Origin of the sequence: Caballeronia choica (assembly GCF_001544535.1) — a bacterium.
Lineage (GTDB): Bacteria > Pseudomonadota > Gammaproteobacteria > Burkholderiales > Burkholderiaceae > Caballeronia > Caballeronia choica.
In genome coordinates this window covers 1-57671 of sequence record NZ_FCON02000035.1, presented here as the reverse complement: position 1 = coordinate 57671, position 57671 = coordinate 1, and the positions used below count along the sequence as shown (strand labels likewise).

Below are 57671 nucleotides of genomic sequence, written 5' to 3'. Positions count from 1 at the left end.
ATGGCCGCACCGCCCGTGATCATCGGCGCATCGATGGGCGGCATGACCGCGATGCACGCGATCGGCCGCAACGAAGCTGCGTTCGCGCGCGCGATGGTCCTCGTGGACATCGCGCCGCGAGTCGATCCGAAAGGGCTCAAGCGTGTGGGCGACTTCCTGAACGGCCACCGCGACGGCTTTGCGAACATCGAGGAAGCCGCCGATGCCGTCGCGGCCTACAATCCGCACCGTCCGCGCCCACGCGATCCACGCGGGCTGATGAAGAACCTGCGACTGCGCGACGATGGCCGGCTGCACTGGCACTGGGATCCGCGCTTCTTCCGCGAGCGCAGCGACGAGCAGCGCGAGAAGAACGCACAGCGTCTGCTCGACATGTGCCGGCACATCACGATTCCGGCTTTGCTCGTGCATGGCGCTCAAAGCGATGTCGTGACGACGCACGGTATTGATGAGTTGCGGGCGCGTCTGCCTCACCTGGAAGTGGGTAGGGTGTCAGGTGCAGGCCACATGATTGCGGGGGACCGCAACGAAGCCTTCAACGGCGCGATCATGCCGTTTCTCGAACGCCACGCACCGGCCTGACAACAAGCCAGGCGCCATCGTGTGACGCCCTGCTACGTGCTCTCCCCGACCCTCATACGTCACTCGATGGGACGCTTCCCGCATAAGCCAGCGCGCACAGCATCATCGCACTGGTGATGTGGCTCGCCGTCGACGACGTGCGCGCCAGCATTTGCATCCAGCAGTTCCTTGCGATCGTGTTCATCTGAAGTTCCTTTCGCAGTTGCCCGTCGCCGACAAGGGCGCGGCGTGCAGCCCGCGCCCTGACTCTCCTCAAGCTTCGCTCTGTTCCATCGATTTCGTTTCCAGACGACTGCGCTCTGCACCGCGGACGGTGTCGATCAACGACAGCGGATTGTCCGGCAGCGCATCGCCACGCCAGGCAACTTGTCCGTCGGGGCGAACGAGAACGAAGCGGCGCTCGTAAAGCTTGCGCGCCTCGTCGTTGTCGATCTCGATCGACTTGAACGGCACCTTGCGCTCCGACGCCGCATGTTCCAGAGCGCTCACGCCAGAGGCGTCCTTGCCAAAGCACATCAGCACGAATTCCTTGCCGAACAGATCGAGCGTCGACTTCCCTTCGGCCAGCCATACATGCGGCGCGCGGGAACCGGGCCGCGCCGTCTGCACGTAGCTCGACACTTCATCGGGCGGTTGCGGCGTGCCATCGGGGACGATGATCGGCGAGCCTTCGTACATGTAGCCGAGATGAATGCCAATGGAGAACCACTCGCGCTTCATCAATTCCGTGTACTGGTTGCCAAACTCGATACATGCCGCTTCCGAGCCGGGACCGTCCTCGAAGATTTCCTTGGACGGCGACAGCACACGCGGTGACAACATACGCTTCAGATTGCCGGTCGCTTCCGACACATTGCGGATGGCAACGGGCCGCATCTCCGTCTCGTACGTTTCGAGCAGATGCTCGCCGCCCCAGCCTTGCAGGCGTGCCGCGAGTTTCCACGAAAGGTTGACCGCATCCTGGATGCCGGTGTTCATGCCAAAGCCGCCGGTGGGCGACGTGAGATGCGCGGCGTCTCCAGCGACGAATACCCGTTTCGTGCCGTAGCGGTCGGCGACGAGCTGACGCCGCACCCACGGCAGCATCGAAAGAATCTCGAAGTCGAAGTCGCGGCCGACCGCGCGCACGATCGCGCTGCGCATGGTTTCCTCGCCGAGCGTCTGGCGGTTGTCGTCGCCGACGAGCGAGAAGCGCCACTGGTCGCGTCCGTTGATTGCGACGAGGGTAGCCCAGGTGCCTTCCGGCCCGATGAAGATGTAGCGATACGCGCGCTTCTTGTCGTGCAGCGCTTCGAGGTCCTTGCAGCGGAACACCACATTCGTCGTGTACGTCAGCGTCGGTTCGCCCGTCATGCCGATGCCGAGCGCCTGGCGCACGACGCTCGCACCGCCGTCCGATCCGACGAGATAACCCGCCTCGATCACCTTCTCCTCGCCGCTCAGCGTGTCGCGCACTTTCGCGGTGACACCGTCCGGCGTCTCGCTGAACCCGACGAGTTCAGTGTTGTAGCTGATCGTCACGTTGGGCGTCTGTTGCGCAAAGCGGCGCAATACCGGATCGAAGAAGTTCTGCGGACACCGCTCGCGCTTCTGCGGGCTTTGCGGCGGACACTTCTCGTCCTTCGGGCTCGGGAAGACTTCGCGTCCGAACTCGTAGCCGTTCAGGCCCGTGACCCATGCACAATCCTGCGGATAGTCGCGGTTGTAGCCGGCCTCGTGGACCCACGGCACGATGCCCCAGCGGCGGCAATATTCCATGGTTCGCACGCCGACCATGTCCATCTTCGGCTGAATCACCTGCCCATCGCTGCGTTCGATGAGCATGCACGACACGCCGCGAAAGCCCAGGTCGCCGGCGAGTGCCAGTCCGATCGGGCCCGCGCCCACGATCAATACGGGTGTTTGCATCTGCAATCTCCAAAAGTTGTATTCGTCCTGCGCGGCATCGCCTCGACTATCCGGCTACGCCGCTTGTTCTCGATACAGCCCGAGTTTCTTCAGGGCCGGAATGTCGTTGACCTGGAACAGCATCGCGGGCGTGTCGTCCGATCGGTTGATGTGCTCGTGCACGGCCCACGGCGGAATCGCCATGAAGTCGCCCGGGCCCCACTCGAAGGTCGTGCCGTCGACGATCGTCGCGCCGTTGCCGCGCATCACGTAATAGACGACGCTGCCCGTGTGCCGGTGCGGCTTCGTATGCATGCCGGGTCGCAGCGACTGCAGCACCGTCCCGATCGTTGGCAAGGCCGAGCCGCCCGTCACCGGATTCAGGTATTCGAGCGCGGTGTCGTCGTAGGGATCGGGCGGCAACTCGGCGGCGAGCCGCAGCGCTTCCTGTGCTCGCTCGGCGCCATAGACAAGCAACGGGTTGAGTTCGGGCACGCTCGCATCGTTGAGCGGCCGCATGATCCCGCTGCCGAACTGGCGGTAAGAACGGTCCGGTATGTCCGACACCGCCTGCCTGGGCTTGTCCGATCCCTCGAAAAAAGTTGCGTGCATCGAGCGCACGAGCGAAATATCGAGCACGTCGAGCCAGATCATGGGTTCATCGCCCTTATGCTCGTGGTCGTGCCATGTCCACGCCGGCGTCAGCACGAGATCGCCTTCGTTCATCTCGTAGCGCTCGCCATCGACGATCGTGTCGGCCCCGCGACCCTTCATGATGAAACGCAGCGCGCTCGCCGTGTGACGATGTGCGGTCGCGATCTCGCCGGGCAGGATGTACTGGATCGAGGCCCAGAACGTGGGCGTCGTGCCGAACGGCAGGCCACGATTGGCGAGACGCAGTGTCCGGCGTTGGCCGCCCGCTTCGAGCTTGAGCTTTGCGCCGATCTTTTCCAGCAGCCGTTCGAGATCGCTCGCTTTCCAGTGCGCGGGCTTCATCGCGGATTGCGGCTCGCGCGTGAAGAGCGGGCCATCGGTCGGCTGCGCGACACGGCAGTTGAAACTGTCGAGCTCTTCGGCCAACGCCTGGCGTTGCGCCGTGTCGGTCATCACTGCGTCACTCATGTCGACTCCCGGTTGGTTTGCAAGGGAAACGCGCGCATCACACGCCCGCCACGATTTCGGGCACGAGGTCGAACAGGCGCGGCTTGACGTCGTAGTCGAGTGCCCGTTTGACGGCGACCATCACTTTCATCGTGTCTTCTCCCGTTCGTTTGCGCGTTCCCAGTACTTCGATTCGAGTGCCATCGTCAGTCCGCAAGCAATCTGCGCGCGACGATCAGCCGATGAATCTCGTTAGTCCCTTCGATGATCTGGTTCAGCTTCGCGTCGCGCATCATCCGCTCGACTGGAAACTCCTTCGAGTAACCGTAGCTGCCGAGCACCTGCACTGCTTCGGTGGTGACTTCCATCGCGATGTCGGTGACGAAGCACTTGGTGATCGACGAGAGCATGTTCAGGCGCGAGTGGTCGCCCGAGTCGATCTCGTCGGCACAGTTGTAGAGCAAGTTGCGGGCGGCCTCGATCTTGATCGCCATGTCGGCGAGCTTGAACTGCATGCCCTGGAACTCCGCGATGGCACGACCGAACTGCTTGCGCTCCTTCGCATAGGCCACGGACACGTCGAGCGCACCCTGTGCCAATCCGAGCGAAGTCGCCGCGATGGTCGGGCGGTTCAGGTCGAGCACTTTCATGCAGGCCTTGAAACCCTGGCCTTCTTCACCCAACAGACAGTCGGCGTCAATGCGCATGTCGTCGAAGAAGAGCTCATGGTTCGGCGCGCCATGGCGTCCCATCTTGTGCTCCTGCCGCCCGAGGCGAAAGCCGGGGGTTTTCGTATCGACAAGGAACGCGCTGATGCCGTCCGAGCCGCTTGCCTCCGAGGTGCGCGCGAACAGCAGGATGTAATGCGCGTAACCGCCCCACGTGATCCAGTTCTTCTGACCGTTGATGACGTACGAGTTGCCGTCCTTCACGGCACGCGTGCGGATCGACGAGACATCGGACCCGGCCTGCGGTTCGGTCACCGCGATTGCGGTAACGAGACGCCCTTCGGCAGCGAGCGGCAGCCAGCGCTGCTTCTGCTCCTCGGTGCCGAAGTTCAGGATCGGCAAGATGAACGAGATGGAATTGTTCCCGCACAGCGTCGCCGCCGCGAGCGAGACTTTGGCGATCTCCTCCTTCACGATGCACACGGTCTTCAGGTTGCCGCCCGGGCCGCCATATTCTTCGGGAAGCCACAGTTGCAGCAGGCCCATGTCACCAAAGATCGGCACCAGTTCGGACGGAAAGCGGTCGTTCGCTTCCATGCCAGCCACGAGCGGCACGATATCCTTTTGGACCATCCGGCGAACCGAGTCCTGGATGGAAACGAGCTCTTCATTCAGTCGCATAATCACTCCGTCATTCGGTGCTGTTTGCCCGCTGCTCAATAGCTCGGGAACGAAAGACCGCCGTTGATGCTAAGGGTCGATCCCGACACCTGATCCGACTCCCTGCTCGACAAATAGAGGATGTATTCCGCGAGATCCTCGGCGGTGTTGAGTTTGAATTTCACGCGCTGCTCGGCCTTGGTGAATGCCTTGACGATCACCTCCTGCGAGCCCGCATCCTTCGCCGCCAGAAAGCGGTCGTGCGCGGGTGTGCCGGTGGTGAGCGTGGTCGCCACAGAGTTGATGCGGATGCCGAGATGCGCCAGTTCCGCACCGAGCGCACGCGTGAGAAACATGATCGAAGCGCCGGCCGCGCCGATCATCGATTCGCTCGGCGTCGGAATGCGCGCGGCGTCGGTGGTGACGAGGACGATCTTTCCGTACTTCTGCTCGCGCATGAATTTGGTCGCTGCATGCACGGCATTCAGACGCGGCATCAGACGGCTCGTCAGGCACGCGATGCCCTCATCCGGCGCCATGTCGACGAAGAGCTTCGGCTTCGGATCGCGCGGGCCGCCGCTTGCGACCACGATATCCACCTTGCCGAATTGCGTGACGGCTTGTTCGACCGCGCGTTCGATGCCTTCGTAAGTGAGCAGGTCGCTGTTCACGAACACCCGCTTGCCGGGGAACGCGCTGCATTCTTCGATCAGCGCGTAGGCCGCCGCTTCGTCGCGACCCTGGATCACGACGCTCGCGCCGCTTTGCGCGAGCTTTTTGACCGACGCCCTGCCGATTCCCTTCGTGCCGCCGAGCACAACGGCCGCCGAGCCGGTAAGTTCAGTAAGCATGTTGTCCCCTTTCGATGTCGCTCGTTGCGTGTCGCGCGTTCATTGGCCGTCCTTCGTCCCGCCTTCGTAGCGGGTCTCACGCGAGTGAGCGGCACCCGTCACGCCCTTGCTGCGGCGCTCCTTCATGAAGTTGTTCTCGTCGGGTTCGTAGCGGATGTTGGTGCCGAGCGCATGCATCACGTAGCCATGCACGAACTGCGAAGTCATGCCAAGCGAATCCAGAGAAAGATGCGTGGCGGCCTTGCCGATCGCGATCGCATCACGCGGGAGACGCACGATGCGCTCCGCCCAGTCCTCCCCGGCGGCTTCGAGTTCGCTGGCAGGCACGGCCTTGTTCACGAGCCCGAGCCGCGCTGCCTCGATTCCGTTCATCGTTTCGCCAAGCAACAGCAGTTCGCGCGCTTTCTTCGGGCCCATCGCGAGGATGTTGACGCTCGTCATGTACGAAGCGCCCGCGAGTCCCATCTTCTGCTCAGGATGGCCGATCTTCGCGTCCTCGGCTGCGATGGCCAGGTCGCTCGCCTCGACGATATAGAGCCCCGCGCCGACGCAATAGCCCTGCACCAGTGAGAGGGTCGGCTTGGTGCAATACAGGATCTGCCGAAACTGTTCGACGTGGTGCTTATCGAAGCTCAGACGGATGCGCTGGCTCGGCCGGCGCGCGCCCGGCTCCTTCGAAAAGCCGTATTCCGCGCCGCCGACCTGGCCGAGATCGTGCCCCGTCGAAAAGTCCCGGCCCTCGCCGCGGAAGATGACGACGCGCACGTCGTCGTCGCGTTCGGCGCATTCCATGTGTTCCATCAGGCGATCGAACATTTCGTAGGTCAGCGCATTGCGCTTTTCGTCGCGGCAAAACGTGATGTATGCCCGGCCGTCCCGCGCCTCGTACTTCACCAGGTCTCTCAAATCTTCACTCATCGCTCGTCCTTTGAAGGTTGTGCAACCCGCCCCCGGTTGGATGGGGCGGGCCGATCGGTGCGTTCATCCATGTCGCTTTTTATTTGGTCCATTGGATGAACCTTTGGATAATACTCTCGAAGATCGTGGAGCGTGTCAAGTGGCGAAAGTGCTAGGAATGGTGTCTTTCAGTGGGCTTCGGTTCGTCGGCTCGATTGCCGACTTGATGAATCACGCGCCGAGAGTTAGCATCAGCGAAATAACGTGAATGGATTAGCCATTGAAAACCGCCAACACCAGCAGCCGCGCACCGAAGCGCCCGACTGAAGCTGCCACTGAAAACGCAGCGCCATTGCCCGCGCGTCCAGCCCAGGCCTACGCGCCGGTGCAGACGCGGCGCGCGTTCGAGGCAGTCGCCGACCAGATTCGCGGGCAGTTGACAAGCGGCGCGCTGCAACCCGGCGATCGCCTGCCGCCCGAGCGGGAGCTGGCCGAGCAATTCAGCCTGAGCCGCAACACGGTCAGAGAGGCGCTACGCTCGCTCGAAATGGCCGGCGTGCTCGAGTTTCGGAAGGGGGCCACCGGCGGCGCATTCGTGCGCGAAGGCCAGGGCGACGCCGTGATTGCTGGCTTTTACGATCTGTTCCGGCTCGGGGCGATCCGGCCGGCGGACCTGACTGAAGCGCGCCTCATCGTGAGCGTGGCGGCGACGCGGTTTGCCTGCCAGCGCGGAACGGAGGAGGACTTCGAAGCCTTGCGCGAAAACGTCCGGCAAAGCGAAGTGGCGGTCGCTGCGGGCGACGTTCAGGAACGCGTCCGCATCAACCTCAATTTCCACCGGCTGCTTGCGCGCACCGCGCGCAACCCGGTGCTGGTCATTCTGACGGACGCGCTCGTCGAGATTCAAGAGCAGCTGCTCAAAGTGGTCCTGCCGTTGTCCGACAGTTCGGTCATGCCCTCACGTCGCCGCCTGCTGAAATACCTCGCGGCACGCGACGAGGACAAGGCTGCCGCCGAAATGGAAACGCATCTCAAGGCGCTGCAACGGCACTATCTCGCGCAACAGCAACCGGATTCGAAGCGCGCGGGCTGAATCGAGTGGCGGCGGCCCGGCACGCTGATGGTCCCGCCGCCGCGTCGAAGAGGATTACCCGCTCACCTGCAACTCGCGCGCCATCGCTTCGGCGGAGCGCAGACCGAACACGGCCGCCTTCGCCAGGCCGCCGACATATCCCGCGTTCGCCCCCCCTTCGATTCCGCCTGTCGTCGCGCCCGCCGCATAGAGGCCGGGTATCGGACGATGCTGTTCGTCGAGCGCTTGCCCGTCTGCGTCGATGACGATGCCGCCCATCGTGTAGGTGATACCCGCGCAAAGAGGGATCGCGAGATAGCCGGGGCCGTGTATCGGCAATGGCGCTGTCGAGAGCGTCGCGGGCCTGACCGTGCGTCGTGGGCGAAGCGTTTCCGGATGGCCGCTTGACAGGGCTGCGTTATATTCCTGCACGGTTTGTTTCAGCGTGTCCGGCTGCATGCCGAGTTTCAAGGCGAGCGCATCGATACCGTCCGCCCGATGGATGGTCGCGCCGAGGCGCTGCAGTGCAGGGTTCGGCGGCAACAGAAACGCGCCGCCCGGTCCCGCCCAGATGGCATCATCGAGAATCACAAACGACGACAAAGGTTCGTCGAGCGCCGCGATCGCATTGGCGACCGCTACACCACCCAGGCCTTCGTCGGTGAAGCGCCTCCCCGTTCCATCCACGACGATCGCCGCCGACGCCACGATATCCAGCACCGGATACGGCCACAGCGATTCGTCGTGCAGCGCGCCCGCGCATTGCACGTGACCGTAGAACTTGTCCATGCCCGTGAGCGCGGCGCCGGCCGAATGCGCCATGCGGATGCCGTCGCCCATGCCAGTGCCCGCGCCTCGCTTGCAGAGGTGCTCGGGCCGAGGCGAAATGAATTCGCGGACCATGTCCGCATTGCCCTGAAATCCGCCATCGGCAAGCAGCACAGCGCGCGCTTCGATTAGCAGTTCGTCGCCGTTTGCGGTCCGTGCCGTCACCCCTGAACATCGTCCGTCCGTCATTCGAAGATCGCGCGCCCGTGCGCCTCGAATGAATCGCCCGCCAGAAGCAATAAACGATGCTTCCAGGCGTTGCAGCAGCAGATCGCCGCCCTTGCCTCGCCAGTGATTCTGAAAGCCGGTCTCGCGCAAGCTAAACGGCTTGAGCATGTGGCCCATGAACGGATATTCGCCGCCCCGCCCGAACTGAGCGCCGTGCTCCATCAGCCATTTGACGACGCGCGCGCCGTCGGTTGCCAGCGCCGTCGCGAGAGCCACGTCCTGCAAGCCCTCGCACGCTTGGACGATCGCTTCCTGCAAGACGTCGCGCTCGGTCTCGATGTCGCGAAACGCGAGATGAAACACGCCGCCTGCATAGCGGGAGTTGGCGGGATAGCGCTCCTCGCGGCCGGCTTCCAGCAGCACCGCGGAACACCCGAGTTCCACCGCCGTGTTGGCGGCGACGAGCCCCGCAAGTCCGCCTCCGACAATCGCAAAATCCACACTGAGCGTCATGTGTTCTTCTCCTCCTCGGTCTAACCCAGATACGCTTGCTGGATCGCTTCGTGATTGCGCAGCGATTCACCGGTGCCTTCGGCCGCGATGTTCCCGACCGACAGAACATAGCCATAGTCCGAGAGCGCCAGCGCTTCGTCTGCATGTTGCTCGACGAGAAGAATGGTCAGGCCGGTTCTGCGCAGGACCTGCAACACCTCGAACATGCGTTCGACCACGAGCGGAGCAAGCCCGAGCGACGGCTCGTCGAGCAGGAGCAGCTTCGGGTCGGCCATCAGCGCGCGTCCGAGCGCCACCATCGACTGCTCTCCGCCGCTCAGCGTGATGGCGCGTTGATCCGCACGTTCCTTGAGCTTTGGAAAGAGTTCATACACGTAATCGAGGCGATCGCGAAAGAGCGACTTGTCGCCGCGATGCCGCAAGCGGTGAAAGCCGAGCCGCAGGTTCTCCGTCACCGTCAACGCAGCGAAGACCTGCCGCCCCTCCGGGACCTGCACGATCCCAAGTTCGACCACTTCAGGCGCCGAGAGCTTGACGATGTTCTTCCCGTCGAACGTGATGGACCCGGCATTGATATCGACCAATCGGGAAATGGCGTTGATGAGCGTCGACTTGCCCGCGCCATTGGCACCGACCGCGGAGACGATGGTGCCCTCGCGTATTTCCAACGAGATGCCATGCAGCGCTTCGGTGCCCTTGTACCCGGCACGCAGTCCTTCAATTTTTAGCATGTGCGCCTCCGGTTCCCAGATAGGCTTCGATGACCTTCGGATTGCTCTGCACCGAAGCCGCGTCCCCTTCGGCGATCTTGGCGCCATGATCGAGCACGACGATGCGATGGCACAGGCTCATGATGAATCCAATATCGTGCTCGACGATCAGGATGGTGAGGCCGTCGTCGTTGAGCTGGCGCAGCATCCTGCCGAGTCCCTCCGTCTCTTCATCGTTCAGGCCGGCGGCGGGTTCATCGAGGAGCAGGATGCCCGGGTCGCTCGCAAGCGCCCGGGCGATCTCGACAAGCCTCTGCTGCCCGTGCGGCAGATGCGAAATCATGTCGTCCGCGCGCTGCGCGAGGCCGACGAACTGCAGCAGCTCCATCGCCCGGCGAGCGCACCGGCGCTCATCAGCAGCCACCTTGCGAAAACGCAGGAGCGACGGGATGAAGCCGTCCACGAGTTGCGGATGAAATCCGAGCATCACGTTCTCGAGCACGGTCAGGCCGCTGAACAGGCGCACGATCTGGAATGTGCGCGCCATCCCCATCGCGCTGCGGCGATGAAGCGGCTGGTTCGTGATGTTGTCTTGCTTGAAGAAGATCTCGCCGGAGGAGAGCGCGTCCACCCCCGTGATGAGGTTGAACGTCGTCGACTTGCCCGCGCCGTTCGGTCCGATCAGCCCGACGGCCTCGCCCTGTCGGACTTCGAACGAGACGTTGTCGACGGCAACCAGTCCGCCGAAGCGCTTCACGCCGCCCTGGATCGACATGAGTTGCGGTGCGTCGATGGGCGTTCGCGGTGCGGTCTGTGTTCTCATCGTCCGACTCCTTTCTTGACGTGCTGACGCTTGGGCAGTCGCGGCGGTGAACTTCGCGCGAACCCGGTCCTTTGCCTCGATGCGAGCGACCTGACCATTCCCGACAGCCCATGCGGCATGAAGATCAGGAACAGCAGCAGGCACAGGCCATAGACCAGCGTCTCGAGTTCGCCGAAGCGCGCGAGGAATTGCGGCGCAACCACGACGACGATCGAGCCGAGAATCGGCCCATAGCGCGTGCCGAGACCGCCGACCACGGCGATCGTCAGCATCGATACGAGAATCGGAAATTCGCCCATGCTCGGACTGACCTGCCGGCTGACCACCGCGAAACCGATGCCCGCGAGGCCCGCGATCACCGCGCTCAGCACGAACACACGCAGCTTCTGCACGGCCACGTTGACGCCGAGCGCGGCGGCGGCTTTGTCGTCATCGCGGATTGCCTGCAGCGACCGGCCAAGATGGCTCGACACGATGAAGTTCTGCAGCGCAAGCACGACCGCCGTCGCGGCTACGATCACGTAGTAGAGCGTCGTGCGATCCATGGTGCGCTCGCCGATCGTGATCGCCGGAATCAGCAGGCCGCCCGTGCCGCCCGTCACGTCGATCCAGCGATTCGCCACGCCGGAAATGACGAGGCCGAAGCAGAGCGTCGCCATCGCGAGGTAGTGCGTGCGCAGCCTGAGCAGCGGAATACCGATCATGAGCGCGACGAACGCGCAAATCAGAAGACTCACCGGCAGCGCGGCCAGCGGCGAAAATCCCGCCTTCAGTTGCAGCAGCGCGTATCCATAGGCGGCAATCGCGAAGAAGCCCTGATGGCCCATCGCGATCTGCCCCGCGTAGCCATAGAGCAGGTTGAAACCCATGCTGAGGATCGCGTAGATGCAGATGAGCGACACGATGCGCAACTGGAACCCGGTGGTGAGAAGCATCGGCGCCGCCAGCGCGACGACCAGGAACAGGACGAATGGCGCGCGCACTTGCCAGGAAGCGGATTGAGTGGATGCTTGTCTCATCGCCGGACTGCCTCGAAGTCGCCCAGCAGGCCGAACGGGCGAACCAGCAGGACAAGAAGGATTAGGAGAAAGATGATCGGCTCGGCATAGAGACTGCTGCCGTACCCCGCCACGAACGTCTCCAGCACGCCGATGACAAGGCCGCCAGCCGCCGCTGCAAACGGACTGCCGAGCCCCCCGAGGATCGCCGCCATGAAGCCCTTGACGGTCAGCGCGACGCCCATCGACACCTGGCCGCCCAGGAGCGGCCCGATCAGCACACCCGAGATGCCGCTGACGAACGCGCTGAACATGAAACCAAACCGCACGATGCGCGACGAGCGGATCCCCATTAACTGCGCAATGCGTGGCTGCGCGCCGGTCGCGCGGATGCACAGGCCGAAGCTCGTGCGATACAGCAGGAACCAGGTGATGAGCAAAAAGACGACGAACGCGACCACGATCGCAAGCTGCTGGAGGTTGGTCGTCAACGGTCCGACCGTGATCGGATCGAGCGACAGGATGTTGGGCACGTAGAGCTGGTTGGCGCCCCAGATGAGCAAGGCAATGCCGCTTGCGATGATCGCGGCTGCAAGCGTCCCGATCATGATCGTGAGCGGCGGTGCACCGCGCTTGACCAGCGGGCGATAGACCGCGAACTCGAGCGCAAGCGAGCAGAGGAGCACGACGGCCAGCACGGCCACGAGCGCGACGGGCGTCGGCAGGCTGTACGTGACCATGAAAAGGATTGCCGACATCGCGCCGATCATCACGAAGTCGCCCTGCGCGAAATTGATGACCCGATTCGTGCCGTAGATCAGCGATAGCGACAGGCCGATCAGGCCGTAGACGCTTCCGTTGGTCAGGCCCGCGAGCAGTAAGACACTGATTTTATCCATGTGCGTATGCCAGGTTCGAGAGTAAGGCGAAGCGCGACGGCGATGACGCTTGGCGTCGTCACCAAGGCGATCAAAGCGGCTTGAACTTGCTCAGGTCGGGCTTGACGAGACGCGTTCCGTTGTCCGCGACGAGAATGAATACGTACCAGTTCGCATCCGGCGAGCCGTGGTGCTGTTGCGGACCGAAGTGGTAGCTCGCGTTCAACTCGCCCTGCAGTCCCTTGAACTGCGTGAGTCTTTCGGTGCCGTCGCGAAATGCCTTGCGCGCTTCCTCGATGTTGCCGGCATCGATTGCCTTGAGCACGGCGGGCGTCGCGATCACCTGCAACGCCGCCCTGGCCGCGTCGTAGCCGATGATCGGGTAGAGCGTTGGCTGATGCGGACCGAAGCGGGCATTGAACGCAGTGAAGAATTTCTGCACATCGGCGCGCGACGGATCCACCGTGTTCGGGATCAGCACGCCGTCGCTCGCAGGACCGGCAAGCTTGCGGAGCGTGTCGAGCAGTGCGCTGCGCGACACGACAATCGGCGCGGTCATGTTGAGCTGACGCGCCGTGCGCAGCACGCGGGCGCCGTCGGCGGGATATGGGAAAACGAGCAGCACGTCGGGCTTGGCGTCGCGCAGGTTCGTGAGCTGCGGCGACAGGTCCGTCGCATTGATGTCGTAGGTCTGCTGCGCCACCACGGTGATGTTTTTCTTCTTGAGCGCGGCGGTCGTCGCGCGTGCGCCGTCGGTTCCGAACGGCAGCGAGTTGTTGATGATCGCCGGCCGCTTGAAACCCTGCTGCGCGAGCAGATCGGCGATCGCCGCTGCGTCCTGGCGATTCGCAGGACCGAAGCGGAAGTGATACGGCGCGGGCGGATCGGTCAGCGTGTCGGTGCCGGCCGACAGCATGAAGTACGGAATCTTGTTTTCCGTCGCGATCGGGATCATCGCCGCCGCCGGAGCCGACGGATTGCCACCGATGATCACGAGCCCCTTGTCGTCCTCGGCGCAGCGAGACGCGAAAGTCGCTGTGAGTTGCGGGTCGGTCTTGCCGTCGTACGGAATCACTTTCAGTTTGTGGCCGCCGATCCCGCCAGCGGCGTTGGCTTCGTCGATCGCCATCTGCACGCCCTGGTAGCCTTGGGTACCGGTGTCCGCCGCCGCGCCGCTACGGTCATCGATCGAGCAGATCACAATCGGATCGGCGGCGCGCGCCGTCAGCGCGAAGACGGTGGCAAGCGTAGCCGCCGCGGTCAGTCCCGCGATCTTCGTCCAGTTCGATTTCAAGTTCAACGGGGTCACGCAGCGTGACGTGTACATGGTTGTCTCCTCCGGGTGTTGGTTCAGGAAATCGTCTGATTTCGAATCTATTGTCATTGGATGAACCTTTGGCTTTATCATAGAGTCGCTTGATTTCCGATGTCAAGAAAGCTCGGCTCGGGGTTTAACCTTGGTGCCCGCACACCGGCGGCCTGTATAAAGCCGGCGCAATGGCGGGCGCCCTTCATGCAAGGAGATTCTGGAAATGCGTCAATGTGGTCACACCATGCGCGGCGTGCAATTGCGCGAACCGGGCAACGTCGCGCTGACGACCCTTCCGGTCCCGGCAGCAGGCGCCGGCGAGGTCGTGCTGCGCGTTCTGGCGGCCGGCCTCTGCCAGACCGACCTGCATATTCGCAGCGCCGCCGACTCGCGCACACCCGACGGCACAACGCTCGGCCACGAGATCGCGGGCGTCGTCGAAGAGATTGGTGCGGGCGTGACGCAGTGGGGTCCGGGCGACCGGGTCGTCGTTCACCCGTGCTGGTCATGCGGTGCGTGCAGCGCGTGTCTCGCCGGCCGGCAGAACGCGTGCCGCCGCACCGGCGGCCGGCTGAACCCGCCGCCCACTCCCGGCGTCACGAAAAACGGCGGCATGTCCGACTACGTGAGCGCACCGGCGAGCGCGCTGGTGTCGATCGGCGATCTCGATCCCGCGATCGCGGCTACGCTGACCGACGCCGCGCTCACGCCCTATCATGCGATCCGGACTTGCAGCGAGCTTCTGCATCCGGGGTCGACCGCGGTGATCATCGGGCTCGGCGGGCTCGGCAATCTCGCCGCGCAAATCCTGCGCGCGACGACCGCGACGCGCGTCGTCGCGACCGACATCTCCAGCGAAGCGATCGACGCCGCGCGGCCGTGGGCGGATGTCACGCTGCGCTCCGACGACCCGATGTTCGCCGAGACGGTCATCGCGATGACCGAGGGATTCGGCGCGGACGTCGTGCTGGATTTCGTCGGCAACGACGCGACGCTACGGCTCGCGGCTGCGATCGTCGGCCGCTCGGGTGCGATCCGCGTCGTCGGTCTCTCGGGCGGTGCGTATCCGTTCGTCGCGCGTTCGGCGGGCAATCCGCTGCCGCGCGGCGTGTCGATCATGTGCCCGTATGGCGGAACCTACGGCGACCTCGCGGCGGTGATCGCGCTCGCGCAGCGCGGCGACATCAAGCCGCTCGTGACGCGCTTTGCCCTCGACGATGCAATGACCGCGTTCGATGCCCTTGAATCCGGTTCGATTCGCGGCCGCGCCGTCCTGATTCCCGGCGACGCCGGCAATCCAACGTCTCGCTAGGCCGTTTGAGCGGCGGCCGCGGCCGCCGTCTGGCCGACCATCATGTCGGCCACTTTCTCGGCGGCCATCATCGTCGGGAAGTTCAGGTTGCCGCTCGGGATGTGCGGGAAGATCGATGCATCGACGACGCGCAGTCCCTGCACGCCGCGCACGCGCGCCTGATGGTCCGTGACCGCGAGTGGATCGCCGTCGGGGCCCATGCGGCACGTGCACGACGGATGCCACACGCCCACGCATGCGCCGCGCACGAAATCGCGCAACGCGGCATCGTCGGCGAGAAGATCGGCGAGGGTCGCGCCGCCCGCGATCACGCGTGTCATCAGGAGGCGCCGAAGCGGCGCGGGACCGTCGAGGAGCGTCGCCAGCACGTCGGTGATCACCTTGTTGCGGCGGCTCAGGAGCGCCACCTGCCGGACCTTCTCGCTGTAGCTCGCCGGGAACGGATCGGCCGTGACTTCCTCGACGGCCGCGAGCGCCTGCACCGCCGCCATGCGGCGAAAGCCATCGGCGAGCCGGTCGAGATCGCGCTCGTCGGAGAGGAAGTTGAAATCGACCGATGGCGCCGCGCGCCAGTCCGCCGACGCGAGCTTCACTTCGCCGGCGTTGGAAAACGGCTTGTTCACGTACATCAGCATCGTGCCGATGCGCTCGCCAACCGCATGCCACGACGTCTTCGTGACGACCGAGACGAACATGTCGCCGCGCGGCGCCCCGCCGATGCCCGACGAATAGCGCCAGCCGAGCAGGATGTGCCGGCGTGTCGCGTCGTTCACGCGGGCGGGCTTGCGAAGGAACGACGCGAGCGCAACCGACGGATGCTCCATCAGATGCTGCCCCACGCCGCTCGACTCCGCGACCATCGCGATGCCATGCTCGCGCAAATGCTCAGCCGGGCCGATGCCGGAACGCAGCAGGATCGCGGGCGACTGCAACGCGCCCGCCGAGAGGATGACTTCCCTTGCGCGCACTTCCGCCGGACGGCCTGGTGCTTCGAGCCGGATGCCGCAACACTTCGTCCCTTCGAACAGCAGGCCAGAGACTTCCGTGTCGGTCCAGATCGTCAGGTTCGCTCGCTTGCGGGTCTCGGCATCGAGATAGCCCATCGACGCGGACACGCGCCGTTCGTCGAGATTTGAAATCGCGATCGGGAAGTAGCCGTCACGGAACTCGCCGTTCTGGTCGGGCAGATAGTCGTAGCCCGATTCCTTCAGTGCGGCGGCGACTGCGGTGGCGTGCTTCGGCCATGCATCGGGGAAGATCCGGCGTACTGGAATCGGTCCTGACTTGCCGTGCAACGGGCCGTCGAAATCGATGTCGCGTTCGATCTTCTTGAAGTACGGCAGGACGCTTTCCCAATCCCAACCTTCGACCCCGCGCGCCGCCCAATCGTCGTAATCGCTCGGTGCGCCGCGATTGAAGAACTGTCCGTTGATCGACGAGCCGCCCCCCAGGATGCGCGCCTGTTCGTACTTGCGCAGCTTGCGTTCCGCCGCCGGATGCCTGGGCGCGACCGTCGTCACGCGCAGGTCGGGCCACAGGTAGTTCGGGTTCAGGTAGGCGGTGCCGGGGTAACTGTCGAGAATCGCGGCAGGCAGATTGTCGTTCGGCAAATCAGCGCCTGCCTCGCATAGCAGCACTTTCGTCGCGGGGTTCGCCGACAGGCGGTTGGCCAGCACCGAGCCGGCCGAGCCGCCGCCGACAATGATGTAGTCGAAGGATGTCATCGTATTGATCGAGTTGATCGAGTTGATCGAGTTGATCTGGCGGGTCTGCGGGCGCGCACGCGGCGTTCCGTCAATCGAGATTGATCGCGATACTCTTCACCGACGTGTACAAGTCCAGGACTTCGCGCCCGCGCTCGCGCCCCCACCCCGACTGCTTGTATCCGCCGAATGGCAACGCCGGATCATTGACCATATGCGCATTGACCGAAACCGATCCGGCCTTGATGCGCCGCGCGAGCTTGTGCGCCACGCGCAGGTTCTGCGTCCAGATCCCGGCGAACAATCCGAACTCGCTGTTGTTCGCTTCAGCCGCGATGCCTTCGAGATCCTCGTCGTCGAACGGCATCGCGCAGACTACCGGCCCGAAAATCTCCTCACGATAGATCGACATGCTCGTCGACGTATCGACGAACACCGTCGGGCGCACGAAATAGCCGCCATTGTCCGGCGCGCTCTTGTGGTTCATGCGCCGCGCGCCCTCTTCCTCGCCCTGGCGAATATAAGCACTGACACGCTGCATCTGCTGGCTCGAAATCAGCGGGCCGATCTGGCTGTCCGGCGCGAGCCCGTGGCCGACCTTCAGCTTGTCGCCATGCTCGACCACGCCTTCGATCACCCGGTCGAACACCTTGCGGTGCACGAAGAGGCGCGAGCCCGCCGAGCACACCTGGCCGCTGTTGAAGAAGATGGCGTTGGCCGCGCCCGTCGTCGCGAGGTCGAGGTCCGCGTCGGGAAAGACGAACACGGGGGACTTGCCACCCAGTTCCAGCGATACTTTCTTGAGGTTGCCGAGCGCCGCCTGAACGATGCGCTTGCCCGTTTGCGTCGACCCCGTGAACGCGATCTTGTCCACATCGGGATGCGCCGCGAGCGCCGCGCCGGCCGTCGCACCGAAGCCGGTGACGATATTCACGACGCCGTCCGGGATGCCCGCTTCCTGGATGATCTGACCGAGCCGCAGCGCGTTGAGCGGTGTCTGTTCGGCGGGTTTCAGCACGACGGTGCAGCCCGTCGCCAGCGCGGGCGCGATCTTCCAGATCGCCATCGACAACGGAAAATTCCACGGGATGATCTGCCCGACGACGCCGACCGGCTCGCGTGTCGTGTACGCGTGCCATTCGCCCGGCACTGACACGTTCACCGACTCGCCGTTCAGCTTGGTCGCCCATCCCGCCATGTAGCGCAGCATCTCCGCCGTGCCTGCGATACCGCGCTTCGCAACCGCGAGCGGCTTGCCGTTGTCGACGGCTTCGATTTCGGCGAGTTCGTCCCCGTGATGCTCGATCAGGTCGGCGAGGCGGAACATCACGCGCGTCCGGTCCGCGGGCTTCATCTTCGCCCAGTCGCCGGTCTCGAATGCGCGGCGCGCGGCGCGCACGGCAAGATCGATGTCGGTGGCGTCGCCTTCAGCCGCGTGCGCGACGACTTCGCCCGTGCCGGGATCGAAGACGTCGAAGGTCTTGCCCGACTGGGCGTCGACCCAGCGGCCACCGATCAGCAGACGGTGCGTCCCGCGGATGAAGTTCGCGCTTCGCGCGCCCAGGCTTTCATAAATCGTCGACATCGGCAAACACTCCTTGTTGGTTCAGGTTACGGGCTGGAGTAAGGTCTTCAGATCGAATTGCGCATCCGCGGCCTGCGCGGGCGTGACTGGCGCATCGGCGGCGAGCAGCTTGCGCGCGGCCATATGGTCCGCCGGGCGGTTGACCGACTCGACCGCGACGAGGTGGCCCTTCGAAAAGCCGTATGCGGAAAACTTGAGACCGGGGCGGTCGCCACGAAGAACGATTTCGTCGGCGCGGCTCATCGCGACACCGGCGATCTGCAGCTTCACGCCGCCCTGATCGCTCCAGAACCACGGCACCGCTTCGAAGCCGTGCGTGTGTCCGGTGAGACGTTGCGCGAGATAGCGCGCCTGGTCGACTGCGTTCTGCACCGATTCGATCCGGCAATTGCCGAACGCGAAACGCGATGGAAAGGCCGCGCAATCGCCGAGTGCGGAGATCGATGGATCGCTGGTCGCAAGATTCAGATCGACGACGATGCCGTTCGCAATCTCCAGCCCCGCGTCCCTGGCGAGTTCCACATTCGGAATCACGCCGATACTCACCACCACCAGATCAGCTTCGTGCAATGCGCCATCCGTCGTCTCGACACCGATCACGCGACCCGCTTCCGTGCAGATGCGCTTGACGCCGCTGCCAAGGGTGAAGGTCGTTCCGAGCGACTCGTGATGTTCGCGAAACGCATCGGCAACCGGCGCGCTTACCGCGCGGCTCATCAGGTTCGAACTTGCCTCGATGACGCTCACCGAGACGCCGCGCTTCGCGGCCACGGCGGCGAATTCGAGCCCGAGAAAGCCCGCGCCGACGATCACCGCCCGCTTCGACCGGTTGAGCGCTTCGCGCAAGCCGCGCGCATCGTGCAGCGTGCGCAACGTCATGAGGCCCGATGTCGCGCTGTCCCAGCCAGGCAGAAGCCGGTTGCGCGCGCCCGTCGCGAGCACGAGATGCTCGTATTCGATGCGCCGGCCGTCGCCGGTCGCGATGTGATGCCGCTCGCGGTCGATGTGCAGCACGCGCACGCCGAGCATCAGTTCGATATCGAGGCCCTCATAGAAGGCTTCCTTCTGGAACGTGACGTGCTCCGCCTCGCAGTCGCCGCTCTGGAATGCCTTGGAAAGCGGTGGGCGCTGATAAGGAAGATCGGGCTCGTCGCCGATCAGCACCACGCGTTTCTCGTAGCCCGCGTCGCGCAGCGACACCGCCAACTGATAGCCGGCCTGCCCTGCGCCGATGATCAAGATTCCCGCGTCCTTCATGTCATGGCCTTTGTGAACGTGTTGCGGCTGCAAAGATCGGCGCCTCGCGGCGCTTACTCGTCGAAACTGATCACGAGCGCCGGACAAAGACGTGCGGCTTCGCGGCAGGCTTCATGCAGATGAGGCGGCGGGCTCTCCTGCAGGACGATGACCAGGCCATCGTCCTCGTTCTGGCTGAAGACTTCCGGCGCGGCCACCACGCACAGGCCCGCACCGATGCACTTCGTCGCATCAACCTTGATTTTCATGTCTGTCTCCTGAAATATTTCTTCATGTCCGCGCGGGATGCGCAGGCATGCTCGCTTCCTGCGGCTGTTCCGCTTACCACTCGACCGGCAATGCGTCGACGCCATAAACGAACGCGTCATAGCGGAACTTGATGTCCTCGACGGGAACCGCGAGACGCAGTGTCGGCAGGCGCTGGAAGAGCGTCGTGAAGACGATCTGCAATTCGGCTCGCGCAAGCGGCTGTCCGAGACACTGATGTACGCCATAGCTGAACGCGACGTGATGCAGCGCCGGGCGGCGAATGTCGAATTTGTCGGGGTTCTCGAATGCCTTCGGATCGCGATTGGCCGCCGTGATCAGCGCGAGCACGCCCTCGCCCTTCCTGATGAGCGTTCCGGCCACCTCGACATCCTCCATCGCCACGCGCGGCCCGTTGTAGTGCACGATCGTGTGAAAGCGCAGCATCTCCTCGACCGTATTGCGCACGAGCGACGGGTCTGCAACGAGCGCGTCCTTCTGCTCGGGATTCATCAGGAGAGACAGCGTGCCGAGCGCGATCATGTTGGCGGTCGTCTCATGGCCGCCCATCAGCAGCAACTCGATGGTCGCGAGCGCTTCTTCGCGCGTCATGTGTCCGGGCACGACCTGGCTCGTCACAAGGCGGCTGATCAGGTCGCTGCGATTGCCCGGATGCGCCATCTTCTCGGTGATCAGACGGTCGAGATATTCGCGCATCTCGGCGCCGGCACGAATGGGCACCTCGGGGTCGGCCGTGAGGTCGAGCTTCGCCTTGCTGCGCTCCTGGAAGAAATCGCGATCCTCGTAGGGCACGCCCAGCATCCGCGAGATGACCGTGGTCGGCACCGTCAGCGCGAAATCCTCGAAGAGATCGGCGGGCGATCCTTTCGCAATGAATTCGTCCAGCAGCGTGTCGACCGTCTTCTGCAATTCAGGGCGCGTCGCGTCGATGTGATGCACCATGAATTCCTTCGACAGCATCCGGCGGTACTTGGTGTGCTGCGGCGCGTCCATCCGGATGATCGTCGGCGGGAATTCATTCTTCAGCAGCGCCGCGCGCGCCGGTGCGATGAACGGATAGCCCGGCGTCGACGGCGCCGTCGAGAAGCGGGGATCGCCGAGGATCGCGCGCACGTCGTCGTAGCGGGTCGCGATCCAGGCCCATGAACCATCGGGCATCGTGACCTTGGAGAGCCCCTCGTTCTGGCGGATCTCCGCATATTCGGGCGGCGGGGCAAACGGACAGCGGCGCATCGGAAAAGCCGGCGCGGATGCGATAGGATCGTCCATCAAGGGTCTCCTGGTATCAACGTATGATGTTTTGCGCCCGCAAGCGGGCAATCGCGGCGGCGTCCAGCTTGAGCCGTCCGGCAAGAATGCTGTCCGTGTGTTCGCCCAGCAGCGGCGGCGGCTTCGGCGGGGCCAGCGAACTCTCCTGCATCTTCAGTGGCGAGTTCACGAGGTTGATGCGGCCCGCGGTCGGATGGTCGATTTCGCAAACCATGCCGCGTGCTTTCGATTCGTCCGAGTTCAACGCTTCGAGCACGTTCTGCACGAGGCCAGCGGGCACGCCCGCACGCCTGAAAAGCGGCACCCACTCGTGACGCGAACGGGTTCGAAGCCGCGCGGACATCAGTTCATCCAGCGCATCGCGATTCGCACGCCTGCCGTCGTTATCGATGAAGCGCGGGTCCGAGGCGAGCCCGGGCATGTCGAGCACGTCCGAACAGAAGCGCGCGAACTGCACATCGCTTCCGACGTGGAACATGATCGGACCATCCGCCGTGTGATAAAGACCTTGCGGAATGATGTCGGCGTGACTATTACCGTAGCGGCCCGGCGCCTTGTTGAGCAACAACGCGTTCGCCGCGACCGATACATGATTGGCAAGCGTGCAGTCGAAAAGCGCAATATCGATTGCTTCGCCGCGCCCGTTGCGCAAGCGCCGCACGAACGCTGCAAGGATTGCCTGTGTCGCGTACATGCCCGCGGTGATGTCGCAAATCGGTACGCCGGCCTTCGAGGCTTCGCCTTCCGGCTCGCCGGTGATCGACATCAGACCGCTTTCGGCTTGGATCACGGAGTCGTAGCCAGGCCGGTGTGCGCTCGGACCCGTGCGGCCATAGCCGCTGACCGAGCAATAGATCAGCTTCGGATTCTCCTTGCGTAGCGCCTCGTAGCCGAGCCCGTAGCGTTCGAGCGTACCAAGCATGTAGTTCTCGACCACGATGTCGCTTTCACGGGCCAGCGCCCGGACGAGTTCGGCGCCTTCGGGCTTCGAGAAATCGATGGCAATCGACTGCTTGGTTCGATTGATCGCGAGATAGTAGGTGCGCTCGCCGCCCTGGATCGCCGTGCCCCAGTGACGCGTCTGGTCGCCGCCGTTCGGATGCTCCACCTTGGTCACCTCGGCGCCCAGGTCTGCGAGCATCATTGCGCAGAACGGCGCGGCGAGCACGCGCGACAGGTCGAGTACCCGCACGCCTTTGAGTGGCGGCTCGTCCTGGCCGAGTTCAGGCAATCCCGTGTCCTGGCTGTAGTTCATGGCTGCCATCATTCGGTTCCGAAGGCCGCGGCGGCCGGCTGTTCCGCCTCATGCGGCGCGAGTCCGAACTCGCGCAGGACTTCATCGGTGTGCTGCCCGATTGTCGGCGGCGGACGGCGAATCGAAGTCGGCGTTTCCGACAGGCGGATTGGATTCGTGACGACCTTGAATTTGCCAGCCGTCGGGTGGTCGAGTTCCTCGACCAGGTCCTTCTGCACGCGGGGGTCTTCGAACACTTCCTGGAAGTTCAGGACCGGCGAGAACATCGCCTGCGCTTCGAGCAGCTTCTCGTTCCAGTGCGCGAGCGGCTGCTTCGCGAACGCTTCGGCAAGTCCCGCATCGACGATATCGCGGTGCGCGAGACGCCCGTCCTTCGTCTTAAGGCGGTCGTCGGCGAGAAGTTCGTTGGCGCCGACTGCCGCCGCGAGAACGCGCCAGAACTTGTCCGTGTGCGCGATCACCATGACATGGCGGTCGTCGGAAGTCCGGTACGTGTTGTACGGCACGATCTGCCAGTGCGCGTTGCCGATGCGTCCCGGCGTTTCGCCGGTCGCGAAGTAGTAGGCGTCGCGCGGAATCATGCTGAAGATGGTCGCGTCGAGCATCGAAAGATCGACGCGCTGGCCGCGGCCCGTTTTATTGCGCGACTGGATCGCGGCGAGCACGCCGATGGTCGAGAGCAGCGGCGTGATGAGGTCCGAATAGGGCATGCCGGTTTTCAGCGGGCCGGTCTGCTCGTCGCCCGTCAACTGCATGATGCCGGACATCGCCTGCACGACCGGATCCATGCCGGGACGAATGCTGTCGGGGCCCGTGCGGCCGAACGCCGACGTCGAGCAGTAGATGAGGCGCGGGTTCAGAGCCGAGAGCGTCTCGTAGCTGATGCCGAGCTTTTCGGCCACGCCAGGCCGGAAATTCTCCACGACGATATCGACCTGCTTTGCCATCTCCTGCGCCGTGTGCTGGCCTTCCGGGGTCGTGAGGTCGAGGACCACGCTGCGCTTGTTGCGATTAAGGGTGAGGAAATACACGGCATCGTCGCCGAGGAACGTCTCGCCCGTCAGGCGCATGGTGTCGCCCGCGGGCGGTTCCACCTTGATCACGTCCGCGCCAAAATCGGCGAGCAGCATCGTGCCGAAAGGGCCATTCATCATCTGGGTAAAGTCGAGAACCTTCAAACCCTCAAGTGCGCTGCTCATCGTCGCCTCTCCTCTTTTGCATGTCGCTTTGACGTTGTTGACCAAGTTCGAACCTGTCCGCCAATGAACCAAACTGAATTTCATTGGATGAACCTTTGATACGATACTGCTACGTTCGAATTCGGCTGTCAAGGACGGGTAAATCCGGGGACAACGTGAAATGCGGTTGCGACGCAAAGTTCATCAACCGATTACATCGCGAATCGGCACGCGCTCATCGACAGTCGGCCATGGGTCGGCGGAAACACGCACCACGATCCGTCCTCATGCCGGAAGAAGAAAACAGAGAGCAGGCCCGAAGGCCGTTGCACCTCGACGCACACGCAGCGCGTCGGGGTGGCGCCCCCGCGCCTCATGCGGACGACCCGGGCAGGCGCCGCCGGTGTCGGGCCGAGCCATTTGTCGACCAGGCGATGCAATGAGCTTGCTTTGCTGTTCATTTCGATACTCCCTGTCGGCCCAGGTTTCTGGGGAATAAACCGGATTTATTGGTCTATTGACCCAATAATAGTGGTCACTTGACCAATTATCAAGTTGGTTTGAGGCAGGGTATACGCGCGTGCATCTACCAGGACGAGTGGTCCTGTAGCCTTCCTTGAAGCGAGGCCTACCATTTCCAATCGTTTGACCTATATAATAGGTCCAACGACCAACCGTCTGAGTACTTGAGCCGATCGCTGCCGCCGCAGTCTGCGGCGGCTCTCCGAACGCATTTCGATCTCACAGTGGGGCTAGGGCTACATGGAAATCATGAGCATTACGTCTGATGAAATCCGAGGACAAGACACGAAGGGTGCGTCGAAGCAACGCGGAAACAGGACGACACGAGTGCCCGAGATTCTCGAGGTCGCAATCCTCGTTTTTGCACGCGAAGGTAACGCCGGCTTCACGCAACGGCGTGTAGCAGCGGACGCGGGTGTACGGCTGAGCACGCTGCAACACTACTTCGGCAGCAGGGAGTCGCTTTTGCAGTCCACCATCGAGGAACTGGGCAAGCGGTATCTCGAACGGTTCCGCCTGCTCGCCGGTGACGCGCTCCGAACCCCCGAGGCGCGCCTCGAAACGCTTCTCGACGAGACCTTTGCGGCACTGACAGGTCCCGACAATGTCGTTAGCCCGTTCGCGCTCGAAGTCTGGTGTCTCGCCGAACATCAGGCTTCGGTGCGCGACCTGATGGAGAGGGTCAGCGGTGATTTCCAGGAGGTATTCAGCAAGCTCGTGGCCGAAATCAATCCCGCGCTCGCGCACGACGAGTGTCGTCTGCGCGGCGCGCTGATTTATTCGCACTGGCAAGGGCTGATCGTCTTTCTACGCCGGTCGGGTCGCAACGCGCCTGACACTGCCGCATTCCGTACGGCAACCAAAGTCGTTTGGAAAGCCTTGAGCAACGCGTCGAAATGAGCGAAGGGACCACAAAGTCTCAATACGCCGGAACGTGGCTCATAGATATGCCACGCGCAAAAATGGCCGTCAGTCACGCGCGAAGCCAACGGGCGTAACACGATTCAGGCAGCGGCGGCTCGCCGGGCCGACGCCATGTATCGCTCTCTCGCAACCCTGATCGCGTCGTAGAAGTCGGGTTCGGTCGACAGATGCTTGTGGTCAACGCTCACAAGCCATCCGTTCGCCGAACGGCACCATCGCAGACGCCCTTCGTCATAGACGGCAGAGAACCAGCGCCAGATCGCCGCGTCGTGCGCATTGGCGGCATTGGCTGCGGCCGTCCGGACTTCGCCAACCGCGGTTCGCATCGGCTCTCCACGGGAAGGTGTCGCAAGCTTTATTGCCATGAGCCGCACCTCAACCCGCGACAGCCGGGCACACCGGATCACATGAACTCTGCGACACGCGATAGAGAATGTCGGCCTGGAGCACCGGACCCTGGGTGGCATCGCACTCCATCGTGCAGTCCAGCACGAGGTTCAGGCCTTCGCCATCGGTCTCGGCGGATTTCAGTGTGACATCGAGCCGTATGCACGAGTCGACCGGCACCGGCGTCGGAAAGCGCAGCCGGTCGATCCCATGGTGCAAGCCGTGCCCGATGCCTTCCAGCAGATACACGTCCTGCAGCATCGGCACAACCATGCCCACGATCAGATAACTCTGCGCGACCGTTCGGCCGAAGGGACCGCGCTTCGCCCGTTCCTCGTCGACGCATAGCCAGTCCCAGTCATCGGTCGTCGAGGCGAAGGCGTTGATCATCTCCTGACTGATCTCCACCCATCCGCTCTTGCCGAGATTGAAGCCCGCGTACGCCTGAATTCCTTCGATACCTCTAAGCAGAATCGGCACGTTATCCTCCGGTTTTTCGAGTTGCCCCAAGCGAGCGGGGCTCGCGATTTGCTTCAATCGGTGAACAGTTCACGGTTCGCTTCACCGAGGCCCGGCGCCGGAGTATGCGGCTTCAGCAGATGCCCGTTGAAGCTGGCCGGATAGCGGATCGCACGAACGGTCCCGGCGCGCGTTGGAAGCTCCGAGTAGAGCTGGTTGTGAATCACTTGCGGATCGCTCAGATGAGCGGCCGGCGCATTGACCGGCCCGGCGGGAACATCCAGTTCGCGAAAACGTTCGAGCCACTCGGCCGTGGTCTTGTGCCGAAGCGGCTCGGCAATCCGCTCGAAGAACGCATGTGTCATGTCCTTTCGGCTGGCAATCTTCTTGATCTCTTCTTTCCACTCCGGATGCCCGACCGCATCGAGCGTCCTGCTCAACTGCTTGCCGGACACAGGCGATAGAACGAGATATCCATCCTTCGTCGCGAGCACCGGCTGCGGTGCCAGCGCGACCTGCGCATCGTCATCGACGAAGGTCTGGTTGTGGAACATGTCCGGGAAGTTGTAGTAGGACATGATGTCCAGCATCGATGTCTCGAGATGAACGGCCTTCTGCGACCTGTCTCGCGCGATCAGTCCCGACAGTACCATTTGCGCCGAGAACACGGCGGCCACCTTGTCGGCGAGGAACGTGTTCGTGGCGCGCGGCGTGCCGCCTGCGGCTTCGTAGCTGAGCAGTCCGGTGCGGCCCTGGATCAGCGCGTCGAATGCGGGTTCCTTCGCGAGATCGCCATCGGGCCCGTAGCCGGTAATCGATAGCTGCACGAGACGTGGATTCAGTTGGCTCAGTTCGTCGAAACTCAGGCCAAGCGACGCCGATACATGCGGGCGCCAGTTCTCGATGTAGACGTCGGCGCCGCTCACGAGCGTCTTGAAGCGAGCCAGGTCTTCGGGCGCCTTGAGATCGAGCATCACGCTTCGCTTGCCACGGTTCGAATTGGTCCACACCGTTCCGACACCTTCGCGGCTATGGCCGAAGTTGCGGTACGGGTCACCGGAAGGCGGTTCAACCTTGATGACGTCGGCGCCGAGATCGGCGAGCATCTGCGCGCAGAACGGACCCGAGATGTAGCTGCAGGCTTCGATCACTTTGAATCCTTCGAGCGGACGCCGGAAGGGGGTGTTCGAATCGCTCGGAAGGGAAGATGCGCTGGATGTCATTGTTACGGGTCCTCTTATCGATTGAATGGTCACGCAGGCATGGCCGTGCATGGAGATCTTTTACGCGGCGGCGGCTTTGGTTCGTCGCGACGTATCCGCACGCAGTTGCGCCAGCGCCAGCACGGAGTCGAGCATCGGCGTCTTCGTGTCGGCAAGCTCGCGCACCGCACGCAGCGAGTGCGCGAGCGATTGCAGTTCCAGAGGGCGCCCCGCTTCGAAGTCCTGCAGCATCGACATCTTGTGATGCGGGGCGCTCAACGTCATCGCGATGCGCTTGTCGGGGTCCGGGCCGATATCGAGACCCAGCCGGGAAGCCACCGCATCGGCTTCGATCATCATCGCTTTCACGACCGGCACCACGTCGCCCGCGTCGTGCATCTCGCCGAGCGTTCCCTGGGTGAGCACCGCCACCGGATTCCAGCACAGGCTGTTGACGAACTTGACCCAGATCGCCGCGCGTATGTCGGGGCTGACCTTCGAGGCGATGCCGCTTTCGCTCAGCAGCGCCGCAAGACGGGTCGCCCGCTCAGACTGACTTCCGTCCAGCTCGCCAATGGGGCAGCCTGCCTTCGCACCGTCCTGCGCGATCACGCCGGGCTCGATCGAATGCGCGCCGATCCAGTACACGCAGCCGAGCACTTGCGACGGCGGAAGCCTCGTCCATTGCCGGCCCGATGGATCGATCGCCGGCAGTTGGCAGTCGTTCAGCCTGCCCTTGCAGCCGTGGAAGAAGTAATAGGGAACGCCCGTGGTGGGGGGCAATACGACAGTGCGCTCATCGATCAGGCACGTAATCTGGTCGAGCGCGGAGTCGACCTGATGAGCCTTGAGCGTCACGAAAACATAGTCCTGCACGCCGAGTTCGCGCGCATCGGACGAAGCCTTGACGGGCACGGTGAAGTCCTCCTGCGGCGTGACGACACGAATGCCGTTCGCGCGAATCGCATCCAGTGCCGCGCCGCGCGCGACGACGGAGACTTCACATTGCCCCGCGCGAGCGAGATGGCCCGCGATGTAGCCGCCGATCGCCCCGCCTCCGAAAATGCACACCTTTAGCATGTGGCGCTCTCTTGCCTGCCGTTGAAAGAACGCCTTGCGCCGCCCGCTTCTCTTCGAAGACAGAGCCGTCTGCAAGGCCTCGTGATGTGCAGAAGATAAGGCGTGACCAAACGGCGTGGCAAATACGAAAAAACGATGGTTCAAGCAGATCCGCCGATAGCTCGCTAGGGGCCTGCACGCGAGACGCTCCGCTGACGTGGTCCGCTTCACTCCGCCGCTTCGGCGCTGCCCTTGCGGGAGGCCTTGCGATACACCGCGGGCGGGCGCCCGACAACACGGGTGAATGCGGTACAAAAGGCACTGTCCGACAGATAGCCGATAGCGAGCGCGATATCGCTGATCGAACGATCGGTGTTGAGCAACGCGTCCTTGGCAAGCGCAATGCGCCAGTTCGAAAGATAGGTCGCAGGGGCCACGCCCACGCGCTCGGTGAAGCGGCGCGCAAATACCGCCCGCGACATGCCGACCATCCTGCCTAGCGTGTCCAGCGTCCAGTGGCGAGCGACGTCGGCGTGCATGTTCTGCAGCGCCATCGCGATCTGGGGGTCGGCCATGCCGCTCAGCCAGCCCGTGCGATGCCCTTCCATATGTTGCTGGACGGGACGGCGCAATACCTCGACAAGCATGACCTCCACAAGCCGGCTCATCACCAGTTCGCGGCCCGGCAGGTCACAGGTGGCCTCTTCGCCGATCAGTTCCAGGACGCGCGTCAGGCGCCCGGCCTCTTCGTCCGAAGAGCGGATATAGATCATGCCCGGCAACAGGCCCGCGAGCAGTGCGGCCTGTTCGGGTTCGGTCTGAAAGTAGCCGCCGACGAGACGCACGGCCTCACCACCCTCTGCATCATCCCACCGGACGTAATCGCCTTCACGCGCCGTTGCCGCAAGCGCGTTCAGTTGCGGCATGACCTCGATGTCGCTCGTCAGGCAGTAGCGGGTCTTGCCCGCCAGCACGAAATAGTCGCCTTGCCGCATCATCAGCGCGGGTCCGGCATCGGGCAGGAACCAGCAGTGTCCGGTGACGACGAGACAGAAGCGCGGCGCTTCGCGATAGGGAACGCTCATGCCCCATCGGCCATGCGCCTCGACCGTCCTCCAGAGGACCGTCTGCGGGCGCATCAGTCTGACGATATCGGTCAGCAGATCCAATTGAGACGATCCGTAAATTTTTAAAGATGCTTCATTATGGATCATCTCCCCCGGTTTAGTTAATGTAGTCAAAACCAACTCGGCCGCGCGCCCGGAGTTCACCGGTCATCATTGGCCTTGGACGACGAAGCGCAGGGGCACGAAGGGGCCTGGAACAAGGCCAGAAAAAAGATGGAGACACGCATGAACAAGCTCAAGGAGAGGATCGTGATCGTCACGGGCGCGGCGCAAGGCATGGGTCGCGCCATCGCGATCGAAGCCGCACGGGAGGGCGCCGCCTGGGTCACGCTCGCCGATGTGCAGGAAGAGCGCGGCGAAGCCACTGCTGCCGAAGTCGAGGCAGCCGGCGCAAAGGCCTGCTTCATCCGGACCGACCTCTCGGCGACCGAATCGATCCGGCGGATGATCGAGGAGACGGCGCGAAGGGCCGGCGGCATCGACGTGCTGGTGAACAACGCCGGCGTGACCGATGACGGCCTGACGGGTCGCGCGCCGACCATCGAGGACCTTCCCGAAGAAGTCTGGGACGCGGTCATGAACATCAATCTCAAGGCCATGTGGCTCACGTCCAGGTTCGCGGCACCGTATCTGCGCAAGTCCACGCGCAGCCCGGCGATCGTCAACGGGGCATCGGTCGCGAGCACCGTGGCCTATCCGGGCCTGCCTGCCTATGTCGCAAGCAAGGGCGGTGTGGTGATGCTGACGAAAGCCATCGCTCTCGACCTCGCCGATGGCGGCATCCGGTGCAACGCCTATGCGCCCGGCGCGATCGACACGCCCATGCTGAGCCGCAGCCTCGAGCACGCCGCGGATCGCGACCAGGCCGAAGCGCGGCTCTGGGGCACGCACCTCATCAAACGCCTGGGTCATCCCGAGGAAGTCGCGAAGCTCGTGTGCTTCCTGGCCTCCGAGGAGGCTTCGTTCTCGACCGGCAGCACCTTCAACGTGGACGCCGGCACGCTTGCGTGGCGCGGCGTGCACTGACGCGCCATAAGCGGTACGAACGCAGACAGAGGAGACATCATGCCGAAGCGAATCCCGAGAGAAGCAGCGACGTCCGAACGGTTTCCTTTTTGCGCGGCGCTTCCCTCGCATGCCGGGCGAGTCGTGCGCTTTGCACGAAGCGTATGCCTTGCGCTCTACATGGTCGACCCCATGCGCGATGCGTTCGACGCGGCCCTCGTCACCGAATACTGCGGCGGTACGCGCTCGACGACAAGCGAAGACGGCAGCCCGGCCCGCTGAACCGGCGAGCCGCGACACACACACGTTTCCCGATGCGATCGTCCTCTCTGCCGACTGATCGCTATCCACCGAAGAAAGGAATGCGGATATGAACATGCGCCAGCTCCAATATTTCCTCGCAGTGGCTGCCGAACTGAACTTCACTCGCGCGTCCGAACGGGTGAACATCGCGCAGCCCGCCTTGAGCGCCCAGATCATTTCGCTCGAAGAAGAACTGGGAACCCCGCTCTTCACGCGCGAGAAGCGCAAGGTGATGCTCACGCCCGCGGGCGACATCCTGGTCGAACATGCGCAGCGCGTATTGAACACCGCATCGGCCGCGATCGCGGCGGTTCGCGCCTCCGGGCGCGGCGCGCAGGCGCAACTGGTGGTGGGCGCGATCTACACCGCGATTTATTGCTTCCTGCCCAACACGCTGCGTCTCTTCAAGGCGCTGACGCCCCATTCCGACGTGAGCCTCCAGGAAATGACGATCCAGCAGCAGATCGCGGCGCTCAAGGAAGGCGCCATCGAAGTCGGCCTCGTGCGCGGCCATATCTACGATCACAACATCGTCACCGAGTTGCTGTATCGCGAACTGCTGGTGGTCGCCGTGCCCGCCGGTAGCGAATACGACGTCCCCGGCCCGGTGGAACTCGGGGAACTCGCGACCTGGCCGCTGATCGCGGTCGCACGCGGCAACGCGACGGAGCGCGGTTACGGCGACCGGATCCTGGATATCTTCGAGGACGAGAACCGCAAGCCCACCATCGCCCGCGAGGCGTACGACATGCATACGTCGGCCTGCCTGGTGGCCGCGGGCATGGGCGTCGCCGTGGTGCCCGCGATCATGCAACTGATGAAGCCGCTGGGGATCGCCTACCGGCCGCTCAACGCCGACGCTCCCGCAGTTTCCCTGTCGCTCGCCTGGCACAAGGACCGCGTTCCGCCGTTGCTCGGCCCCTGGCGCGAAGCCGCGCGATCCAACGCGGCAACGCTGATGGCGCAGCATCCGGAGTTGTTCCTGGACGCGTCGCGCACACGGGCGGTGCCCGAGGAAGTCTGAGCGTTTTTTTCAAAAGCACTTTGCCTGAGTGCGCATTGCCGCCGCATCGCATCGATCCCGCGCGCCCGGCGTAAAGCGCGGGCGCGCGGTTCGTCCGCTGAAACCGGTTGTCTCACGGCTCGTCCGCCGGCACCTCCTCGACCGTAATCGCCCTCGACGGACACTTGCGCGATGCGCCCAACACTTTTTCGTACTGCGCCTCGTCCGGGTACACCTGCAGGAGCTTGACCACGCCATCCTCGTCGCGCTGATCGAAGACATCGCTCGCCGACAGCACGCAGAGCCCCGCGCCTACGCAGACACTCTGGTCGATCGAAACGCGCAGCCTGAAGTTGCCTTTCGTCATGTCCTGCTCTCCTCATTGGTCGATTGTGCTGCCGGCGTGCCTCACCAGGTCACAGGCAGTGTTTGCAGCCCCTGGACGAAGTGATCGCCCTTGCCCTCGATCTGGTCCTGCGGCACGGCGAAGCGCAGCGTCGGAATGCGCTCGAAAAGCTTGCCGAACACGACTTGCAATTCAACTCGTGCAAGCGGCTGGCCGAGGCATTGATGAATGCCATAGCTGAAAGCGACGTGATGCTCCGCCTTGCGCGTGATGTCGAATTTCTCGGGGTTCGGAAACGCGGTGGCGTCGTGATTCGCACCGGCGATCAGGGCAATGACGCCCTCGCCTTTCCGAATCAGCTGGCCCGCGACTTCGACGTCCTCCATCGCCACACGGAACGCGTTGTAATGCACGATGGTGTGCAGGCGCAGCATCTCTTCAACCGCGCCGCGCAAGAGCGTGGGATCGCTGCGCAACAAGGCGAGCTGGTCCGGGTTCGTCAGGAAGCTGTAGACGCCGAGCGCCATCTGGTTCGCCGTGGTCTCATGGCCTGCCATCAGCAACAGTTCCGCCATGATCACGAGTTCGCGATGCGACAGATGCCCCGGCCGGACCTGTTCGACGATCAGGCGGCTCAGCAGGTCTTCCCTCGTCTCCGCGTCCTTCGAACGCTCCGTGATCAGCGTATCCAGATAGCCGAGGATTCGCTCGGAGGCCGCCTTTGGCACCTCCGGCCCGACATCCAGCAGCACCTTCAGCCGGCTTTGCTCCTGGAAGAATCCGTGGTCCTTGCGCGGCACATCGAGGAGCCACGCGATGACTTCCGACGTGAGCGGCAGGAACAGGTCTTCCACCAGGTTGGCAGGCGGGCCCTTCCGCAACAGATCGTCGAGCAGGCGATCGAAGATCGATTCGATCATCGGCCGCATGGCGCTCACCTTCTTGATCATGAACTCCTTCGTCAGCATGCGGCGAAAGTGTCCATGCTGCGGCGGGTCCATGCGAATGAACGCAGGCGGCAGGTCGAGCACGGCATTGCGCGCCTCGGACAGGCTCGGAAAGCCCGGCTCGGCCGGGTTGCCGCTGAAGCGGTTGTCGCCCAGCACGGCGCGCACGTCGTCATAACGCGTGAAGAGCCACGCATGCCTGCCGTCCCACATGCGTACCTTCACGGGTCCGGGCTGTTGCTGATAATCCCTGTATTCCTGCGGCGGAAGAAAGGGGCACTGCCTTGCCATCGGAAACGACGGCTCGCTAAAAGGACATGCAGACATGGTTCCTCCGGTCTCATTGAATGCGCGTCCATCGGTCCCGGGCAACGCGCAGCGCGTCGGGTCCCGGGATCGACGGAAATCAGGACACGTATTGGGCCGAGTTCTTCTTACAGGCCGCCGTTGACGTCGAGCGTCGCGCCGGTCACGTAGCGGGCGTCGTCGCTGATCAGGAAGCCGACGGCCGCCGCGATTTCCTCCGGCTCGGCCGCACGCTGCAGTCCCGAACCGGCGATCAGCTTGTCGCGGATCTCCTTCGGCACCTTCTCGCCCATCGCCGTATTGATGGTGCCCGGCGACACCGCCGCCACGCGGATGCCATGCGGCCCGAGCGGCTTGGCGAGGCTCTTGGTCAGGTTCACGATCGCCGCCTTGGAGCCGCCGTAATCCGGTACGCCGCTGCCGGTGGTCGCGACGATCGAGGCCAGGTTGACGATCACGCCGCCGCCGCCCGCTTTCACCAGACGCTTCGCGACCTCCTGGCTGAGGAAGAACGGCGCGCGCGCATTCACGCCGTAGGTGAAGTCGTAGTCGGATGGCGCGATGTCGAAGAAGGTCTTGCCATGCCAGACGCCGGCATTGTTGACCAGCACGCGGATCGTGCCGTACTCGGCATCGATCGCCGCGACCGACGCCTTGATCTGTTCGTAATCCGTGACATCGCACTTGCGGTACGCGTACTCGCCCTTGCCGGCTTCCGCGACGTCGAGACCGACGACCGTATAGCCGCGCTCGCTCAGGTTCTTGCAGATGGCTTGCCCGGTCAGGCCGTTGGACCCCGTGACGACTGCAACTTTGCTACTCATGCCTCACCTCTTCTCACGAAAATGTTTATTGAACTGTTTCCCGATCGATCCTGGCTGCTCTCAACAAAGAGAAGCTAGCCTCAAGATTCGGTTCAAACGCATCACAGGTCCAATATGATTTATGGAGATGCTCAGACCGAATTCCTATCAATCGAACCCGCGTCGAACGCTCTCCGAACGACTCATCGCGCGAGCACGATCCCGGCTTGTTCGCGGTCCCAGCAGTCGGCCGTCACGCCCTCGTCGCGCAAGCGGTACTTCTCCACGCGCTGGCTCGGCGTCTTCGGCAAGTGCGCGCGAAAGGCGATGTAGCGCGGGATCGCGAAGTAGGAGAGCCGCGGTTCGCACCATCCGATGAGCTCGGCTTCCGAGACCCGCTGACCCGGCTTGAGCACGATGACGGCCTTGACGTCGTCCTCGCCCAGTTCCGAGGGCACGCCGACGACGCACGACTCCGCCACGCCCGGATGCGCGCTGATCACCGCCTCCACTTCGAACGACGATATGTTCTCGCCGCGCCGCCGCAGCGCCTGCTTCTTGCGATCGACGTAATAGAAGTAGCCGTCCTCGTCCTGGGTCGCGAGGTCGCCGGTATGAATCCACAGGTTGCGAAACAGTTCGAGCGTCGCCTCGGGCTGCCTGTAGTAGCCCGTCGTGCCCAAGTGCGGCCGCTCTGGCCGGACCACGAACTCTCCTACCTTTCCGCGCGGAACCTCGTTGTCGTTCTCGTCGACGAGCCTCACGTCGTAGCCGTTCAAGGCCTTGCCGCAGGAACCCGGCCGGCGGTCCTCCATCGGATTGACAAGACAGCCGCTGCACTCGGTCATGCCGTACAGCTCCAGCAGCCGCGTATTGAAGCGTGCTTCGAACGCGTGCCAGAGATGCTTCGGCGCCGCCGCACCGACCATCAGGCGCAACGGGTTGTCGCGGTCTTCGGGCGAAGGCTCCTGCTTCATCAGGATCGACACCATCCCGCCGATATATTTCGCCGACGTGCAGTTCCAGCGCCGGCAGTCGTCGAGCATCCGGCTCGCCGAAAAGCGTTCGACGAGCACCGCCTTCGCACCCGTCAGGATCGCCGGGCCGGTCGTGCCGTGAGCGCTCGTATGAAAGAACGGCAGGCCCGTGTAGAGCACGTCGTCCTCGGTATAGCGCGCGTACCTGACCGCCTGCGACCAGATCTCGTACCAGTAGTGGTGACTGATCATCACGCCCTTCGACAAGCCGGTCGTGCCCGACGTATACGAGATCGTCGCCAGGGCCCTGAAATCGACGGCGACACCCGGCGCCCGTTCCGGCCGCGCGAGCAGTTCGTCGAAATACAGGCTTTCGACACGGGGCCAGCGGGTGAGTCGTACGGCTCCGCCATGCGTGCCGACCATCACGGTATGGCGCAGCTTCGGCAAGCGTTCAGCAATGGCGTCCAGCGCATCGAGATAGGCGTCGTCCGCGACCAGCGCCACGCAATCGGCCTGATCGATCTGATACGCCAGGCCTTCGCCCTTGAGCGCGACATTGACCGGAACACATACCGCGCCGATCCGGTTCAGTGCGAACCACGCGAACAGGAACGCGGGGCAGTTCGGCAGCATCAGCGCGACCTTGCCGCCTGGCTCGATGCCGAGTCCGAGAAATCCGTTTGCAACCCGGTTGACCGTCTGGTTCAACTGCTCGAACGTGATCGCCTCATCGCGAAACTGGAAGACCTCGCGATACGGATGCTCTCGCGCCTTGTCTTCGATGATCCGCCCGAGCACGCGGTCGTGCTGGGCGTACTCCCGCATGGTCCAGCTTGCCCACTTGCGCTCCGCACGCTCGAACTTGTCGTCCCATTGCCCCATTTCGCTGACACTCCGTTGCTTCCGTTCGACGCGATGCGTCCTCAGTCGTCGCGCGTTCAGAGCGCGGGAATCGCGACGACGAGCCCGTCCAGTTCCGGCGTGATTTCGATCTGGCAGCTCAGGCGCCTGTTGCTGCGCAAGCCGCTGGAAGCGGACAGCATGTCACTTTCAATATCGCAGGCCTCGCCTACGATCTTCATCCAGGCTTCATCGACATGGACTTCGCAGGTGGCGCAACTGCACGCGCCGCCGCATTCGGCGGCAATCCCATCGATGAGGTTGTCCACCGCGCCCTGCATGACGGAGCTGCCAAGAGGCACATCCACTTCGAAGGCTCGACCGTCCGCTTGAACGTACTTGATTACCGGCATAGCACACCTCTTCATTACATGGTTGGGTTGAATCGGCTTGGGCCGAGTCGGGTCAGCTCACTGCCCTTGCTGCATCGAGCAACGACTTGAACGCGACGCTTTCATCGATGAGCCGTTCAGAAGTCACCTCGATGCCTTCCGCAATCAGCTTCTTGCTGAGCATGAATTCCTGTGGCCGATTGATGCAGTCCGCCGCAACGAGCCTGCCTTCCCTGAGATAGAAGGCGCAAAAACTGCGGCCGGCGTTCCGGTCGCCGCGTACCACCACCTCGTCGTAGCCCAGATGCAGCCCGGCGATCTGCAGCTTGATGTCGTACTGATCCGACCAGAACCACGGCAACGCGCGATAAGGCTTGTCCTTGCCGCACAGGGCAGCGGCCGCGCTCTTCGCCTGCTCCGTCGCGTTGGGCACGGACTCGAGGCGGATATGGCCGTAATACGGCGACGGATGCATCGTGCAGTCGCCCACCGCGACGATGTCTGGGTCGGAGGTACGCCCGCAAGCGTCGACGAGCACGCCGTTATCGGTGGCGAGATTCGCTGCTGCGGCCAGTTCGACGTTGGGCGTCACGCCGATCCCGATGATCACGAGATCCGCCGGAAGATGCGTGCCGTCCGCACACACCACGCGCTCGACGCACGCGTCGCCTTCGAATCCGCTGACGGCCATGCCGGTGCGGATATCGACGCCTTCCTCGCGATGCACGCGCTCGAAGAATTCCGACACTTGAGGCGCGGTGACGCGCGCAAGCACGCGGGGCGCCATCTCCAGCACCGTGACCTGCATGCCGAGCTTGTTGAGCACGGCCGCCGTCTCGAGCCCGATATAGCCGCCGCCCACGATGACCGCCCGCCCCCCGCGCCGCACGCCCGACCGGATCCGGTCGATATCGGCGATGCTGCGCAGATAGTGCACGCCGGGGAGCGTCGAGCCCGGCAGCGTGACGGTGCGAACGCGCGTGCCCGTGCACAGGGCAAGCTTGCCGTAGCCGAGCTTTTCGCCGCCACGCAGCGTGACCGTCTTTCCCTTGCGATCGATCGATTCGACGCGCTCGCCAAGCCTGAATTCGACGGCGAAGCGCGCATAGACATCCGCCGTGCGGATCAGCAGTTCGTCTGCGCTTTTCTCGCCGAGCAGATAGGCTTTCGAGAGCGGCGGCCGGTGGTAAGGCAGGCGCGGTTCATCGCCGATCACGACGATGGGCCCCGTCCACCCTTCCTGCCGCAGGCTCGGTGCGAGCTGGGCGGCCGCGTGGCTTGCGCCGATGATGATGCAGGTGTCGTTCATCAGATGTCTCCGCTTGTTCTGCTTGTGCGTATGGACCTAATGTACCGAGCAACACGGCGGCATGGCCAATACTGTTTGCGGAGGTTTTCAGAGGATATTCCTCTTGTGAGGCAGGGCTTCTTCGACGCCTGACGGCGTTAAGCCGGGCGCCAAAGAACCCCGGAAAAACTAGCGACCGTCCAGAGCCGCCGATGGCCACACCGCACCTTCCGGCGTCAGCACATCGGCGTTGTGCTCACCGAGCATCGGCGGCGAACGCGTAATCTGCGTGGGTGTCGCGGAGAACTGAAGCGGATTGTTGATGACCTTGAACGCGCCGCCCTTCGGATGATGCAGCGTCTTGAGCAGCGTCTCCACGACATGCGGATCGCTGAACACCTCGGGCCACGTCCTGACCGCCCCGTAGATGGCGCCCGCAGCCGACAACGCCTTCTCCCAGTGCGCCAGATCCCGACTCGCGAAGATCTCCGCGAGCCGCGCATCGACGAGTCCGCGATTCGCGAGCCGTGCCGCCTTGGTCGCGAAACGGGGGTCGGTCTTGAGCTCGTTCGCGTCGAGCGCATCGCACAGGACTTGCCAGAACTTCTCGTTGATCGTGATGATCATGATGTCCCGGCCGTCCGCGGTCGCATAGGTGTTGTTGGGCACGATGTCCCAATGCTGGTTGCCCATGCGGCCCGGGGTGATGCCGGTCAGGTCGAAGTACACGTCACGCGGCACCTGGCTGAAGATGCTTGCGTCGAGCATCGACAAGTCGACGCGCTGACCCTCGCCCGTGCGTTCTCGCGCCTGCAACGCGGTCAGAATGCCGATCGTCGCGATCAGCGCGGTGACGAGGTCGGAGAACGGGAAGCCCGTCTTGAGCGGACCCGACTCTTCGGTGCCCGTCACCTGCATCACGCCGGACACGGCCTGGATCACCATGTCGAGCGCGGGCCGGTTCCGGTCGGGCCCCGTGCGCCCGAAGCCGGAGATCGAGCAATAGACGAGGCGCGGATTGATCTCCTTCAACGCCTCATATCCGAGACCCGCACGCTCGGTCAGGCCCGGCCGGAAGTTCTCGACGAGCACGTCCGCCTCGGCGGCAAGCGCGAGCGCCGCAGCGCGACCCTCGTCCGTCTTCAGGTCGAGCACGATGCCGCGCTTGTTGCGATTCACGCCGAGAAAGAACGCACCGTCTCCGCCCAGCGTCGTCTCGCCCGAGCGGCGAAACGGATCGCCGCCGGGCTGCTCGACCTTGAGCACGTCGGCGCCCGAGTCGCCCAGCATCATCGTGGCGAACGGGCCTGTCATCATCTGCGTGAAGTCGAGGATCCTGAGTCCCTTGAGCGCTGTGTTCATGCCTTGTCCTTTTCCACGTAAAAGGCTTCGCGATCATGATTCGACGCGCGCACACCCTTGTCGCGCCGCTGCTTCATGAAGTTGTATTCGTCCGCCTCGTAGCGCACGTTGGTCGCGAGCGCATGCAGCACGTGCCCATACGAGAACTGGCTCGTGATGCCGAGCGAATCCATCGCGAGGCTGGTGGCCGCCTTGCCCATGACAACGCCGTCGCGCGGCAGCCGCACGATGCGCTCGGCCCATTCCTCGCCTGCATCGCTGAGCGACGCAAGCGGCACCACCTTGTTCACGAGGCCGTTCGCGAGACACGTCGGTGCGTCCCAGACATCGGCCATCAGCAGCAACTCGCGCGCCTTGCGACAGCCCATCGTCATCATTTCCCACGCCGCGAAATACGCGGCCCCCGACAGCCCGAGTTTCTGCTCGGGATGCCCCATCTTCGCCGTGTCGGCGGCGATCACGAGATCGGAACCTTCCGCCAGATAGAGGCCACCGCCCAGGCAATAGCCCTTCACGAGCGAGAGCGTCGGCTTCAGGAACTTGAACACGCGTTCGAAGCGTTCGAGGTAGCGCTTGTCGTGCATGAGGCGCGCACGCTGGCTGGGCTTGCGCGGCCGGCCTTTGTCGTCGTACGTGGTTTCGCCGTACTCGGTGCCGACTTCGGCGAGATCATGGCCGGTGCTGAAGTCGTCTCCTGCGCCCTGCATGACGACTACGCGCACGTCGTCGTCGGCTTCGGCCCGGTCGTAGCATTCCATCAACTGGTCGAACATCGCGTTGGTGAATGCGTTCTTCTTTTCCGGGCGATTGAAGGTGATGTAAGCGCGGCCGTCTTTCGCCAGATAATCGATGCTGCCTGTCATGCTCTGTTCTCCTGGGCGCTCGCCTTGGCCTGGCCGAGCGCGACTAACGGTGGAAAGGGAAATCCCGCTGACGCGTGCGTGCCTCAGGTGTTGAGATTGATCGCGACCGCCTTGATTTCGGTGTACATCTCGATCGCGTCGAAACCGCGCTCGCGTCCCCAGCCCGACTGCTTGTAGCCGCCATAGGGCAATGCCGCATCCGGCGATGACAGCGCGTTGACATTGACGATGCCCGCTTCGAGCCGCCGCGCCATCTTGTGAGCGACGTTGAGATCCTTGGTCCAGATGCTCGCCGCAAGGCCATACGTCGTCGAGTTGGCGGCGGCGCTGATGCGCTCGAGGTCATCGTCGTCGCTGAACTTCATCGCGCACAGCACCGGGCCGAAGATCTCTTCGTCGTGAACCTTCATGCCCGGCTCGACGCCGGTCAGCACCGTCGGCTTCACGAAGAAGCCGCGTTCGCCTGTCGTGTCACCGCCTGCCGCGAGCGTCGCGCCCTGCTCCTGGCCGCTCGCGATATAACCCATCACACGATCGAGCTGACGACGCGAGATCACCGGGCCCATCTCAGTGCCTGCGTCCATGCCGTGGCCGAGCTTCATGCCGTTGGCACGCCGCGTGACGGCGTCGAGCACCTGATCGAAGGCGCGCTCGTGCACATAAAGTCGCGAGCCCGCCGCACAGATCTGGCCAGCGTGAAAGAAGATCGACGAACACACGCCCGCGGCCGCGGCTTCGAGGTTGGCATCCGGAAACACGATGACCGGAGACTTGCCGCCCAGTTCGAGCGATACCCGCTTCAGGTTTCCGCTCGCGGCCTGCAGAATGCGTCTGCCGGTTTCGCCGGACCCCGTGAAGGCGACCTTGTCGACGTTCGGGTGCGCGGCGATCGCAGCACCAACCGGATTGCCGAAGCCCGTCACGATATTGAGGACGCCCGGCGGCACGCCGGCTTCCAGCGCGAGTTCGCCGAGCCGCAGTGCGGTCAGCGGCGTCTGTTCGGAAGGCTTCATGACGATCGTGCAGCCCGCCGCCAGCGCCGGTGCGATCTTCCACATCGCCATGTTGAGCGGGAAGTTCCATGGAATGATCTGTCCGACTACGCCCACCGGCTCGCGCAACGTATAGGCGTGCCATTCGCCCGGCAGGGAAACGTTGGGCGTCTCGCCGCCCATCTTGGTGGTCCAGCCCGCCATGTAGCGCAGCATTTCGACGATGCCCGCGACGTCCCCGTTGCGGCACGCAGCAAGCGGCTTGCCGCTGTTGATGCATTCGAGTTGCGCCAGTTCGTCGGCATGGGTTTCGATCAGCGCGGCGAAACGCAGCATGATGCGCGTGCGTTCCGCGGGCGTCGTCTTGCGCCACGGTCCGGCGAACGCGCGGCGCGCGGCCTCGACGGCGCGATCGACATCGGTTGCCGAGGCTTCCGCCGCCGTGGCGATCACATTGCCCGTGGCCGGGTCGAGAATGTCGGTGCGTCGCCCGGAGTCCGACTCGACCATGCGGCCGTCGATCAGCAGGTGATGTTCCCGCGAGAGAAAGCTCCGCGCGGCTTCACCCAGGGCGGGATGAAAATGAGTCGTCATGTGAGTGTCCTGTTGTCGTGAATGAAAGGCCGTGAAGGTCGCGCTCATTTGCCCAGCAATTGCCGCGCAATGATGACCCGATGAATTTCGTTGGTGCCTTCCAGGATCTGATTCAGCTTCGCGTCGCGCATGAAGCGCTCGACCGGATACTCAGTCGAGTAGCCGTACGACCCATGCACCTGGACCGCCTCGAGCGCGACATCCATCGCGACGTCGGTGACATAGCACTTCACCATCGACGAGAGCAGGGTCAACCGGCTGGTATCGCCCGAGTCGATCTCCTGCGTGCTCGAATAAAGCAGCGTGCGGGCCGCCTCCACCTTCATCGCCATGTCGGCAAGCTTGAACTGGATCGCCTGGAAGTCCGCGATGCGCTTGCCGAACTGGCGGCGGTCCTTCGAATAGTTGACCGATTCGTCGAGGGCCGCCTGCGCGAGACCCAGCGACGAAGCCGCCACCGACGGACGATTGAGATCAAGGATCTTCATGCACGCCTTGAAGCCGCTGCCTTCCTCGCCGAGCAGGCAATCGGCGTCGATGCGCATGTTCTCGAAGAACACCTGATAGGTCGGCGAACCGTGCCGGCCCATCTTCACTTCCTTGCGCCCGATCTTGAGACCCGGTGTCTTCGTATCGACGAGAAACACGCTGATGCCTTCGTGTCCGCGCCCTTCCGCGGTTCGCGCGAACAGCAACATGTAGTTGGCCTGCGCCGCCCAGGTGATCCAGCTCTTCTGCCCGTTGATCACATACGAATCGCCGTCGCGGCGAGCAGTCGTGCGGATTGCCGAGACGTCCGAGCCCGCTTCGGGCTCGGTGATCGCCACGGCCGATATCGTGCGGCCGCGCGCCGCCTCGGTCAGATAGCGTTGCTTCTGCGCTTCGGTGCCGAAGTGCAGCAGCGGAAGAATCAGTCCGATGGAATTGTTCGCGCACAACGTCGATGCCGCGAGCGATGCCCGGCCGATCTCCTCCTTCGCGATGCAGACCGAGGTCAGGTCGCCGCCCGGGCCGCCGTAGGATTCGGGCACCCACATCTGCAAGAGGCCCAGGTCGCCGAACACTTCGACCAGTTCCTCGGGAAAGCGCTTCGTTTCCTCCATCTCGGCGACGAGCGGTCGAACCTTCTCGTCGGCTACCCTGCGGACCATGTCACGCAGCATGTCCTGCTCTTCGGTGAATTTCACAATGTTCTCCTAGCCTGCGTCGGTTTCAGTGCCCGTCACCTCGCGGAAGCCGAGGGCCTCCATGACGGGCTCGTCGCTTACGCGAATCAGTTGCGCCCACTCGGAGCGGCCTTCGATGCGGGACGTGTGCCATCCCGGGATCACGATGACATCGCCGCGCACGAGATCGACCACGCCGAGGTGTTCGACCGTCATGCGCACTTCGCCCGCCGTGACCGTGTAGAGGCTGTTGTCGATGCGCTTGCCGCGCACCTGTGTGTCGCCTTGCGCCAGGCCGATTGCCTGCAAGCCGATCGTCTTCAGGCCGCCTCGCGCAATATCGACGGTGCCCTGCGCGCGCATGCCCCGTTCGAGATCAACGCCCTTCGTGCGCAGCGCCGAATCCGGCTCGCAACGCGTGACCGGTTCATTGCGCTGCGGGTGGTCTTCGAAGTACATGCACTCCAGGTTCTGCACGAGCGGCACGTCGAGAAAATCGATCCAGAAAGCGGGCTCGTCGCCGAAGTTGCTGTGGCCGTGCCAGTGCCATGAAGGCGTCAGCACGACATCGCCCGGCGCGACTCCCACCTGCACGCCGTTGACGATGGTGAACGTCTCGCGTCCCGCGTCGAGGATCAGGCGCAACGCGTTGGGCGAATGCCGATGCGAACGCGCGGTCTCGCCGGGCAACACCAACTGGTATGCCGCGACGAGGTTGCGGCACGTCGGATAGATGTTGTCCGCGATCGGGTTGACCATGATCAGGTTGCGCCGCTCGGCCTGCTCGGGCGAGACGAACGAACACGCCCGGTCGAGCGCGGCCCGCGCGTCGGCATAACGCCACACGGCGGGCGCGAACCGGGGGCGCGGCACGGGCCACATCTGCGGCGCCTTCTTCGCCCATCCCGGCGACAGTGCATGCGCCTGCAGGTCCTCGAAAAAACCTGCGGGGGCCTCATTCATCAATGCAGCAGCTTGCGACATCGCTCATCTCCGTCGATGCGGTTTCGAATGCGTGGTGCCCGGATGCGGGCGATTGACGGGCGCTAGACGGCGAGGCTCGCCTTGTCGGCGTTCCAGACCGGGTGATCTCCGATCGTTCCGCGCGTCACGGGCAGCTTCATCGAACCCACCCCGTCGATGACGATCTCGAGCACGTCGCCCTCGCTCACCGGCCCGACGCCCGCCGGCGTGCCGGTCGCGATGATGTCGCCCGGTTCCAGCGTCATCACGGCGGAAGCCATCGCGAGCATTTCGGCGATGTCGACGATCAGGTTGCGCGTCGAGGCCGACTGGCGCTCCTCGCCGTTGACCAGAAGACGCATGGAGATGGCGTCGAAGTCGGCGATCTCATCGGCGGTCGTGATCCATGGGCCCGTCGGGCAGAACGTGTCGTAGGACTTGCGCATCACGCGCTCCTCCTTGCCCCGGACCACCATGTCGAGCAGGCACGTGAAGCCGAACACATAGTCGCGGAAGTCCTCTCGGGCGATGCCCCGTCCGCGCTTGCCGACGATGATCCCGAGTTCGCATTCGTGGTGGATCTCGCGGCCATCGAGCGGTGGCAGGACGATGCCGTCGGCGGGGCCACTCAGGCTCGAATTGGCCTTGAGGAAAAAGCCCTGGCCGCTCGCCTTGTAGGTCGAGATCACGCCACTGCCGGCACCGTGCTTCATCTCTTCGATATGAGCGTGGTAGTTCGCGGGGAACGCGATCACCTTGTTCGGCCATTGCACGGGCGCTTCCAGGCGGACTTCTTCGAGCGCCACGCTCGCGCGGGTACGCAGCGCATCCGCCAGCGCCGGACGCAGCGCAGGAAACTCCGCGATGAAGCGGACCATGCCCACCGGCGGCCACGCACCCGGGACGACCGCAGCCAGATCGCTCACATCGACGAGCCGCCCATCGCTCACGACGCCGATGCGCCCGTTGTCGAACGTAACGAGTTTCATCGCGCGACGGCCTCCTCTTGCGTCGTGGCGAGCGCGGCCAGCGGCTGCACGCCCCGCACGATATCGACGAGTGCATCGGCGTCTTCGGGCAGCGCATCGGCGCGCCATGCCACGTGGCCGTCGGGGCGCACCAGCACGAGCTTGCGCTCGTAGAGCGTGCGCGCACGGTCGTCGTCAAGGTCGACGACGGCAAGCGGCACACCCGCGCGCGCGGCCGCTTCCACCAGTTCCCGCACCGCGAGTGTCTTGTCGAAGCGCACCAGCACGAAGTCACGCCCGAACAGATCGAGCGTGGACTTCTCCGGTTCGAGCCACACATGCGGCGCACGATGCCCGGGGCGAGCTGTCTGCACGTAGGTGTTGACGGTGTCCTCGGGTTCCGTCGTGCCATCCGGCACGACGATCGACGACCCCTCATATCGGAAGCCGAGATGAATGCCGATCGTGTACCACTCGCGCTTCATCATGGCCGTATAGGCATCACCGAACACCTTGCGCGCCCGGTCGCCCTCAGGACCCGGCTCGAACACCGCCGGGCTCAGGCTCTGGCGCGGCGTCAGCATCAGCTTCAGGTTGTTGGTCGCCTCGTTGACGTTGCGGATCGCGACCGGCCGGCGCTCGAATTCATAGGTGTCGAGCAGATGCGCGCCGCCCCAGCCCTCGACCATCGCCTGAAGCTTCCAGCCGAGGTCGACCGCGTCCTGAATGCCCATGTTCATGCCGAAGCCGCCCGTCGGCGAGGTCAGGTGCGCGGCGTCGCCCGCGATTTTCACGCGTGCGGTGCCGTAGTCGTCGGCGACGAGCTGACGGCGGATCCACGGCATCACCGAGATGATCCGGAACTCGACATCGTCGCGCCCCACGGCGCGGCGGAATGCCTTCGCCACGTCATCCTCGGAGAGCGTCTGCATCGTGCCGTCGCCGACGATCGAGAAGCGCCACCAGTCGCGCCCGTTGATCGCAACGACCGTGCTCCAGGTGCCTTCGGGGCCGATGAAGATATAGCGGTAACCCGGCTTCTTGTCGTGCAGTTGTTCGAGACCCTTGCACTCGATGATCGCGTTGGTCGTATAGGTCAGGGCCGGCGTGCCGGTCATGCGGATGCCGAGCGCTTCCTTCACCCGGCTTGCGCCGCCATCGCAACCGACGAGGTACTGGCATTCGATCTCCTGTTCCTCGCCCGATTCGAGATCGCGCACGCGCACCGTCACGCCGTCGCCGCGCTCCTGATGGGAAACGTACTCGGTGGAGTAGCGCACCTGCACACAGCCACTTCGGCGGGCAAAACGCGTCAGTACCGGGTCGAAGAAGTTCTGCGGACACCGCTCGCGCTTTTGCGGGCTCTGCTCGGGCTTCGGTTCGTCACGCACGGTCGGAAACGATTCGCGGCCGAACTCGTAGCCGCCGTGCAGCTGCGAAACCCACGCGTAGTCCTGCGAGTAATCGCGGTTGTAGCCGGCGTTTTCAACGTCGTCGACGATGCCCCAGCGCCGGCAGAATTCCATCGTACGAATGCCGACCATGTCCATCTTGGGCTGGAACACTTCGCCGTCGCTTTTCTCGATCAAGATGCAGGGCACGCCCCGCCATCCAAGGTCGCCCGCCAGTGCCAGGCCCACCGGCCCCGCCCCAACGATGACCACCGGGGTACGTCCAACCGCATTCGCTTGCGCCATAGTTGATAGCTCCATCATGCATCGCATGTCGATTTGAACTGTGCGGTCCACCGGCCGGGCCGATGCCCGTGGTGTCGCGATCTGGAGCAACTGTAGCGAGCAAAGCGCTGATGCGGCCAATACTGTTTGCGGAGGTTTTGAGAGGATATTCCTCTCGTGCGACACCAAGTTTCTTCGTCTAAATGGATCGGAAAATCGTATTGGCGCCGCGTGGCGGTGCGTGTCTATCCTGTGGTCAACGGTCGGCTCAGCGATAGCCGGCTCAGAGAAAGACAAGACCCTTGGAGACAGATCCGTGAATACCCGACCCTCATCGACAAGACCTGACCGCCACATGCCAGCGGCTTTGTGCGTGCATCGTGCGCAGCGTCGATTCAAAGCCCTTCTCGCGTAACGCAAGCACCAGGCGGCCGGGAGAACTCGCCGGCACCGCAACCCGGATTCAGAAATTTGCCCGACGGTGCCGAGCCGGCCCTTGCCTGGCAGGCGCCGCTGTGCCCGTCTCTTCGCGCCTGCCACGGCCTGCTCCGCCGTCGCGCAAGTCTCGCCCATGCCAACCCTTGACTACAGGACCACCAAGATGACCCATGAACGTCCCTGGTATCGCTGGTACGTGCTATTCATCCTGACGCTCATCTACGCGTTCAGCTATGTGGATCGCCAGATCGTCACCATTCTTGCGCCCTATCTGAAGAAGGACATGGGCATCAGCGACGCGCAACTGGGCCTGCTCTACGGCACGTCGTTCGCGTTGTTCTATTGCGTGTTCGGCATCCCGCTCGCGCGCCTCGCCGACGGCTGGAGCCGCGTGCGAACGCTCGCACTCGGCCTGTCGTTCTGGTCGCTCATGACCGCCATGTCCGGCCTGTCGCGCAACTTCGCGCAGCTCGGTGTGGCCCGCATCGGCGTCGGCGTGGGCGAGGCGAGCGCGACGCCCGCGGCGGTATCGCTGCTCGGCGACTATTTCGAACGGGCACGCCGGGGCACGGTCCTCGCGCTTTATTCGGTGGGCGTGTATGTCGGAGCGGGCGCGTCGCTCGCGATCGGCGGCTCGATCGTCTCGTGGTGGGAGCACACGTATGGCAAGGGCGTGTCCGCACCGTTCGGCCTCAGCGGCTGGCAGGCTTCGTTCATCGGCGTAGGCGTGCCGGGCATTCTCTTCGCGCTGATCGTGCTGCTCACGATTCGCGAGCCGATGCGCGGACGGCTCGACGCCGTCCCGCCCAAGAAGGACCCGCACCCGTTCGCTCACGCACTGCGCGATCTCGGCGCGATGGTGCCGCCCTGGAGCTGGATGCATCTGGGCAAGCGAAACGCGGCGCCGCGTGAGTACGTCCGCAATGCGACGTATCTGCTGCTCGCGATCATCCTCGTCGTGCTCGCCACGATGGGCACGAACCATGTGCTTTCCGCCAGCCGCAACGTCCAGATCGGCTCGGTCTTCGGCTTCGCGATCACGAGCAACCTGATCCAGTGGCTCGCCATCGCGATTGCCGTCTACGTGTGCTCGAACTGGTATCAGGCCACGCGTCTCGGCGACCCTTCCGCGCATCGGCTGATCACCGGTTCCAAAACCTTCGCGGCGGTGACGGTGGCGGGTGCCTTCCTCGCATTCGCAATGAACGCGGTGAACGGCTTCGTCTTCGTCTATGCGAGCCGCACGCTCGGATTGACCGCCGAAGCGGGCCTGCGTCTCGGGATCATCGCGATCATCGCCGGAGGCGCGGGCATCACGATCAGCGGCTATCTGTGCGACCTTGCCAAGCGCAAGCATCCGTTCGGCCGGCTGTATTTCGTGTGCTTCACGGCGTCGTTCTTCACGGCCGCCAGCGTCGTGCAGTACCTGACGCACAGCGCCACGGTCTTCTATTGCGCCTACGCGGTGGCGACCTTCTTCGTGCCGATGTGGTTCGGTCCGCTTCAGGCCACCACGCAGGACCTGGTCATCCCGCGTCTGCGCGGCACGGCGTTCGCGGCATTCTCGCTCGGACCGAACATCTTCGGACTCGGGCTCGGGCCGTACTGCGTGGGCCTGTTGAGCGACGCATCCGGCGACCTTCGCTTCGCGATCCTGTGCGCGCTCGGCGTGCTGCCCATCTCGGTCATGTCCCTGCTGGTGGCGAGCCGGTCCCTGCTCGACGGTGAAGCCGCCGCGCGCGCCGAACTCGCCGCCGTCGACGCGACCCTCGTGGACGACGAAGTGGCAGTCGTCCCCGAGCACCAACTGATTCACTGAGCGCGTTCGGGGCTTCGCGCTTGCAGCACCGGGCGCGATGGGACCCGAACAAGGTGCAACCCTGAAAGGAGCAGCGTCGACATGACCAGCCTGACACAAAGACTCGCCGATTTCGTGAGCCGGACGCGATTCGAAGATCTCCCGCCATCGGTGGTGCGCGAATGCAAGCGCCTTCTCCTCGACACGATCGGCTGCGCTTTCGGTGCGGTGCGCACTGAAAGCGGACGCATCGCGCTCGACTACGTGGACATGCTCGGCGGCAAGCCCGATGCGACCGTCATCGGCACGACGCGGCGCAGTTCGGCCACGGCTGCGGCTTACGCGAATGCGCGCCTGGCAAACGTCCTCGATGCAGACGACACGTTTCCCACGTCCACCCATTTCGGCAACGCGACGGTGTTCTCCGCGCTCGCGCTCGCCGAACTGCATGGCCGCAGCGGACGCGACCTGATCACCGCGATCGCGGTGGGCTTCGATCTCGGCGCGCGCATCGGAAGCTGGATGGGTGCGCCGATGCAGATCGAGAACGGCAAGGTGATTGGCTGGAACGAGCTGGGCGGACCGGCCGCGACCATCACGTGGGCGGCGATCGGCGCATCGGCAAGTATCGCGGGGCTCGACGCGAAGCAGGCGAACCACGCGTTCGGCATCGGCGGCAGCAACTCTCCGCAGCCCACGCTGCGCAAGTGGGCGGAGTCGGTCGAGCAGCCCATGTACAAATACGCCGATGCCGGCTGGTGCGCCGAGATCGGCGTCTCCGCGGCACCGCTCGCGCGGCTCGGCAGCACGGGATTCAAGGACATTCTCGATGGTGAGAACGCATTCTGGAAGTTATATGGCTCGCCCAGCCACGACGACGAAGCGCTGATGGCCGGTCTCGGTTCCGACTGGCAGATTCTCAACACCACCTACAAGCCGTGGCCGTGCTGCCGATGGATCCATCATCCGCTCACGGCGTTCACGACGCTGTGCGCCCAGCACGCGCTTCGACCGGAAGACATCGAGCGGGTCATCGTGCGGGCCAACCCGTTCGCGTTGACGCCGATCTTTCGCGAGCAGCAGCCGCGCGATCCGCTCAGCGCTGAATTCAGCCACGCGCACGCCCTCGCGGCCGCCGCCCACGACGTTCCCGCCGGACCGCTCTGGTACGCGCCGAAGACGATGAACGATCCGCGCATCGCGGCCTTCCGCGAGCGTGTGACGGTCATTGCCGAGCCGAGCTCGTCGAATATCGCGGAATGGATGACGGGCGGCCAATGGCGCGGCGTGCCGGGCGGTGTCGACATCCATGCACGCGGACAGGTTTTCAGCGCGACCGCCGATCACGCGATCGGCGACCCGTGGACGGCTGCGACGCTTTATACCGACGAGCAGATCGAGCGCAAGTTCAAGGTGATGGCAGGTCTCGATGCACGAGGCGAAGGTTCCCCGGCACTCGCAGACGCGGCACAGGCGGTGATCGACGCCGTGACGACGCTCGATGCGGGCCCGGTCGGGCGCATCTCCGGAAGCCTCTCGGTGCTGGCACGCTCGATGGATGAAGCGGCGCGCTAGCGGATCACGACGGCGGATCAGCGCTCGGTGGCCCAGCGCTGAGTGGATATGACACGGTTTCCCGAATTTCATCGTAATCACAACATGACGCGAACCAGGAGACAGACTTGAAGCTTGCTAAAACATTGATTGGAGCCCTCACACTGACAGCGGGCGGCGCGGCCTTCGCACAGAGCAGCGTCACGCTCTACGGCCTGCTAGACGAAGGCGTGAACTACACGAACAACGTTCAAACCGCGCGTGCAGGCGCTCCGAATGGACGCACCGGCGCGAGCCAGTGGTCGATGTCGAGCGGGGTTTTGCAGGCATCGCGCTGGGGCTTGCGCGGCAACGAGGATCTGGGCGGCGGCTACAAGGCCATCTTCGTCGTGGAAAGCGGCTTCGACGTCGGGACCGGGAAGCTGCAGCAGGGCGGCACGTTCTTCGGACGGCAGTCTTATGTCGGGCTGACCAGCTCGACGCTCGGCAACGTGACCCTCGGGCGGCAGTACGACTCCATCGTCGATTCGATCGGCCCCATGCAGGCAGGCTCGTTCGCGATGGGCGCATTCGCCGACCACCCAGGCGACATCGACAACGTGGCCGACGTCGTGCGCATCAACAACTCGGTAAAGTACACGAGCCCGAACCTCGCGGGCCTGACGCTCACCGGCCTGTACAGTTTCGGAGGCGCCCCCGGCTCGTTCGGACGCAACAGCATCTACTCGCTCGGCGGCCACTACGACATCGGATCGCTCAGCCTCGCTGCCGGTTACCTGCACATCAACAATCCGAACCAGTCGTTCTACGGCAATACCGCGGCCGGGTCTGCCACGGCGAATAACCTGGGATCGGTGACCGGCGTGCAGACGAACCCGATCTATGGCGGATTCGCCTCTGCCGGCAAGGAACAAATTTTCTCGTCGGCCGCGCAGTACACGCTGGGCGCCTTCATCGTGGGGCTCGGCTATTCGAACATCCGCTTCCAGGATCTCAACGATCCAGCGTCGGGCAACCTGGCTCTCACCAATCCCTTCCGATACACCGGCACGGCCGCGTTCAACAACTACAACGTCTACGCGTCCTACTTCATCACGCCGGTGCTTCAGTTCGGCGCGTCCTACAACTATCTGCGCGGCGGCTCGGTCAACGGCAAGGACAGCGCCGCGTACCAGACGATCAACACGGGTATCGACTACTTCCTGTCAAAGCGCACGGACGTCTACATCATGGGCGCGGTCATGAGAGCGTCGGGCGTGGATTCGACGCAGCAGGCGGCCGTTCCCTATTTCGTGACGATGACGCCGTCGAACATATCGACTCAGGTGCTTGCCCGCGTCGGCATACGCCACAAGTTCTGATGCGTGCATCGCTTGGTTCCACGGAAACCGGGCCGTCATGCGTTGCCGGCCGGTTTTCTCTGCGGAAGATCCTGTTCGAGCGCGGTGGCGGAGCCCGGGCGCCTGACAATGCATTTCTGTCTTTCCCGTCATAAGCAAAGGTTGACCCTTTATATACAACGCTACAAGCTAATCACGCGCAACCTTCAACAAGCATTTCGGCGGCTGCTCGCTCATTGTTTTAGACCGGCGTCAGGAGCGGCGCTCCCCGGGCCATCGCATCGATGTTCGCCAGTACAAGCTGCGCCATTGCCTCGCGCGTTTCCCTCGTACCGCTGCCAATATGCGGAGTCAGCAGCACGTTGTCGAGTTTCGTCAGCGCTACCGGCACATGAGGCTCGTTTTCGAAAACGTCCAGGCCCGCGCCAGCAATCTCACCGCTGGTCAACGCGCCGACTAGCGCCGCCTCGTCCACCACGGAACCCCGGGCGACGTTGACAACAATGCCTCCCGGTCCCAAGGCCTGGAGTACGCTCCGGTCAACCAGATGCCGCGTGCTGTCGCCACCAGGCAAGGAAAGTATCAACACATCCGATACCCGCGCGAGGTCGATGACTGAACCGTAATACTCGTAGGGCAGATCGCCCTTCCGATTCGGGCCGTGATACGCGACCCGCATGCCGCACGCGATCACGCGCCGCGCAATCTCACGCCCGATTCCACCCATGCCGACGATTCCACAGAGCTTCCCGCCGACCTTTGTGCCGAGCGGGAATTTCTGCGCGACCCAACTGCCTTGCCGAACGAAGCGGTCGCCTTCGGCAATGCGTCGCGCTATCCCCAAAAGCAGACCCAGTGCCGTATCTGCCACGCATGCATTCAGCACATTGGGTGTGTTCGTAACGGCGACGCCTCTCCTCTTCGCGGCATCCACGTCGATCGGGTCGACGCCCACCCCGAAGCTTGCGACAAGCTCCAGCTTTGGCAGCGATTCCATGAGCGCCTTGTCCGCGCCGATAGCACCACTGGTTGCAAGTACTTCGAAGCGCATTCCATGCTTGGACAGGAACTCGTGCCTGTCTGTCTGCTCCCATAGCCGCGCCGTTTCATAGTCGCTTTCGAGGCGCTTCATCAGATCGGGATGTAATGGGCCTGCGATCAGTACGTTGATCCGTCGCCTGTCAGGTGTGGTTGAATCTGTCATCATCGAATCCCGCGTCAAGTTTTTAGAGCAGCTTAGGGTCGTCTAACTGTGGCCAGTTCTCGTCCACGCTGCCGCACTTTAAGCATCTGGCTGACTGTCATTGCGGCGACTGGCGCACCGAGAGCGAAGTAGGAACTGTCGACGCCGTAGGGGTTGCCCGCGACGAACCACGAGATGGTTGTGACTATCGACAGCACGATTCCTGTCAGGGCGCCTCTTGGCGTGCCAAATCGCGGAGCGTAGAAGCACAGGAGGATCATGACCGCGAGGGTGGCTCGCAGAGACTTTCCAAGAAATGCGATCAACAGGATCTTGCTTGCGAAAAGCGCCAGGACCAGCGGAATCAGTCCGATAACAACCGTGCTGATGCGAATAAAGCGCAGGGACGCTCGATCGCCCTTCCCAGCTTTGAAGTGCGGTTCATAGAAATCTCGCAGGAGCAGGGTCCCCGAGGCAATCGTGCTTGCGGAAATGCCGCCAAAGAGCGCTCCTGCCAGTCCAATCACGACGATGCTCGCGGCGAGCGGTGGCATGTGGGCAATGAGAACCGGAAAGGCGTCGATTGACTTTATCCCCGGATACAGGAAGGCACTACAAACGCCGATCAGCGCAACGATTGCTCCGAACGGCATCATCAGCGCGGAAACATAATAACAAGCGCGTCGCGCCCCCTTATCATCGGGCGTAGTGACGATGCCCTGGATGACATACTGCGTCGCAAAGATAGAACCAATGCCCGCGATCATCCATGCGAAGATCTGAGACACCCCCACTCCCGAGAGGTCGAACATACGGGAAGGAAGGGCCGTTCGCAGATGCGCGTAACCACCCGACTCCGTGAGCGCGAAGGCAAGCGCCAAAACGATGCCCAGGTACTTGATCGCGGCGTTCAGCGTGTTCGTGTAGATGACGGATCGAAATCCTCCGACTGTCACGAAGAAAATTGCGACGATCCCCACGATCACCGTTGCTATTCCACGGTCGATCTGCATCACGGCACCGAGCACCGCACCCCCGCTCGCATACAATGCGACCGCGACTACGTTTAGCGAAAAGATGGTGAGCAAAGACGCGGCGTAACGCACGCCCTTACCATAGGTCTGCTCCAGGATTGCTGAGATGGTGTTCAACTTTGTGCGACGGTAACGGCCGACGAGCAGTACGCCCAGCAGCAGGAACCCCATCGACAGCGCGACGAGATTCCAGGCAGCGGAGATCCCATCCTCGAAGCCCTTCTGTGCCGTCCCTATACTTACCGAGCTTCCGATGAATTCCGACAGCATCAGTGCCGCGATGAGCCATGGAGCAAAGGCTTTGCCGCCCTCAGTGAAACCCGCGCTGCTCGATGCGTGCCGGCGAACGCTATAGCCGATGAAAGCGACCAACGCGAAATACAGCGCCGTGACGCCAATGATCAAAGTGGTTCGTGCTAACACTTTCTGTCTCCAGTTTGAAAGTGCGACAAATCTCGGGCAGCCGCTCTCTATGCGCAGGTCCGGATGCGCAATCGCCTTTCAGGTGCTTGGGGCTTTGCCAGGGATGCTGTCAGATCAACGGGATGCTCGGCTCTCGCGAACAACCGCACCCTCAGTCTCTCGAACTTCGGGCAATAGCGCAGTGCCAAGACCCGGGTCCGTGGGCGCCAGCGCAATGCCCTCGCGAATGACCGGCAAGCGGTCGACGATTTCCGGATACCAACTCGCAAGTGATGCTCGTACCACCTCCTGAAAAATTGCAGTGGGTGCATGGAGGGAAAGGTGCAGGCCAGCCATCAGCGCAACTGGACCCGTGCAGTCGTGCGGCGCAAGCGGTTTGGCATGAGCCTCGGCCAGCGCGGCGATTTTGCGCGCCTCGCTCAGTCCGCCACACCAGGTAAGGTCGAGCATGACGACATCGAGCGCGTCCGCGGCCAGGATGTCGCGAAAGCTTTTCACGCCTGCGAGGTTTTCGCCGCCGCAGATCGGCGCCCGTGTCTGCCGGCGAAGATCGGCCACGGCGCTGAAGTTGTCCATTTTCTTGATGGGATCCTCGACCCATAGCACATTGAACTCGGCGAGCGCGTCGCAGATTCTCGCGGCCGCTCGTGAACTCCAGAGACTATGCAGTTCGCACATGATCTCGATACGGTCTCCGACCGCTTTTCTGACTTTTCGAAACGGCTCGAGCCCGGTGTTCAAATCGACGAGACTAATGTGATCGGGGCTCGTCATCGCGAAGTCGTCGAAGGGCCAGATCTTCATGGCGCGGTAGCCTTCGGCCAGAAGACTCTCCGCGAGCGCGCCGGCATCGCGCATGAACGCGAGTTGGTCGTCATAGGGTCCTGCGCTTTTCTCCTTCGAATCAATGCTTCGACGTGCGCCCAGGGAGGTATTGAATTCATATCCGGCACACGTGTTGTAGACGGGAATTCGATCGCGCATCGCACCGCCGATCGCCACATGCACGGGCACGCCCGCGCGTTTGCCCGCCAGATCCCATAACGCGATATCGACCGCGCTGGCGGCGCGCACCTCCGCGCTGCTGCTGTTGAATCCGACATACGAGCCCATCAACTCATGCGTGATCGCGGTGACATGCTCGGCGGAGCGACCCAGTATCGCCGGCGCGACGAGTTCGTGCAGCACGGCCTCGACGGCTTGCGCACCACGAAAGGTCTCACCGAGGCCAGTGAGTCCGTCATCAGTCTCGATTTCGACCCAAATAAGTTTGGGCCGCTTGGGCAAGCGAATGGTGCGGACGTTGGTGATCTTTGGCATGGTGCGAAAACTCGCTGTGGTGTGACTGTGAACCGATTCTGTGGGCCTCCCTTTATGCTGTCAATTTTATCTGCTAGTCTGTCTGACAGGTTTATCGACTTCGGAACTGCCATGTATTCGCTTCGCTCCTCCTCTCAGATTCCCGTGCATACCCGTGACGAATACGCGTACGATCAATTGCTTGCGTTGATCGGAAGCGGAGACCTCCAGGCGGGGGCACGCCTGCCGGGCGAACAGACGATGGCCGAGCGCTTCGGCGTATCGCGTCCCATGCTTCGACAGGCGCTTGCGCGATTGCGCGCGGAAGGCAAGATCTCTTCGCGCAAGGGCTCAGGCCACTACGTCAGCGCCAGGGAACCTTCGTCCCAGATCCTGTCGTACGCGACACTGGGAAGCATTCCCGACGTGAGGAGTTTTCTGGAGTTTCGCCGGAGCCTGGAGGGCGAGAGCGCCGCATGCGCCGCGCAAGTCGGCGACCGTCTCGCCATTTCGAAGCTCAAAAAATGCCACGCGAGAGTGGGACAGGCGTTCTCGGCTGGCGAGTCCGGCATTGACCAGGACATAGCCTTCCATATGGCGGTAGCGCAGGCGACCGGCAATCGTTTTTTTGCGCACACGCTGGGCGCGCTTCTGGAACAGATGAGCTTCAGCATTCGCCTCGTCAGAGATCTCTCGGGCGCGAGCCCGGTCGCGCCGCGTCGTCAGGCGGTCCTCGACGAACATGCACAGATCGTCAATGCAATCGATGAGGGCGACGCGGACCGAGCGCGCAACGCGATGCGAGACCATATCGAAGGCGGCATCGCACGTCTGTTCAACACGTGAGCGAGTGAGAAAACGCTTGCGGATCCACTACCGCGCGCTATCTCGCAGGCGCGCAATGCAGCACCCGACGGTATGCAGTCTCAACTGGCGATACTCGGCTCCGGGCTGACGCACACCAGTCAAAGTAGCGCGACGGCGCAACGCAACGCGAACTGGCTGGAGACTCGGGGCAAGGACCACCAGCAGGATGCGCCGCTGATACCGGTGCCAGCCGATTCACCATACATGGTGATGGGGGGCACTGCAATACAAACGGTCGCCCTCCAGGGGGCAAACAGCGACATGCCAGGCACCTTTCGCGCGATGGTCGACCGCGACATCTACGACAGCATCAATGGCACCTGCAGATTGATCCCCAGGGGCACTCGGATTATCGGGGTCACGAGCAACGACGTCGCCGTGGGTCAGGAACGCATGCTGATCGCCGCGACCCGCATGATTTTCCCGAACGGCGCGAACATGCGTCTGGATGGCTTAAGTGGCGCTGACCCCAACGGCGAGGCCGGAGTCACTGCAGGCGTCAACAACCACTTCTTTAAAATTTTTGGGTCGGCCTTCCTGATCGCCAGCGTCGCCGCGTGGATCGGACACAACCAGGCTCAACCAACCGGGACGACGATCAACATCAACGGCGGAACATCCAATACGTTGACGTCGGCAGCAGCGCAGTCGCTGTCGCAAACCACCCAGACCATTCTCCAGCGCAACATGAATATCCAGCCGACGCTAAGACTGGAACCCGGCCAGCGCATCACGATGATCACGAGGCGCGATATGAAATTGCCCCCACCTTCGTCGATGGAAGTTGTCTGCTGTGAAACCGGCTCGTCGCAAGCCGCTGCTGCATTCGCACTCGTCGCGTCGTGTGCGACGTTGCGCGCGCTCGCCTTCTTCGCGGCCCGCACCGATTACCCTGTAACGTAGAGAGAACGTTCTTGAAGCGATCCAGCAATGAAACGGGGAAACCGCTTCGCGATTAACTCTTTTCCGGCCTATCAGATGAGTGGCAGTTGATCGGCCATTGCGGTCATACGGTCATCGCCAAGCGAGCGGCAGGTATCCGGTAGTCAACAGACGTTGGCACCAGCATAGTATCGACGGTCAGCTTTCGAACTTTTCGACTACTATGCTCAGATGGTCGATCGCTGATGGCGCCGACCAAGCATGGCAAGGTGAGCGAGCGAAGATCCGGACATCGTTCTAATCCGCGGATGCAGTGGTGGGCCCACTTCTGGAGATCACCATCGACATCGTTCGTCGCTCCCACTGCACCGTCAGGCGGCACGAGATTGTTGTGCCGGACGCTCCCGGCGGCACGTTGTCCCGCAGCAGCATCGGGCCCCGTTCGGACAGCAGCGGAACTACGAGGTCTGGGTAAACGTCGACTAGCGTGGGCCGTCAAGCCCGAGCGTTCAAATCCCACACTCGACCAGGACGTAGGTCGAGAAATCTCCCCACTCGTTTTGCACCCTGTTAGTGGGAGCGCGTTGGATGGGCGTCTGGTTTCT

Annotated in this window: 53 protein-coding genes (1 of these 53 running past the window's edge); 12 read left to right on the top strand and 41 right to left on the bottom strand. The window is 63.4% G+C overall.

The annotated features are described in order from the left end of the window. A protein-coding gene (locus tag AWB68_RS17485) for an alpha/beta fold hydrolase (RefSeq protein WP_087645609.1) crosses the window boundary here: on the top strand, positions 1-582 show its 3' portion. 288 nt of this gene lie to the left of the window's left edge; the window shows 582 of its 870 coding nt (coding positions 289-870); its start codon lies beyond the left edge, outside the window; the stop codon is at positions 580-582. A 52-nt stretch (positions 583-634) separates the two neighbouring features. Here the strand turns inward: AWB68_RS17485 and AWB68_RS50805 are convergent, their stop codons facing one another. From AWB68_RS50805 to AWB68_RS17460, 6 genes are all read right to left on the bottom strand, one after another. Further along, positions 635-766 (bottom strand): hypothetical protein, encoded by a 132-nt coding sequence (locus AWB68_RS50805; RefSeq protein WP_268810931.1) that lies wholly within the window; start codon positions 764-766, stop codon positions 635-637. A gap of 68 nt (positions 767-834) precedes the next feature. Then, the gene (locus tag AWB68_RS17480) at positions 835-2490 is read right to left on the bottom strand and encodes an FAD-dependent oxidoreductase (RefSeq protein WP_087645608.1); all 1656 of its coding nucleotides are present in this window, start codon (positions 2488-2490) and stop codon (positions 835-837) included. A 54-nt stretch (positions 2491-2544) separates the two neighbouring features. Then, entirely contained in the window at positions 2545-3591 is a 1047-nt protein-coding gene (locus AWB68_RS17475) for a cupin domain-containing protein (RefSeq protein WP_087645607.1), read from the bottom strand. A 185-nt stretch (positions 3592-3776) separates the two neighbouring features. Continuing rightward, positions 3777-4919 carry an acyl-CoA dehydrogenase family protein gene (locus tag AWB68_RS17470; protein WP_087645606.1) on the bottom strand — a complete coding sequence of 381 codons (1143 nt, stop codon included), beginning with the start codon at positions 4917-4919 and terminating at the stop codon, positions 3777-3779. Positions 4920-4954: 35 nt separating this feature from the next. Beyond that, a complete protein-coding gene (locus tag AWB68_RS17465) occupies positions 4955-5749 on the bottom strand; it encodes an SDR family NAD(P)-dependent oxidoreductase (protein ID WP_087645605.1) in 795 nt (264 codons plus the stop codon). Between the two features lie 39 nt (positions 5750-5788). Next, a complete protein-coding gene (locus tag AWB68_RS17460; RefSeq protein WP_235028389.1) occupies positions 5789-6667 on the bottom strand; it encodes an enoyl-CoA hydratase/isomerase family protein in 879 nt (292 codons plus the stop codon). A gap of 259 nt (positions 6668-6926) precedes the next feature. On the opposite strand from AWB68_RS17460, the gene AWB68_RS17455 reads away from it, so the two are divergent. Further along, positions 6927-7739 (top strand): FadR/GntR family transcriptional regulator, encoded by an 813-nt coding sequence (locus tag AWB68_RS17455; protein WP_087645604.1) that lies wholly within the window; start codon positions 6927-6929, stop codon positions 7737-7739. A 54-nt stretch (positions 7740-7793) separates the two neighbouring features. Here the strand turns inward: AWB68_RS17455 and AWB68_RS17450 are convergent, their stop codons facing one another. The 6 genes from AWB68_RS17450 to AWB68_RS17425 form a co-directional block, all read right to left on the bottom strand. Then, positions 7794-9227 carry an FAD-dependent oxidoreductase gene (locus AWB68_RS17450; RefSeq protein ID WP_087645603.1) on the bottom strand — a complete coding sequence of 478 codons (1434 nt, stop codon included), beginning with the start codon at positions 9225-9227 and terminating at the stop codon, positions 7794-7796. A 20-nt stretch (positions 9228-9247) separates the two neighbouring features. Further along, a complete protein-coding gene (locus AWB68_RS17445; protein WP_087645617.1) occupies positions 9248-9958 on the bottom strand; it encodes an ABC transporter ATP-binding protein in 711 nt (236 codons plus the stop codon). Beyond that, positions 9945-10760 (bottom strand): ABC transporter ATP-binding protein, encoded by an 816-nt coding sequence (locus AWB68_RS17440; RefSeq protein ID WP_087645602.1) that lies wholly within the window; start codon positions 10758-10760, stop codon positions 9945-9947. Before AWB68_RS17440 ends, AWB68_RS17445 begins: the two co-directional genes overlap by 14 nt. Then, positions 10757-11779 (bottom strand): branched-chain amino acid ABC transporter permease, encoded by a 1023-nt coding sequence (locus tag AWB68_RS17435; RefSeq protein WP_087645601.1) that lies wholly within the window; start codon positions 11777-11779, stop codon positions 10757-10759. Before AWB68_RS17435 ends, AWB68_RS17440 begins: the two co-directional genes overlap by 4 nt. Further along, entirely contained in the window at positions 11776-12657 is an 882-nt protein-coding gene (locus tag AWB68_RS17430; RefSeq protein WP_087645600.1) for a branched-chain amino acid ABC transporter permease, read from the bottom strand. Before AWB68_RS17430 ends, AWB68_RS17435 begins: the two co-directional genes overlap by 4 nt. Before the next feature lie 70 nt (positions 12658-12727). Continuing rightward, on the bottom strand, positions 12728-13963 hold the full coding sequence (locus AWB68_RS17425) for an ABC transporter substrate-binding protein (RefSeq protein WP_087645599.1): 1236 nt from the start codon (positions 13961-13963) through the stop codon (positions 12728-12730). A gap of 205 nt (positions 13964-14168) precedes the next feature. Here AWB68_RS17425 and AWB68_RS17420 point away from each other — a divergent pair, with 205 nt between their 5' ends. Beyond that, positions 14169-15257: an alcohol dehydrogenase catalytic domain-containing protein gene (locus AWB68_RS17420; protein ID WP_200828722.1), complete on the top strand. Its 1089-nt coding sequence runs from the start codon at positions 14169-14171 to the stop codon at positions 15255-15257. Here the strand turns inward: AWB68_RS17420 and AWB68_RS17415 are convergent. The 8 genes from AWB68_RS17415 to AWB68_RS17380 all read right to left on the bottom strand — a co-directional run bounded on the left by AWB68_RS17415 (position 15254) and on the right by AWB68_RS17380 (position 24232). After that, on the bottom strand, positions 15254-16981 hold the full coding sequence (locus tag AWB68_RS17415) for a GMC family oxidoreductase (RefSeq protein WP_087645597.1): 1728 nt from the start codon (positions 16979-16981) through the stop codon (positions 15254-15256). The two genes, AWB68_RS17420 and AWB68_RS17415, sit on opposite strands and share 4 nt — an antisense overlap. 70 nt (positions 16982-17051) lie before the next feature. Then, positions 17052-18545 (bottom strand): aldehyde dehydrogenase family protein, encoded by a 1494-nt coding sequence (locus AWB68_RS17410; protein ID WP_087645596.1) that lies wholly within the window; start codon positions 18543-18545, stop codon positions 17052-17054. A 21-nt stretch (positions 18546-18566) separates the two neighbouring features. Continuing rightward, the gene (locus AWB68_RS17405; RefSeq protein ID WP_087645595.1) at positions 18567-19802 is read right to left on the bottom strand and encodes an NAD(P)/FAD-dependent oxidoreductase; all 1236 of its coding nucleotides are present in this window, start codon (positions 19800-19802) and stop codon (positions 18567-18569) included. A gap of 53 nt (positions 19803-19855) precedes the next feature. Continuing rightward, entirely contained in the window at positions 19856-20050 is a 195-nt protein-coding gene (locus AWB68_RS17400; RefSeq protein WP_087645594.1) for a ferredoxin, read from the bottom strand. Between the two features lie 73 nt (positions 20051-20123). Then, a complete protein-coding gene (locus AWB68_RS17395) occupies positions 20124-21338 on the bottom strand; it encodes a cytochrome P450 (RefSeq protein WP_235028388.1) in 1215 nt (404 codons plus the stop codon). Positions 21339-21354: 16 nt separating this feature from the next. Beyond that, positions 21355-22602, bottom strand: a complete 1248-nt coding sequence (locus tag AWB68_RS17390; protein ID WP_200828721.1) for a CaiB/BaiF CoA transferase family protein — start codon at positions 22600-22602, stop codon at positions 21355-21357. Next, positions 22602-23792 carry a CaiB/BaiF CoA transferase family protein gene (locus tag AWB68_RS17385; RefSeq protein ID WP_087645592.1) on the bottom strand — a complete coding sequence of 397 codons (1191 nt, stop codon included), beginning with the start codon at positions 23790-23792 and terminating at the stop codon, positions 22602-22604. Before AWB68_RS17385 ends, AWB68_RS17390 begins: the two co-directional genes overlap by 1 nt. A gap of 191 nt (positions 23793-23983) precedes the next feature. Continuing rightward, positions 23984-24232 (bottom strand): hypothetical protein, encoded by a 249-nt coding sequence (locus AWB68_RS17380; protein WP_087645591.1) that lies wholly within the window; start codon positions 24230-24232, stop codon positions 23984-23986. Between the two features lie 388 nt (positions 24233-24620). Between AWB68_RS17380 and AWB68_RS17375 the strand changes: the two genes are divergently transcribed. Further along, positions 24621-25193: a TetR/AcrR family transcriptional regulator gene (locus AWB68_RS17375; protein ID WP_327382747.1), complete on the top strand. Its 573-nt coding sequence runs from the start codon at positions 24621-24623 to the stop codon at positions 25191-25193. A 104-nt stretch (positions 25194-25297) separates the two neighbouring features. Here the strand turns inward: AWB68_RS17375 and AWB68_RS17370 are convergent, their stop codons facing one another. The 5 genes from AWB68_RS17370 to AWB68_RS17350 form a co-directional block, all read right to left on the bottom strand. Further along, on the bottom strand, positions 25298-25543 hold the full coding sequence (locus AWB68_RS17370; protein ID WP_087645589.1) for a hypothetical protein: 246 nt from the start codon (positions 25541-25543) through the stop codon (positions 25298-25300). Positions 25544-25592: 49 nt separating this feature from the next. Next, a complete protein-coding gene (locus AWB68_RS17365; protein WP_125482956.1) occupies positions 25593-26084 on the bottom strand; it encodes a MaoC/PaaZ C-terminal domain-containing protein in 492 nt (163 codons plus the stop codon). Between the two features lie 53 nt (positions 26085-26137). Further along, positions 26138-27286, bottom strand: coding sequence for a CaiB/BaiF CoA transferase family protein (locus tag AWB68_RS17360; RefSeq protein ID WP_087645587.1), 1149 nt, complete (start codon positions 27284-27286; stop codon positions 26138-26140). A gap of 60 nt (positions 27287-27346) precedes the next feature. After that, positions 27347-28345, bottom strand: coding sequence for a ketopantoate reductase family protein (locus tag AWB68_RS17355; protein ID WP_087645586.1), 999 nt, complete (start codon positions 28343-28345; stop codon positions 27347-27349). A 206-nt stretch (positions 28346-28551) separates the two neighbouring features. After that, a complete protein-coding gene (locus tag AWB68_RS17350; protein ID WP_235028387.1) occupies positions 28552-29595 on the bottom strand; it encodes an AraC family transcriptional regulator in 1044 nt (347 codons plus the stop codon). Positions 29596-29676: 81 nt separating this feature from the next. Here AWB68_RS17350 and AWB68_RS17345 point away from each other — a divergent pair, with 81 nt between their 5' ends. From AWB68_RS17345 to AWB68_RS17335, 3 genes are all read left to right on the top strand, one after another. After that, positions 29677-30477, top strand: a complete 801-nt coding sequence (locus AWB68_RS17345) for an SDR family NAD(P)-dependent oxidoreductase (protein WP_087645584.1) — start codon at positions 29677-29679, stop codon at positions 30475-30477. A 39-nt stretch (positions 30478-30516) separates the two neighbouring features. After that, positions 30517-30738, top strand: coding sequence for a hypothetical protein (locus tag AWB68_RS17340; protein ID WP_087645583.1), 222 nt, complete (start codon positions 30517-30519; stop codon positions 30736-30738). A gap of 94 nt (positions 30739-30832) precedes the next feature. Continuing rightward, on the top strand, positions 30833-31783 hold the full coding sequence (locus AWB68_RS17335) for a LysR substrate-binding domain-containing protein (protein ID WP_235028386.1): 951 nt from the start codon (positions 30833-30835) through the stop codon (positions 31781-31783). Between the two features lie 112 nt (positions 31784-31895). Here AWB68_RS17335 and AWB68_RS17330 read toward each other — a convergent pair whose 3' ends face one another. The 13 genes from AWB68_RS17330 to AWB68_RS17270 form a co-directional block, all read right to left on the bottom strand. Further along, on the bottom strand, positions 31896-32129 hold the full coding sequence (locus AWB68_RS17330) for a ferredoxin (RefSeq protein ID WP_087645581.1): 234 nt from the start codon (positions 32127-32129) through the stop codon (positions 31896-31898). Between the two features lie 41 nt (positions 32130-32170). Beyond that, on the bottom strand, positions 32171-33382 hold the full coding sequence (locus AWB68_RS17325) for a cytochrome P450 (RefSeq protein WP_087645580.1): 1212 nt from the start codon (positions 33380-33382) through the stop codon (positions 32171-32173). Positions 33383-33489: 107 nt separating this feature from the next. After that, the gene (locus AWB68_RS17320; protein WP_087645579.1) at positions 33490-34185 is read right to left on the bottom strand and encodes an SDR family NAD(P)-dependent oxidoreductase; all 696 of its coding nucleotides are present in this window, start codon (positions 34183-34185) and stop codon (positions 33490-33492) included. 182 nt (positions 34186-34367) lie between these two features. Beyond that, the gene (locus tag AWB68_RS17315; protein ID WP_087645578.1) at positions 34368-36026 is read right to left on the bottom strand and encodes an ATP-dependent acyl-CoA ligase; all 1659 of its coding nucleotides are present in this window, start codon (positions 36024-36026) and stop codon (positions 34368-34370) included. A gap of 56 nt (positions 36027-36082) precedes the next feature. After that, positions 36083-36397, bottom strand: a complete 315-nt coding sequence (locus AWB68_RS17310; protein ID WP_087645577.1) for a 2Fe-2S iron-sulfur cluster-binding protein — start codon at positions 36395-36397, stop codon at positions 36083-36085. A gap of 52 nt (positions 36398-36449) precedes the next feature. After that, complete coding sequence (locus tag AWB68_RS17305; protein ID WP_087645576.1) at positions 36450-37685, bottom strand: NAD(P)/FAD-dependent oxidoreductase; 1236 nt, start codon at positions 37683-37685, stop codon at positions 36450-36452. A gap of 168 nt (positions 37686-37853) precedes the next feature. Continuing rightward, positions 37854-39026 (bottom strand): CaiB/BaiF CoA transferase family protein, encoded by a 1173-nt coding sequence (locus AWB68_RS17300; protein WP_087645575.1) that lies wholly within the window; start codon positions 39024-39026, stop codon positions 37854-37856. After that, positions 39023-39889 (bottom strand): enoyl-CoA hydratase/isomerase family protein, encoded by an 867-nt coding sequence (locus AWB68_RS17295; RefSeq protein WP_087645574.1) that lies wholly within the window; start codon positions 39887-39889, stop codon positions 39023-39025. Before AWB68_RS17295 ends, AWB68_RS17300 begins: the two co-directional genes overlap by 4 nt. Before the next feature lie 83 nt (positions 39890-39972). Then, positions 39973-41475: an aldehyde dehydrogenase family protein gene (locus AWB68_RS17290; protein WP_087645573.1), complete on the bottom strand. Its 1503-nt coding sequence runs from the start codon at positions 41473-41475 to the stop codon at positions 39973-39975. Between the two features lie 44 nt (positions 41476-41519). Continuing rightward, on the bottom strand, positions 41520-42662 hold the full coding sequence (locus tag AWB68_RS17285; protein WP_087645572.1) for an acyl-CoA dehydrogenase family protein: 1143 nt from the start codon (positions 42660-42662) through the stop codon (positions 41520-41522). A gap of 9 nt (positions 42663-42671) precedes the next feature. Then, on the bottom strand, positions 42672-43625 hold the full coding sequence (locus AWB68_RS17280; RefSeq protein WP_087645571.1) for a cupin domain-containing protein: 954 nt from the start codon (positions 43623-43625) through the stop codon (positions 42672-42674). A 62-nt stretch (positions 43626-43687) separates the two neighbouring features. Then, positions 43688-44593 (bottom strand): fumarylacetoacetate hydrolase family protein, encoded by a 906-nt coding sequence (locus AWB68_RS17275; RefSeq protein ID WP_087645570.1) that lies wholly within the window; start codon positions 44591-44593, stop codon positions 43688-43690. Further along, complete coding sequence (locus AWB68_RS17270) at positions 44590-46269, bottom strand: FAD-dependent oxidoreductase (RefSeq protein ID WP_087645569.1); 1680 nt, start codon at positions 46267-46269, stop codon at positions 44590-44592. Before AWB68_RS17270 ends, AWB68_RS17275 begins: the two co-directional genes overlap by 4 nt. Positions 46270-46849: 580 nt before the next feature. Here AWB68_RS17270 and AWB68_RS17265 point away from each other — a divergent pair. From AWB68_RS17265 to AWB68_RS17255, 3 genes are all read left to right on the top strand, one after another. Further along, positions 46850-48505: an MFS transporter gene (locus tag AWB68_RS17265; protein WP_087645568.1), complete on the top strand. Its 1656-nt coding sequence runs from the start codon at positions 46850-46852 to the stop codon at positions 48503-48505. 81 nt (positions 48506-48586) lie between these two features. Further along, positions 48587-50059: an MmgE/PrpD family protein gene (locus AWB68_RS17260; RefSeq protein ID WP_087645567.1), complete on the top strand. Its 1473-nt coding sequence runs from the start codon at positions 48587-48589 to the stop codon at positions 50057-50059. A gap of 107 nt (positions 50060-50166) precedes the next feature. Further along, positions 50167-51399, top strand: a complete 1233-nt coding sequence (locus AWB68_RS17255; protein WP_235028385.1) for a porin — start codon at positions 50167-50169, stop codon at positions 51397-51399. Between the two features lie 220 nt (positions 51400-51619). Here AWB68_RS17255 and AWB68_RS17250 read toward each other — a convergent pair whose 3' ends face one another. From AWB68_RS17250 to AWB68_RS17240, 3 genes are all read right to left on the bottom strand, one after another. Beyond that, entirely contained in the window at positions 51620-52582 is a 963-nt protein-coding gene (locus AWB68_RS17250; protein ID WP_087645615.1) for a 2-hydroxyacid dehydrogenase, read from the bottom strand. 32 nt (positions 52583-52614) lie between these two features. Next, a complete protein-coding gene (locus AWB68_RS17245) occupies positions 52615-54018 on the bottom strand; it encodes a sodium:solute symporter family protein (RefSeq protein ID WP_087645565.1) in 1404 nt (467 codons plus the stop codon). Between the two features lie 114 nt (positions 54019-54132). Next, entirely contained in the window at positions 54133-55338 is a 1206-nt protein-coding gene (locus AWB68_RS17240; RefSeq protein ID WP_087645564.1) for a mandelate racemase/muconate lactonizing enzyme family protein, read from the bottom strand. Positions 55339-55392: 54 nt separating this feature from the next. On the opposite strand from AWB68_RS17240, the gene AWB68_RS17235 reads away from it, so the two are divergent. Continuing rightward, on the top strand, positions 55393-56163 hold the full coding sequence (locus AWB68_RS17235) for a FadR/GntR family transcriptional regulator (RefSeq protein WP_087645563.1): 771 nt from the start codon (positions 55393-55395) through the stop codon (positions 56161-56163). A gap of 72 nt (positions 56164-56235) precedes the next feature. Continuing rightward, complete coding sequence (locus AWB68_RS17230; RefSeq protein ID WP_087645562.1) at positions 56236-57087, top strand: TraB/TrbI/VirB10 family type IV secretion system protein; 852 nt, start codon at positions 56236-56238, stop codon at positions 57085-57087. Positions 57088-57671 lie beyond the last annotated feature (584 nt).

Excerpts from the sequence above, each read along its gene's own strand:
- AWB68_RS17465 (WP_087645605.1), bottom strand. The coding sequence starts at position 5,749 with ATGCTTACTGAACTTACCGGCTCGGCGGCCGTTGTGCTCGGCGGCACG.
- AWB68_RS17230 (WP_087645562.1), top strand. The coding sequence starts at position 56,236 with ATGCAGTCTCAACTGGCGATACTCGGCTCCGGGCTGACGCACACCAGT.
- AWB68_RS17380 (WP_087645591.1), bottom strand. The coding sequence starts at position 24,232 with ATGAACAGCAAAGCAAGCTCATTGCATCGCCTGGTCGACAAATGGCTC.
- AWB68_RS17315 (WP_087645578.1), bottom strand. The coding sequence starts at position 36,026 with ATGGGGCAATGGGACGACAAGTTCGAGCGTGCGGAGCGCAAGTGGGCA.
- AWB68_RS17400 (WP_087645594.1), bottom strand. The coding sequence starts at position 20,050 with ATGAAAATCAAGGTTGATGCGACGAAGTGCATCGGTGCGGGCCTGTGC.
- AWB68_RS17335 (WP_235028386.1), top strand. The coding sequence starts at position 30,833 with ATGCGCCAGCTCCAATATTTCCTCGCAGTGGCTGCCGAACTGAACTTC.
- AWB68_RS17260 (WP_087645567.1), top strand. The coding sequence starts at position 48,587 with ATGACCAGCCTGACACAAAGACTCGCCGATTTCGTGAGCCGGACGCGA.
- AWB68_RS17420 (WP_200828722.1), top strand. The coding sequence starts at position 14,169 with ATGCGTCAATGTGGTCACACCATGCGCGGCGTGCAATTGCGCGAACCG.
- AWB68_RS17235 (WP_087645563.1), top strand. The coding sequence starts at position 55,393 with ATGCTGTCAATTTTATCTGCTAGTCTGTCTGACAGGTTTATCGACTTC.
- AWB68_RS17305 (WP_087645576.1), bottom strand. The coding sequence starts at position 37,685 with ATGAACGACACCTGCATCATCATCGGCGCAAGCCACGCGGCCGCCCAG.
- AWB68_RS17295 (WP_087645574.1), bottom strand. The coding sequence starts at position 39,889 with ATGACAGGCAGCATCGATTATCTGGCGAAAGACGGCCGCGCTTACATC.
- AWB68_RS17475 (WP_087645607.1), bottom strand. The coding sequence starts at position 3,591 with ATGAGTGACGCAGTGATGACCGACACGGCGCAACGCCAGGCGTTGGCC.
- AWB68_RS17410 (WP_087645596.1), bottom strand. The coding sequence starts at position 18,545 with ATGTCGACGATTTATGAAAGCCTGGGCGCGCGAAGCGCGAACTTCATC.
- AWB68_RS17270 (WP_087645569.1), bottom strand. The coding sequence starts at position 46,269 with ATGGCGCAAGCGAATGCGGTTGGACGTACCCCGGTGGTCATCGTTGGG.
- AWB68_RS17340 (WP_087645583.1), top strand. The coding sequence starts at position 30,517 with ATGCCGAAGCGAATCCCGAGAGAAGCAGCGACGTCCGAACGGTTTCCT.
- AWB68_RS17240 (WP_087645564.1), bottom strand. The coding sequence starts at position 55,338 with ATGCCAAAGATCACCAACGTCCGCACCATTCGCTTGCCCAAGCGGCCC.
- AWB68_RS17385 (WP_087645592.1), bottom strand. The coding sequence starts at position 23,792 with ATGAGCAGCGCACTTGAGGGTTTGAAGGTTCTCGACTTTACCCAGATG.
- AWB68_RS17450 (WP_087645603.1), bottom strand. The coding sequence starts at position 9,227 with ATGACGCTCAGTGTGGATTTTGCGATTGTCGGAGGCGGACTTGCGGGG.
- AWB68_RS17425 (WP_087645599.1), bottom strand. The coding sequence starts at position 13,963 with ATGTACACGTCACGCTGCGTGACCCCGTTGAACTTGAAATCGAACTGG.
- AWB68_RS17280 (WP_087645571.1), bottom strand. The coding sequence starts at position 43,625 with ATGTCGCAAGCTGCTGCATTGATGAATGAGGCCCCCGCAGGTTTTTTC.
- AWB68_RS17330 (WP_087645581.1), bottom strand. The coding sequence starts at position 32,129 with ATGACGAAAGGCAACTTCAGGCTGCGCGTTTCGATCGACCAGAGTGTC.
- AWB68_RS17395 (WP_235028388.1), bottom strand. The coding sequence starts at position 21,338 with ATGGACGATCCTATCGCATCCGCGCCGGCTTTTCCGATGCGCCGCTGT.
- AWB68_RS17470 (WP_087645606.1), bottom strand. The coding sequence starts at position 4,919 with ATGCGACTGAATGAAGAGCTCGTTTCCATCCAGGACTCGGTTCGCCGG.
- AWB68_RS17310 (WP_087645577.1), bottom strand. The coding sequence starts at position 36,397 with ATGCCGGTAATCAAGTACGTTCAAGCGGACGGTCGAGCCTTCGAAGTG.
- AWB68_RS17445 (WP_087645617.1), bottom strand. The coding sequence starts at position 9,958 with ATGCTAAAAATTGAAGGACTGCGTGCCGGGTACAAGGGCACCGAAGCG.
- AWB68_RS17265 (WP_087645568.1), top strand. The coding sequence starts at position 46,850 with ATGACCCATGAACGTCCCTGGTATCGCTGGTACGTGCTATTCATCCTG.
- AWB68_RS17405 (WP_087645595.1), bottom strand. The coding sequence starts at position 19,802 with ATGAAGGACGCGGGAATCTTGATCATCGGCGCAGGGCAGGCCGGCTAT.
- AWB68_RS17390 (WP_200828721.1), bottom strand. The coding sequence starts at position 22,602 with ATGGCAGCCATGAACTACAGCCAGGACACGGGATTGCCTGAACTCGGC.
- AWB68_RS17430 (WP_087645600.1), bottom strand. The coding sequence starts at position 12,657 with ATGGATAAAATCAGTGTCTTACTGCTCGCGGGCCTGACCAACGGAAGC.
- AWB68_RS17250 (WP_087645615.1), bottom strand. The coding sequence starts at position 52,582 with ATGACAGATTCAACCACACCTGACAGGCGACGGATCAACGTACTGATC.
- AWB68_RS17290 (WP_087645573.1), bottom strand. The coding sequence starts at position 41,475 with ATGACGACTCATTTTCATCCCGCCCTGGGTGAAGCCGCGCGGAGCTTT.
- AWB68_RS17300 (WP_087645575.1), bottom strand. The coding sequence starts at position 39,026 with ATGAACACAGCGCTCAAGGGACTCAGGATCCTCGACTTCACGCAGATG.
- AWB68_RS17320 (WP_087645579.1), bottom strand. The coding sequence starts at position 34,185 with ATGAGTAGCAAAGTTGCAGTCGTCACGGGGTCCAACGGCCTGACCGGG.
- AWB68_RS17325 (WP_087645580.1), bottom strand. The coding sequence starts at position 33,382 with ATGTCTGCATGTCCTTTTAGCGAGCCGTCGTTTCCGATGGCAAGGCAG.
- AWB68_RS17415 (WP_087645597.1), bottom strand. The coding sequence starts at position 16,981 with ATGACATCCTTCGACTACATCATTGTCGGCGGCGGCTCGGCCGGCTCG.
- AWB68_RS17460 (WP_235028389.1), bottom strand. The coding sequence starts at position 6,667 with ATGAGTGAAGATTTGAGAGACCTGGTGAAGTACGAGGCGCGGGACGGC.
- AWB68_RS50805 (WP_268810931.1), bottom strand. The coding sequence starts at position 766 with ATGAACACGATCGCAAGGAACTGCTGGATGCAAATGCTGGCGCGCACG.
- AWB68_RS17275 (WP_087645570.1), bottom strand. The coding sequence starts at position 44,593 with ATGAAACTCGTTACGTTCGACAACGGGCGCATCGGCGTCGTGAGCGAT.
- AWB68_RS17435 (WP_087645601.1), bottom strand. The coding sequence starts at position 11,779 with ATGAGACAAGCATCCACTCAATCCGCTTCCTGGCAAGTGCGCGCGCCA.
- AWB68_RS17440 (WP_087645602.1), bottom strand. The coding sequence starts at position 10,760 with ATGAGAACACAGACCGCACCGCGAACGCCCATCGACGCACCGCAACTC.
- AWB68_RS17480 (WP_087645608.1), bottom strand. The coding sequence starts at position 2,490 with ATGCAAACACCCGTATTGATCGTGGGCGCGGGCCCGATCGGACTGGCA.
- AWB68_RS17355 (WP_087645586.1), bottom strand. The coding sequence starts at position 28,345 with ATGCTAAAGGTGTGCATTTTCGGAGGCGGGGCGATCGGCGGCTACATC.
- AWB68_RS17360 (WP_087645587.1), bottom strand. The coding sequence starts at position 27,286 with ATGACATCCAGCGCATCTTCCCTTCCGAGCGATTCGAACACCCCCTTC.
- AWB68_RS17345 (WP_087645584.1), top strand. The coding sequence starts at position 29,677 with ATGAACAAGCTCAAGGAGAGGATCGTGATCGTCACGGGCGCGGCGCAA.
- AWB68_RS17370 (WP_087645589.1), bottom strand. The coding sequence starts at position 25,543 with ATGCGAACCGCGGTTGGCGAAGTCCGGACGGCCGCAGCCAATGCCGCC.